Annotated in this window: 39 protein-coding genes and 1 pseudogene; 16 read left to right on the top strand and 24 right to left on the bottom strand. The window is 68.7% G+C overall.

Annotated features, from left to right (window positions below; genetic code table 11):
* Window positions 1-562: 562 nt before the first annotated feature.
* From B072_RS0129490 to B072_RS44315, 3 genes are all read left to right on the top strand, one after another.
* The gene (locus B072_RS0129490) at window positions 563-1,090 is read left to right on the top strand and encodes an RNA polymerase sigma factor (RefSeq protein WP_018533563.1); all 528 of its coding nucleotides are present in this window, start codon (window positions 563-565) and stop codon (window positions 1,088-1,090) included.
* Window positions 1,087-2,139 (top strand): hypothetical protein, encoded by a 1,053-nt coding sequence (locus B072_RS0129485; protein ID WP_018533562.1) that lies wholly within the window; start codon window positions 1,087-1,089, stop codon window positions 2,137-2,139. Before B072_RS0129490 ends, B072_RS0129485 begins: the two co-directional genes overlap by 4 nt.
* Before the next feature lie 241 nt (window positions 2,140-2,380).
* A complete protein-coding gene (locus tag B072_RS44315; RefSeq protein WP_018533561.1) occupies window positions 2,381-3,370 on the top strand; it encodes a hypothetical protein in 990 nt (329 codons plus the stop codon).
* A 1,567-nt stretch (window positions 3,371-4,937) separates the two neighbouring features.
* Here the strand turns inward: B072_RS44315 and B072_RS0129470 are convergent.
* Together B072_RS0129470 and B072_RS44310 are read right to left on the bottom strand one after the other, a co-directional pair.
* Complete coding sequence (locus tag B072_RS0129470) at window positions 4,938-6,833, bottom strand: UvrD-helicase domain-containing protein (RefSeq protein WP_018533559.1); 1,896 nt, start codon at window positions 6,831-6,833, stop codon at window positions 4,938-4,940.
* Between the two features lie 3 nt (window positions 6,834-6,836).
* Complete coding sequence (locus tag B072_RS44310) at window positions 6,837-8,723, bottom strand: ATP-dependent nuclease (protein ID WP_078506626.1); 1,887 nt, start codon at window positions 8,721-8,723, stop codon at window positions 6,837-6,839.
* A 379-nt stretch (window positions 8,724-9,102) separates the two neighbouring features.
* Here B072_RS44310 and B072_RS0129460 point away from each other — a divergent pair, with 379 nt between their 5' ends.
* Window positions 9,103-9,294: a hypothetical protein gene (locus B072_RS0129460; protein ID WP_018533557.1), complete on the top strand. Its 192-nt coding sequence runs from the start codon at window positions 9,103-9,105 to the stop codon at window positions 9,292-9,294.
* Here the strand turns inward: B072_RS0129460 and B072_RS46915 are convergent.
* Both B072_RS46915 and B072_RS44305 read right to left on the bottom strand, forming a co-directional pair.
* Complete coding sequence (locus B072_RS46915; RefSeq protein WP_078506625.1) at window positions 9,284-10,201, bottom strand: restriction endonuclease; 918 nt, start codon at window positions 10,199-10,201, stop codon at window positions 9,284-9,286. The two genes, B072_RS0129460 and B072_RS46915, sit on opposite strands and share 11 nt — an antisense overlap.
* A 230-nt stretch (window positions 10,202-10,431) precedes the next feature.
* A complete protein-coding gene (locus B072_RS44305; RefSeq protein WP_018533556.1) occupies window positions 10,432-10,614 on the bottom strand; it encodes a DUF6417 family protein in 183 nt (60 codons plus the stop codon).
* Between the two features lie 702 nt (window positions 10,615-11,316).
* Between B072_RS44305 and B072_RS0129450 the strand changes: the two genes are divergently transcribed.
* Window positions 11,317-14,031 (top strand): hypothetical protein, encoded by a 2,715-nt coding sequence (locus tag B072_RS0129450; RefSeq protein WP_018533555.1) that lies wholly within the window; start codon window positions 11,317-11,319, stop codon window positions 14,029-14,031.
* A gap of 151 nt (window positions 14,032-14,182) precedes the next feature.
* Here the strand turns inward: B072_RS0129450 and B072_RS0129445 are convergent, their stop codons facing one another.
* From B072_RS0129445 to B072_RS0129430, 4 genes are all read right to left on the bottom strand, one after another.
* The gene (locus tag B072_RS0129445; protein ID WP_018533554.1) at window positions 14,183-15,646 is read right to left on the bottom strand and encodes a UvrD-helicase domain-containing protein; all 1,464 of its coding nucleotides are present in this window, start codon (window positions 15,644-15,646) and stop codon (window positions 14,183-14,185) included.
* Window positions 15,643-16,110, bottom strand: coding sequence for a hypothetical protein (locus B072_RS0129440; RefSeq protein ID WP_018533553.1), 468 nt, complete (start codon window positions 16,108-16,110; stop codon window positions 15,643-15,645). The genes B072_RS0129445 and B072_RS0129440 overlap by 4 nt, the downstream gene beginning before the upstream one ends.
* Complete coding sequence (locus B072_RS0129435) at window positions 16,107-16,925, bottom strand: DUF6083 domain-containing protein (RefSeq protein ID WP_026246430.1); 819 nt, start codon at window positions 16,923-16,925, stop codon at window positions 16,107-16,109. Before B072_RS0129435 ends, B072_RS0129440 begins: the two co-directional genes overlap by 4 nt.
* Before the next feature lie 169 nt (window positions 16,926-17,094).
* Window positions 17,095-17,358 carry a helix-turn-helix transcriptional regulator gene (locus B072_RS0129430; protein ID WP_018533552.1) on the bottom strand — a complete coding sequence of 88 codons (264 nt, stop codon included), beginning with the start codon at window positions 17,356-17,358 and terminating at the stop codon, window positions 17,095-17,097.
* 132 nt (window positions 17,359-17,490) lie between these two features.
* Between B072_RS0129430 and B072_RS44300 the strand changes: the two genes are divergently transcribed.
* Window positions 17,491-18,579 (top strand): hypothetical protein, encoded by a 1,089-nt coding sequence (locus B072_RS44300; RefSeq protein WP_018533551.1) that lies wholly within the window; start codon window positions 17,491-17,493, stop codon window positions 18,577-18,579.
* Window positions 18,580-19,012: 433 nt separating this feature from the next.
* On the opposite strand, the gene B072_RS0129420 is transcribed toward B072_RS44300, so the two are convergent.
* The 3 genes from B072_RS0129420 to B072_RS0129410 are packed head-to-tail and all read right to left on the bottom strand — an operon-like array spanning window position 19,013 to window position 22,578.
* Window positions 19,013-19,777 carry a hypothetical protein gene (locus B072_RS0129420; RefSeq protein ID WP_018533550.1) on the bottom strand — a complete coding sequence of 255 codons (765 nt, stop codon included), beginning with the start codon at window positions 19,775-19,777 and terminating at the stop codon, window positions 19,013-19,015.
* Window positions 19,761-21,995, bottom strand: a complete 2,235-nt coding sequence (locus tag B072_RS0129415; RefSeq protein WP_018533549.1) for a hypothetical protein — start codon at window positions 21,993-21,995, stop codon at window positions 19,761-19,763. Before B072_RS0129415 ends, B072_RS0129420 begins: the two co-directional genes overlap by 17 nt.
* A gap of 43 nt (window positions 21,996-22,038) precedes the next feature.
* Window positions 22,039-22,578, bottom strand: a complete 540-nt coding sequence (locus B072_RS0129410) for a hypothetical protein (protein WP_026246429.1) — start codon at window positions 22,576-22,578, stop codon at window positions 22,039-22,041.
* 975 nt (window positions 22,579-23,553) lie between these two features.
* Here B072_RS0129410 and B072_RS0129405 point away from each other — a divergent pair.
* Complete coding sequence (locus B072_RS0129405) at window positions 23,554-23,811, top strand: hypothetical protein (RefSeq protein ID WP_018533547.1); 258 nt, start codon at window positions 23,554-23,556, stop codon at window positions 23,809-23,811.
* A gap of 123 nt (window positions 23,812-23,934) precedes the next feature.
* Here the strand turns inward: B072_RS0129405 and B072_RS44295 are convergent, their stop codons facing one another.
* The 3 genes from B072_RS44295 to B072_RS44290 all read right to left on the bottom strand — a co-directional run bounded on the left by B072_RS44295 (window position 23,935) and on the right by B072_RS44290 (window position 25,104).
* Window positions 23,935-24,297 (bottom strand): hypothetical protein, encoded by a 363-nt coding sequence (locus tag B072_RS44295; RefSeq protein WP_018533546.1) that lies wholly within the window; start codon window positions 24,295-24,297, stop codon window positions 23,935-23,937.
* Between the two features lie 115 nt (window positions 24,298-24,412).
* On the bottom strand, window positions 24,413-24,715 hold the full coding sequence (locus B072_RS0129395) for a hypothetical protein (RefSeq protein WP_043244952.1): 303 nt from the start codon (window positions 24,713-24,715) through the stop codon (window positions 24,413-24,415).
* A gap of 8 nt (window positions 24,716-24,723) precedes the next feature.
* Window positions 24,724-25,104 carry a hypothetical protein gene (locus B072_RS44290; RefSeq protein WP_234018945.1) on the bottom strand — a complete coding sequence of 127 codons (381 nt, stop codon included), beginning with the start codon at window positions 25,102-25,104 and terminating at the stop codon, window positions 24,724-24,726.
* Between the two features lie 200 nt (window positions 25,105-25,304).
* On the opposite strand from B072_RS44290, the gene B072_RS0129385 reads away from it, so the two are divergent.
* Window positions 25,305-26,555 carry a hypothetical protein gene (locus B072_RS0129385; protein WP_234018944.1) on the top strand — a complete coding sequence of 417 codons (1,251 nt, stop codon included), beginning with the start codon at window positions 25,305-25,307 and terminating at the stop codon, window positions 26,553-26,555.
* Between the two features lie 150 nt (window positions 26,556-26,705).
* On the opposite strand, the gene B072_RS0129380 is transcribed toward B072_RS0129385, so the two are convergent.
* Genes B072_RS0129380 through B072_RS0129370 form a run of 3 tightly spaced genes read right to left on the bottom strand, consistent with a single transcriptional unit; the run spans window position 26,706 to window position 29,068 of the window.
* The gene (locus B072_RS0129380; RefSeq protein ID WP_018533543.1) at window positions 26,706-27,281 is read right to left on the bottom strand and encodes a hypothetical protein; all 576 of its coding nucleotides are present in this window, start codon (window positions 27,279-27,281) and stop codon (window positions 26,706-26,708) included.
* Complete coding sequence (locus tag B072_RS0129375) at window positions 27,282-28,835, bottom strand: helix-turn-helix domain-containing protein (RefSeq protein ID WP_018533542.1); 1,554 nt, start codon at window positions 28,833-28,835, stop codon at window positions 27,282-27,284.
* Window positions 28,832-29,068, bottom strand: coding sequence for a hypothetical protein (locus tag B072_RS0129370; protein WP_234018943.1), 237 nt, complete (start codon window positions 29,066-29,068; stop codon window positions 28,832-28,834). The genes B072_RS0129375 and B072_RS0129370 overlap by 4 nt, the downstream gene beginning before the upstream one ends.
* 425 nt (window positions 29,069-29,493) lie before the next feature.
* On the opposite strand from B072_RS0129370, the gene B072_RS0129365 reads away from it, so the two are divergent.
* Window positions 29,494-30,039, top strand: a complete 546-nt coding sequence (locus B072_RS0129365) for a hypothetical protein (protein WP_018533540.1) — start codon at window positions 29,494-29,496, stop codon at window positions 30,037-30,039.
* 31 nt (window positions 30,040-30,070) lie between these two features.
* Here the strand turns inward: B072_RS0129365 and B072_RS0129360 are convergent, their stop codons facing one another.
* Window positions 30,071-32,419, bottom strand: coding sequence for a DEAD/DEAH box helicase (locus tag B072_RS0129360; RefSeq protein ID WP_018533539.1), 2,349 nt, complete (start codon window positions 32,417-32,419; stop codon window positions 30,071-30,073).
* A gap of 263 nt (window positions 32,420-32,682) precedes the next feature.
* Here B072_RS0129360 and B072_RS0129355 point away from each other — a divergent pair, with 263 nt between their 5' ends.
* The 4 genes from B072_RS0129355 to B072_RS0129340 all read left to right on the top strand — a co-directional run bounded on the left by B072_RS0129355 (window position 32,683) and on the right by B072_RS0129340 (window position 38,024).
* Window positions 32,683-33,702, top strand: coding sequence for a TniQ family protein (locus B072_RS0129355; protein WP_234018942.1), 1,020 nt, complete (start codon window positions 32,683-32,685; stop codon window positions 33,700-33,702).
* 166 nt (window positions 33,703-33,868) lie between these two features.
* On the top strand, window positions 33,869-34,564 hold the full coding sequence (locus B072_RS0129350; protein WP_018533537.1) for a hypothetical protein: 696 nt from the start codon (window positions 33,869-33,871) through the stop codon (window positions 34,562-34,564).
* A complete protein-coding gene (locus tag B072_RS0129345) occupies window positions 34,561-36,954 on the top strand; it encodes a Mu transposase C-terminal domain-containing protein (protein WP_018533536.1) in 2,394 nt (797 codons plus the stop codon). Before B072_RS0129350 ends, B072_RS0129345 begins: the two co-directional genes overlap by 4 nt.
* The gene (locus B072_RS0129340; protein ID WP_199791109.1) at window positions 36,951-38,024 is read left to right on the top strand and encodes an ATP/GTP-binding protein; all 1,074 of its coding nucleotides are present in this window, start codon (window positions 36,951-36,953) and stop codon (window positions 38,022-38,024) included. The genes B072_RS0129345 and B072_RS0129340 overlap by 4 nt, the downstream gene beginning before the upstream one ends.
* A gap of 103 nt (window positions 38,025-38,127) precedes the next feature.
* Here the strand turns inward: B072_RS0129340 and B072_RS0129335 are convergent, their stop codons facing one another.
* The 4 genes from B072_RS0129335 to B072_RS0129320 are packed head-to-tail and all read right to left on the bottom strand — an operon-like array spanning window position 38,128 to window position 41,454.
* Window positions 38,128-38,631: a Mov34/MPN/PAD-1 family protein gene (locus B072_RS0129335; protein WP_018533534.1), complete on the bottom strand. Its 504-nt coding sequence runs from the start codon at window positions 38,629-38,631 to the stop codon at window positions 38,128-38,130.
* Window positions 38,628-39,905 carry a HesA/MoeB/ThiF family protein gene (locus B072_RS0129330; protein ID WP_026246428.1) on the bottom strand — a complete coding sequence of 426 codons (1,278 nt, stop codon included), beginning with the start codon at window positions 39,903-39,905 and terminating at the stop codon, window positions 38,628-38,630. Before B072_RS0129330 ends, B072_RS0129335 begins: the two co-directional genes overlap by 4 nt.
* Window positions 39,902-40,483, bottom strand: coding sequence for a hypothetical protein (locus B072_RS0129325; protein WP_018533532.1), 582 nt, complete (start codon window positions 40,481-40,483; stop codon window positions 39,902-39,904). The genes B072_RS0129330 and B072_RS0129325 overlap by 4 nt, the downstream gene beginning before the upstream one ends.
* The gene (locus tag B072_RS0129320) at window positions 40,480-41,454 is read right to left on the bottom strand and encodes a hypothetical protein (RefSeq protein ID WP_018533531.1); all 975 of its coding nucleotides are present in this window, start codon (window positions 41,452-41,454) and stop codon (window positions 40,480-40,482) included. The genes B072_RS0129325 and B072_RS0129320 overlap by 4 nt, the downstream gene beginning before the upstream one ends.
* A 337-nt stretch (window positions 41,455-41,791) precedes the next feature.
* Here B072_RS0129320 and B072_RS0129315 point away from each other — a divergent pair, with 337 nt between their 5' ends.
* Together B072_RS0129315 and B072_RS0129310 are read left to right on the top strand one after the other, a co-directional pair.
* Entirely contained in the window at window positions 41,792-42,931 is a 1,140-nt protein-coding gene (locus B072_RS0129315; RefSeq protein ID WP_158689258.1) for a hypothetical protein, read from the top strand.
* A 10-nt stretch (window positions 42,932-42,941) separates the two neighbouring features.
* Window positions 42,942-43,340, top strand: a complete 399-nt coding sequence (locus tag B072_RS0129310) for a hypothetical protein (RefSeq protein WP_018533529.1) — start codon at window positions 42,942-42,944, stop codon at window positions 43,338-43,340.
* Window positions 43,341-43,363: 23 nt separating this feature from the next.
* On the opposite strand, the gene B072_RS0129305 is transcribed toward B072_RS0129310, so the two are convergent.
* Window positions 43,364-44,833 (bottom strand): SAVED domain-containing protein, encoded by a 1,470-nt coding sequence (locus B072_RS0129305; protein ID WP_026246427.1) that lies wholly within the window; start codon window positions 44,831-44,833, stop codon window positions 43,364-43,366.
* 179 nt (window positions 44,834-45,012) lie between these two features.
* Entirely contained in the window at window positions 45,013-45,942 is a 930-nt protein-coding gene (locus tag B072_RS0129300; protein WP_018533527.1) for a 5'-nucleotidase, read from the bottom strand.
* A 385-nt stretch (window positions 45,943-46,327) separates the two neighbouring features.
* On the opposite strand from B072_RS0129300, the pseudogene B072_RS49395 reads away from it, so the two are divergent.
* Window positions 46,328-46,585: pseudogene (locus tag B072_RS49395) on the top strand (hypothetical protein); the annotation flags it as partial.

Genomic DNA, 46,585 nt, shown 5'->3' with positions numbered 1-46,585 from the left:
ACTCCGTTGGCTCCAGGTCGATTTGCTCCGCAAATACGACCAAGAGAAATCCGCTCCGCGGATTTCTCTTGGTGGCTAGGGGTGAGCCTAGCCCGCCATTCCCTGACGTTTAGTCAGGGAATCCCTCAACTGCCTTACTGGTGAATGGAATTCGCTATCTCTTTATTGTATCTCGTTGAGGCTAAGGCCTAAGCGTATGCACCACAAGCTTTAGCCACATTATGACTTTGCGTGACGCCTGCCGTCCGGTGCCACCCTCGACCATCTTCATGATCCGACACCATCGTCAAGATCTGCTAGAACAGCTGCTCCAGACCACCACGGCCCAGAGTATGGCCGAGAAGTCCCCCTCGGCCCGGGCTTGTTCGGCGCACTCGCGCGGAACGCGGCGAGGAAGTGCCCAGAAGATCACTCCGCAGAGGCTCCATGGGATGACGTAACAACTCCCCCGCTTCGCTCGTCCTACCTGACGAGCGGGCCGCACCACTGCGGCTTCTCCTGCGCTCCAGGTCTCGGCCGACGCGCAGCCGGCCCATGTGACAGATGACGGAGCCAGGGAGCTGTGACCAGTGAAGCGCCACGTACGCCCGATGAGTTCAACGCCTTCTTCCGAGCGAAGTACGCGCTGCTCGTGGCCCGGCTCCAGCGCTTCGCGCGGGCGCGGGGCATCGAGCTGAACCAGTATGACGCCGAGGCCGTCGTGTCCGTCGCTTTCAAAGAGATGGCGGACGACTGGCCTCAGGTCCGTGACCCGATGGGCTATGTGTGGCACAGGACGGGGCTCAGACTCATGGATCATCTGCGCAGCTGTAAACGGGAAGTCGAGCTGTGTGATCCTGGCCAGCGGTTGGCTCATATGGCGGGTGCAAAGGATTTCGAGCCCGAGGCCCATGTGGATGCCTGGGATATGGAGAACCACATTGGTCAGCTTTCGGGCCGTGAGCAGCGGATTCTTCAGCTTTATGCGCAGGGGTATTCGAAGGCGGAACAGGCCGAGGCGTTGAATGTGACCCCTGGTAATGCGGGGGTCATCCTCTTTAGGGCAAAGCAGAAGTTGATGATGCAGCAGGGAAGGCAGGGGCAGCGATGAGCGACTTTGAGCGGGCCGACACGAGGCAGGCGATCGTGCATCTGGCCGCCGGCGCGGGAAAGACCCGTGCCCTGCTGGCCTTTTGGGAAGAGTGGCGGGACTTCGGCGCGGAGGAGCCTGAGGGCGCCATTGCTTCTTCAGAGCTGATGGAGATGCGGCGGGTGGAGGAGAAGCTGCGTCAGCTTCACACACACGCAGTTGAACCGCTGCCGGACGATTTGGAGCGGCTCTCCGAGAAACACCTGTTCATGGCTTGCGAGTCTCATGGCCCTACGCTTCGGGATGTCCTCGAGGCCATGTCGACTCCGTTGCGCGTCGATGCCCTCTCCTGCAACGTCAAGGAGTTCAGGAAACGGTGGCAGCGTGATTTCGGCCTCTACATGGATCGGGCGCTCAAGCAGAGCCGGACGAAGAACGACCTGTTCGTGCTTCTGATCAAGGAGGGCGAGTTCGGTGTCGAGGGGGCCTGCGGTAAGGCCGAATCGTCGGGCGGCAACATCTACGAGGTGCGTTTCCGGGAGCGTCTGCGCTGTCTGGAAAGCCTGCCGTTCGTTGAGGAGCCCTCTGAAGTAGCGGACCCGTATCGGGCATTGCGCGCTGAGGTGAAGCGGTATCTGCACAGACATCCGCTCTTCGTTCTGGATGATGCCCTGGGGACAGAGGGGTCGCTGGCCGAGCTGGAAGCACTCGTGCACTGTGCGGACAGCTTCACGACGGCCGTGGACACGACGGGCCGCTTGTCTCTCGTGTTCGGCGCGTTCAATGAGCGCTACAGGCCGGAGGCGGTGGATGCGCAGTGCCCGCGCTGTGCTAAGCCTCTTCATACCTATGGTGCTGTGCTGGTACTGCCCGGCACCCCAGCCGCGACGGAACGTCGACCGGCGGCAGGCGTGGCGTCAGCGCACAGAGACGCTCGTCGCGGCAAGCGTAGCGGCCGACGTGCGTCACAGTGTCCTTTGGACGAAGAGGTGGTCTGGAGGTTTCCTCAGAGTCACGATGAATTTGAGGCCGGGTTGGAAAGAGCGATGGAGGTTCTGGCGGGCCAATAAATTCACCGTTCTCAATGTGCAGATTGTTTCACCGCGTCAGGCAGGCGCGGTCTTTCGGCATGTCGGCATGCGCTTATGTGGGGCTGCTGCCGTGCCGGGGCTGTTCCTGATCGCCTCTAAGTTCCTCTGGCCGCGCCTTGAGGGACGCGCCTTCGGCTGCCCTTCCTGTACTGCTGCCCGGTGGGTGCCTGGGGCGGCCGTTGCGTTCTAGGATCGGCCGCCACGGTATCGGGAGGGGCCGATGGCTAGGAAGAGGAAGCAGCCTGAGCCTGCACTGGAGGACAAAGACGAGCGGAAGATCCACTACCCGCCCCTCGCCAATGGCATCGACTACCTCAGCGACGTCGTCGAGCGCCTGGGCCGGAAGGAAGGCCAGCCGCCCAGCGACCGTGACCTGAAGTACGCCGTCCTGCACCTTCAGGCCGCCGTTGAGGTGCTCCTCAAGGCCCGCCTGTACGAGGAGCATTGGACGCTCGTCGTCTCCATGGTCAGCAAGGTCAATCGGGTGGACTTCGAGGGTGGCGACTTCGACAGCGCCAGCCATCACGAGGTCATCCGCCGCCTGGTGGAGGTCGTCGGCATCGACATCAGCGCCGCGGACAAGGCCGCCGTGCTGGGCCTCGCGAAGATGCGGAACAGACTCCAGCACTGGGGGCTGACCGACAGCGCCAACTCCGTCCTGACCAGTGCCGCCACTGTGCTCGACTTCCTGGTGCGGTTCATCGACCAGCATCTCGATGTCGACGAAGACGCCGAGGCGGAAATCGCCGACATTCGGGAAGGTCTGTTGCGGGCCCAGAGCTACATCGACAGCCGCATGACGCGACTGCGCGAGAGCGTTCTCAAGGGGCATGCCCAACTGACCGTCCAGTGCCCCGACTGCCGTCAGTACGCTTTGGTCGTCGACGGCGTCGAGAACATGTGCCACTTCTGCCCTCGTTCCTGGAGTGACCCGTCGGAACTTGCGTCCCTCTACGACAGCCACTTCGTGGTCAGCTCCGATCCTGGGGAGTCGTACGAGGACACGCTCGTGGTCTGCCCGGCTTGCGAAGACTGGCCTGCGACGCTGTGCCTGGAAGCCGAGACTGTCGCGAGCGACGGCCCTGTCCCCCTGTGCTTCATCTGCGCGACCATCCTGACTGACCTGGACACGTGTATGCGCTGCTGTCGTCTGTTCATCCCCGTCGTCGAAGAGGCCCTCTGCAGCGACTGTTTCGCCGACCTGGGCTGACCAATCGATTCAGGTGCCGTCGTTGGCGGGTCACGAGCGTGTGGAGTTCGTCGTCGGGTGCGCACCCGACGGGTGTAACAAGTCGGTCTTCCGGTTCGTCCAGTAGGGCAGTCAGGTGTTGGGTTCGGGCCCGCAGCCTGCATCACCTCGAGGAGGAACCAGACTGTGCCACCACCCGATCCACGAATTCGGTGAGCAGCTCGAACTCGGCTTTCGCGTGGCCTGTTCGGCGATTCCGAATCGTCCCCGACGGGTGCGCGGGACATGAGCGTGCCCCGTGTGCTGATGCCGGCGATGCGACCGAGGCCGAGCAGCGGGTCGGAGCGCTTCGAGTTCCGCGGCCGTTTCCTGTTGGGTTCGCCATAACATCCGTGCCGGATTACGACACAACAAGGGTGTAACTCCGCAAGTCCTGGCAGGGAGTCGTGCCGGGCGGCTGTGTGCACCGCAGGTGGTCCTTGCGCTCCAGAGCAATCAGCTGGTGCTTGAGCAGACAGAGGTGGCGTGCAGTTCAGCTCTGGGCCGTGTCGGAGGGTTCGGGTGCCGTCGGTGTCCGTGCTTCTTCCGTCGTTTCTGGACGGTGGCGACGTGGTCCGTGGCGGCAGTCAGCGGGAGTCGGGGCGAGCTGTTGCAGGGCGGTGGGCCGGTTCGGCCCGTTGGCACGCAGGGCTCGTCGCTCGCTGCGGTTTGCGTCCGTGTACCGGGCGTTCGACTCGCTGGAGGACTTCGGTCCTGTTGAGGCGCTGGTGGCTGTCGGTGAAGGGGTATCGGCCCTGCGCCGCCGTTTGGCGGGGCGCGACACAAGCAGCGCGTGCCGTTCACGGTGCCGTCTGTACAACTACCGACAACGGAGGACGCGGTGTTGATCGATACAAGCCCAGCGGGGAACGGCTGTGCAGAGTACGGCTACGGTGAATGCAGCTCCGGGTACCGCAGGCGCGGTTCCGAGAGGACGCCGACCGCGAGGCGTGTCACCTCACGCGGACGCCACCAGGCAGGTGGCCGCGCCCGTCATCTCATCTCCCATCCGGAGCTTCAGCGTGAGACCTGAGCATCAGTCATCTGCTTCACAGTCCCCCGATTTTGTGCCTGCGTCGCTGGAGCCGCTCCCCGTGCCTCCGCTCGGTGCCGTGGCGGCGCAGCCGAATCCGGCCAGCCCGGCCTTGTGTCTCACCGGTATCGGCGGAGGCGCGATAGTGAGCGGGCTGGTGTTGGTGGGCGCCCCGTGGTGGGTGATCGCCGGCGTGGGGCTCGTGTCGATCTTGCTGGCGGGCGTGGTCCTGTTGGCGCAGGTGCTTGTCCCGGCGGATTCTGAGCACAAGCGAGATCTGTGGCTGGCGGTTCTCCGGGACCGGCGTTTGCGGCACAGAGAGGGGACTCACCGTTCCGGTCCCCGCAGGCGCCGGCGGGGCAGGCGCTCCAGGCGCGCCCAGGGGTGATTTGCGTGTGGGTCCGCAGTCGGCCCGAATCCGACGTTGGCCGGGGCGGGTTCGGGCCGGGTCCTCGGTGTTTCCCACGGATCCGGTGGCTCACCGTGTGGGCAGGGCGTTGCTGTGGTCTGTGGGGCTCAGATGCCGGTATCCACGGTGTGGATCTCCCATCCTCGTGCCTGGAATGCGCGCAGGTACGGCTGTGCGCGTGTGCGGTGCAGAGCCATGGCGAGGAGGTGCGTGGGCCGGGTGATGCCGACGAAGAGCAGCTGTGCTGCTTTCAGGACGGGTTTCGAGGCGTGCTCGGGGTCCTTGTCCTGCATGAGCAGAGCGAGTGTTTGGTGGACGTCGTACTGGAGGCCCTTGCTGTTCAGGCACTCGAGGATCAAGGTGGCGGCGTGTGTTTCCCCCTTGGCCCGCTGGATGGACGAGGCCACGATGCCGTCGCCTGTCCCGGTGTGGGGCTGGACGGGCACGGGAGGTGCGTGTGCGTGGCTGAGGTGTTCGTGGAGGCTGCTTGTGACCCGCAAGGGGGTGTTGGTGAGCTGTGGCAGCACGCTCTTGAGCCGGTCCATCAGCTGCTTCCACTGCTCTGCGCTGTCGATGTCGGCGGTGAGCAGGTCGTGCAGGAGGCGGCGGGCCTGTCCTCCGGGCGTTGCGGGGCTGCGTTCCAGGCGTGACAGGGCCGGGAGCGGCTGGCCCACGCTGTGGTTGCAGGCCCGTCGTACGGCGTCCCAGGCGTGCCCGGTTGCGGTGGTGCGATCGTCCTGAAGCCCGGCCCGCGCCAGGCGGAGTGCGTTGATCAGCCCGCGGGCGTTCTTGTCTCTGGTGGGCATGGGGTGGTGGGGCAGATAGCAGGTGATGGCCCGGGGAAACTGCTTGGCTTTCCCGGGGACGATCCGTGAGGCGAGCACGCGGGGCGGCTGGGCGGCGAGGATGTGGTCGTGGACCTTCTGGCGGGCCAGGCGCTCGAAGGCGGGGACGACGCGGGTGACGGAGTGGTCGTCGTAGAGGAGCACGGCGATGGTTCCTTCGGGGCCGGCTCCCTGGATGGTCTGACGGCGCCGGAGCGTGAGCTCGCTGGCGAGCTCGGCGATCTGGGTGCCGAAGCGCCGGCTGAGCGGCAGTTGCAGGGCGGTGGGCAGGGGGAAAGCCGAAGGCCTTGGCGGGGTGGGGGTCCCGTCGGTGAAGATGCCCTGGTTGAGGTCGCCGACGCGTTGCACCACGGACTCGCCGTGGCCGAAGACCAGGTCCAGCAGATGCTGCTGGAGATCGCTGGTGTCCTGCATCTCGTCGAGCAGGACGAAGGGGAACCGGTGGGCCGTGGCGCGGGCGATCTCGGGGTGGCGGACGAGGTGTTGCTCCGCGATGGCGAACATGTCGCTGTAGCGGAAGCGGCCCCGGTTCTCGAGCTCTTGCTTGAGCTGTGTCAGCTGCTGGGCGCTGCGGGCGGTGCTCTGGAAGACCGGGGAGCCGTCGGGGCCGGTGACGGTGAGCTCGCCGGCGTCACAGACGTAGGTGGCACCGGCGACGAGGTCGCGTCTGCCGTATCCCCTCTCGGTCCAGCTCTTCAGGGCCCGGCACCGGGGGTGGTTGTCCAGGAGCCACAGGGCTTCCTCGGCGTGGGCGTCGTCGTCGATGGCCTGGATCTCGACGCCGCGGGAGCGGAGTGCCGGGAGGGCGAAGAAGGTGTTGGTGAAGGTCTGGATGGTTCCGATGAAGTGAGGGAACGTCAGCAGGCGGCGTCCGGCCGGGGTGTCGCCGAGGCGGCGGGTGATCTCGTCCTTGGCCGTGTTGGTGTGGGACAGGACGCAGATTCCGCGGGTCGCCGAGGTCCAGCCCTGGGCCAGGAGGGTGAGTTTGAGGCCGACGAGGCTGGTCTTGCCCGATCCGGGGGCCGCCTGGAGGTCGAGGGTCTCGATGCTCTGCAGGAAGTCCCACTGCTCGGAGTGGGACAGCTCGAGGCCGCGCTGGGCCGCCAGGACTTCGGCCTTGTCCTTGGCGAAGGTGTCCGGGGCGAACGGAGGGATCATCGGTCAGGCTCCCGGGGTGCACAGGTGGTCGAACGCGGCGACGAGGTAGGGCGGGAGATCCTTGTCGTCGACGGGGGTGTTGTGCAGGACGCGGGCGGCATGCTGGGCCGTGATCGTCTTGCTGGTCCGGTCCATGCGCAGCGGCTCGTAGATGTCGAGGGCAACGTCGGACAGGGACCGTCCCGCGTCCTTCCAGTCCTGGACTTCCTGCGCGGCCTGCTTGTCGCTCGTCTTGAGCTGCTCGGCGGTGGGCCAGGTGGACTTTCCGGCGGCGCGCACGGCTTGGTGCATGAGGCCGGCCAGGGTCCAGGAGGCTGCGGCGAGGTCGTACTCGAGGGTCCAGTGGTCGGAGACGAAGGTGCGCACGTTGCCGTCGTCTTCCTTGGACAGGTTCGCGACGTGTTCGTCGATCTCCTCCTGGTTCATCTCGGCGGAGCACTTCAGCTTCTTGCGCATGTCGTCGGAGGTGTTGGCCGGGACCAGGTCGCGGTCGCGGATGCAGGCCACCTGGACGGGGATCTGCCGGCCCTCGCGCTGGAAGATGCGGCTGTAGCGGAACAGGCCGACGCTGCCGACGTTGACGATGCTCACGCCGTTCTCGTTGAACGAGCGGCCGACGGCGCGGGCCAGTGCGGGCAGCAGGATGGCTTCGGCGTCGCCCTCGACGATGGCCACGCCCCGGGCGAAGAAGAGGTTGGCCTTGGTGACGTCCAGGAAGCGGGTCAGGAAGGCGTAGTCGTCGCGGTCCAGGCGGGTGTGCTCGGGGGCCAGGTTGAAGGTCGTGCCCCGGGACACCAGCGTGAGGTCCTTGACGGGCGTGGCGGAGGCGAGGTTGGGGCTGTGTGTCGTGCAGATGACCTGGACCGGAGCGTTCGGCTGGACGCCGCTGCTGTCGCCGGCGCGTTCGCGCAGGAGGTCCATGATGCGGGTCTGCAGCTGCGGGTGCAGGTGCGCTTCGGGCTCCTCGATCAGCAGCAGCGGGGCGAGTTCGCTGTTGTTGAGCAGGAGGAGTTCGGCGGCCATGAACAGGGCGTTGCTGTAGCCGAGTCCGTGTTTGGTCCAGGCTTTGTCGCCGGCGAACAGGCGCAGTTCCAGGCGTTCGAGGGCGCGGGCCAGGGTGGCGTCGCCGGCGACGCTGATCTTGCCGTGGAGTTTGTCCGCGCCGATGGAGAATTTCTGCAGGTAGTTGGTGTTGATGTCGTTGCGGGCCGTGCGGATGCCGTCGTTGTTTTGGATGTGGTGTTCGGTGCGCTTCAGGATGCCGACCAGGGTGGTGGCCTGGTCCCCGGTCCGGTCGGGGTTGAAGTCGCTCTCTTTCTGGGGCTGCATGGCGGGGTAGTCGGCGAGGATCTGCGACAGGCGTGATCCGCGCCCGGCGCGCAGTTCGGCCTCGGCGTCGCGCAGGGGGCGCAGGTAGGTCGCCTTGAGTAGTTCGCGGGCGGTGCCGTCCAGGGCGGGTCCCCGGCCGTCGCGGCCGGTGCGGGTGGTCAGTGACGTGCGGTGGGAGCGTCCGGGGTCGATCATCTGGGCTCGTACGGTGATGTACAGGGCGCAGGTGCCGTCCTCTTCGGTGGTCAAGTGCTCGAGGAAGACGCCGTGTTCGCGTGGGGTGAGGTCCTTGAAGGCGCAGGTGAGGGTGAAGGCGTCGGCCTGGACGTCCCCATGGACGTGGAAGTCGTCGGTCGTGATGCGGTAGTAGTCGCCGGCCGTGGTCTGCAAGCACAGCCGGATGGCATCGATGATGGCGGTCTTGCCGCTGCCGTTCTCCCCCACCAGCACGTTGGCGGCCGGCCCGAACTCGGCCCGCGGGAGCGGGTCTGCTCCGTCTTGTGGTCGGGGCGCGGCCCCGAAGATGCGGAAGTTTTCGGCATACAGGCATGCCAGGTACATGAAGCGCCCCCGTGTGTCTGTGCCCGCGCCCCGGTGGCCGCAGGCGATGCGGACTGCCTCCGGCTCCCCTGCCGCAGGCACCCCCGGCGCATCATAAGCACATCTACTTCACACTTTGAGCACATCTCCGGTTTCCCGGAGCACCGGCCCACTGCGGCCCGTCGCGTGCGTGGCGGCCGTCGCCGCTTCGGCCGTGAGATCCGCCGGGCCACCGGACTGGGAGCCGTCGGGTCGATCCACCGTGGGCGGATCCGGCCCGCGGCGATCTCTTGCTGGCATACTCCGGGCAGTCGTGGGGCGCGGGGGCGCGATCCGAAAGGCGGGAACCGGGTTGGCCAGTACAGGGAGCGACATCTCGTCAACCGGACCCGACCCCGAAATGAGAGCTCTTCAGCGCAGCGTCTGGGAGGACCAGCGCGACCCCGCCTGGAAGACCAAGCGCATCTTCCTGGTACGCACCGCGCTCGTCGTGGCACTCGTGTGCATCCCCGCACTGGTGGTGTGGCCGACGACCTTCCCCGACCGGCACACATGGCTGACCATCGGCCAGACCAGTGCATTTACGCTGTGAGCACCCTAATCAAACGCTCGAATCTCCCGTCCTTTGCCCTTAGTTCATCGATATTTACATTGCTTGCGCGCGATAAGAGTTCATGCGGATCAAGTCGTTTTGCGTCGATCTCCGAGGGCAGTTTCAGCCAGCCGGTACTCCATGGCCCGACAATTACCGCTTCCATTCTTCCCTCAATAAGCATAAGCCCCTCAGGGAGGTTCGCCGGATCGCCGACATAGTCAGCGAAGATGGCTACATGACGCGAATGCCCTTCTATCGCAGCCATCGCCACGTTGGCGAGCCCGTTAAGCCCCAGCGAAGGAATGAACTCTAGACTTCGCACCGGAAAGCCCTCTCGGGAAAGGCGTTCCGCGATGCCGCGAACTATCATCTCGTCACGGCGACTTTTGAATACGACAGTGAGCGACTTGATGGTGGCGGGAAGCGTCTTAGCGGAATACGGGACGAACACCTCACCCTTCTCCGCAGCCATCCTCAGCTTGTATCGAAGGACACTAGAGAACCCGGATGTCGTTGCTGCAGAGACATCCTCACGGTCGAACAAAATCAGATTCAATTCCTTGCCGACGCGAAGGGCATCAACTGCATCAGCGGCATACCCGGACATCGATATGAAAACGCCAATGGTTCCAACGAGTTTCCCATCCACCTTCCCCTTGAACTGGTAGATGACGGAAGCTGGAACCTTGTCTTTCCACCATTTTGCCTCAAGCAGGTAGAATCGCCCTTCGTAGAAGAAGGATCCATCAATCTCCTCGCCTGCGGGGCGAAAAGAGGTCCGAGGCTGCATGTCCTCTCGACTTAAAAGCCTGTTCAGCCACCCCTCAAACTCGCGGCCACGAGCCTGCGGCGTAATCCCCTGTTGCAGGTTGGCAAGGCCATCCGGTGCCTGACGTGATGTCACAAGACCAGATGCTACGAGTCTTCCGGCCGGGCCCGCAGCGGTAGTTCGGAGGAGCCACCGTCAACGGCACGCCACCGTCCGGTCGGGTAAGCGAAACGGCGAGCGGAAGACGCAGGAACGCGGTGGCCCGGTACGGCAGTGGCGTGCCGGACGCCGTTGAGAGCCCGTCCCGAGGACGCCTCTTCCGCCGCTCTTGCACGGCCGACGGCAGAAGAGGCGTCCTGCGCCGGTCAGTTCTCCGACGGAACGCGGGCGGCAATCTCCCGGGCGAACCACTCCGCTTCCTCGGACAGCTCGTCCGGCCCCTCTGCGGCGATCAGTTGCAGTAGCCGGAGCAAGTCGTGGGCCTCGTCGAGGGTCAGCATCTCCAGGCGGCTCGCGGACGCGTCCTGGACCGGGATGAGATTGCTCATGTCTGCACTCATGCCCGCTTCAACGACGGCGCGCGCCGCGGCATCCCGGACTCGGGCAGGAGTACCCGAGTGGGTGCAGCCCCGGCCAGGACCAGGTCATGGCCCGCAGGCCGGGAACGAACACGGCAGGATGCTGAGGGACTGTGTCGGAGGTGGCCGCGACCGGCTTCCTCCGGCGCCCCGTCAGAAGGCGGGGCACGTCACCGGCGGACGCCCACAGCACTCCCCCGCGTGTGCAGGTGCCGGCGGCGATCGTTCAGTCCTCGACATCGCCGCCGGGCGGAGACACGCAGCGCCTCAGGCCGGGTGACGCGTCAGGATCAATCAGACCGAGGTGCGCTGCGCAGGCAATTCCCCCGTCCTCCCGGTCGACTCCAGTCTGTTCAGCCGCGCCCATTGCCGGACGCGGCGTTCGCCGAGCGGAGCCCGCCTGCCACCAGGGATCCGGCCGCCCCTCCCTGTCCGTGGGACCGTTCAGCCCGGCGCGCAGGAAGGTCGGCCGGACGTGTCCTTCGATGTTGGTGAGGAAACGGAGTCTTCTCGCTGCCCCTGTGAAGACCAACGCAGCGGGGGGGCGCAGCACTAATATCCACAGGTCAGGGCTCGGGGGAGGCAAGAATGGCACGCGCATTACGGAACTGGGCATGGCTCGCTTCCCGGAGGCAGGGGGCGGAGCATTTCCTCAGGCCGCGCAGAGACGACGTGTACCACTACTGCGTTGTGGCGGCCGTGGACGCCCCCGAGACCGCGCAGAAGCTCGGGATACGGCTGGGGGCCACACGGCGCGATGTGATCGAGCAGATGCTCACGCCCCGATGCCAAAGAGCGGTCTACAACAGGGCGCGGGGCGTCGCGTGGATGGCGTACGACCGGGCCACCGCTTCTCTGCAGTCTTCACGTGCGAGGCAGCAGGCTGCTGCCGGGCGGACCTCGTGGAACTGGCGGCTCGTCTGCGGCATCTTCCTGGCCGCGGCCTGCGTGGTGTTCTTCACCGGGGGCCTTGGGGCCCTGGCCGTCGCGGTGGGGGGCTTCGCCATCACCGTCTTCGCCCTCTCCGGCACGGGCACGCTGGTGGGGTGGAATTTGGGACACTGCCTGCTCGCCGGGATACGTCAACTGGTGTGCCTGACGGACCGGTGCGAGCTGGGCATCCGCGCGGCCGGCTGGGGCGAGACGCTCTCCAGGGAAGGGGTCGGGCCTGTTCTGGAGGAGATGATCCGGCATCTCCTCGGAGACGACCCGGACTCCCTGTTCATCCCGCACGGCACCTCGTACGGCCTGCGCGCGCCCAGGAATCCCGACTACTTCGTCTCCACCGAAACGGTGGAGCAGCTGCAGCGCAAGCTCAACCAGATCGACGAGGGCACCATCGCCCTGTGCGGTCCCCGCGGCGTCGGCAAGACAACCCTGCTGGAACGCTGCACGGCCGCGGCGAACTTCGGCGTACTCGTCCAGGCTCCCGCAGCCTATGCACCGGCCGATTTCCTCCTCTCGCTGTCCGTGCGGCTGTGCGAGAGCTACATCAGGCACGAGGGTTGCACGGCACCGGAGTTCACTCGGATCTCGCCGTTTCACCGCATGCTGCGCCGTGCCCGTACCCGCATGCGCCTGCTGGGCCGATGGAGCGTGTTCGCCCTCCCGGCGGCCGCCTTGTTCGTGCTGGGGCTGTCCGCCTCCGCACGCTCCCTGTACGGCACGTACATCGACTCGCTCGGTGAGCACGCCCGCAGCGCCGTCGGCGATCTGGAGCGCTGGGGACAGTCGGTGTGGGACGGACACCAGGTGGTCGCCAGCCTCACGCTCTGCATCGTGGCGGTCTTCTGGTGGAGGTCACGCCACGACCCGTGGATCCTGAAGCTGCTGCGTCGGCTCTGGTCCGTCGGCAGCGGCCCCCTGGGGTTCCTCATCAGCCTCGCCAGTGTGGCCACGGTGCTCGGTGATCCCGAGATGATGGCCGGCCTCACCCGCCTGCCGCCAGGCGTATATCTCCCCGCGATCGCCCTGCTCTCGTGCTGGATGTACACCCTGAGCAAGACCCACTCCGAATGGACCACCGAGATCGGCGGATGGACCATCCGCGCAGAGCGGCTGGCACAGGTCGCGTCCCTCGCAGTCGGCACCTACCTGCTGTACTTCCTGATCAGCACACCCCCGACTTACGCGCTACTCGCCGATCCCGACAATCCGCTCAGACTCGCCGGAGTGATCGCGGGCGAGCTGCTGACACTCGCCAGCCTGTGGCGGCCACGCCCTTCGGAACCCGCCCTCGTGACCCGGTGCCGCAACCACCTCTACCGGCTGCAGACCACCCAGACCAGCACGAACACCCTGTCCCCCAGCGCCGCACAGATCCTGACCCTGGGCGGATCGCACGCCACATCGATCTCCACGACCCCACCCAACTACCCCGAGCTGGTGGACGAGTTCCGTGATCTCCTCGCGCACATCGCCCACGAACTGGTGGGGCGGGGACAGAACGTCCTCATCGCCATCGACGAGGTCGACCGCCTGGGCACCGACACCGAGGCTCTCGCCTTCCTCCGGGAGATCAAGGGCATCCTGGGCGTACGCCATGTCCACTACCTCATCTCCGTCGCCGAAGATGTCGGCGCCTCCTTCGTGCGCCGCGGCCTGCCCCACCGCGATGTCACCGACAGCTCTCTCGACGACATCGTTCACGTCACCCCGTGCACACTCGCCGAGGCCGGCGCCATCCTCACCGAGCGCTCGGAGCATCACACTGCGCACTTCGCGTTCCTGGCCCACGCCGTATCCGGCGGACTCCTGCGGGACCTGTTGCGCTACAGCCTCCGGATCGAGGAAATACAGGATAAAACCGGCTCCCACGAACTGATGGACATCTCAACCCGGCTAATCCTCGAGGAACTTGGCGAAACGCTCGCCGGGTTCCGCACCCTGCTGAGCAAGCACCAGTGGTCCGAGAACTCCAGCGGCATCCTCAGCTCCTTCCGCACCCTGTGCGGGCACCTGCGCACTCCTTGCGCCTGTACCCGCGTCCAGGTGCTCCAGTCCCTGCAGCAGTTCGCCTTCTACGCCGGCGCTCCCCACGCAGAGGCGGTCCGCGACATCACCGACGAGGCCCGCCAACTCATTGAAGAGGCCGCCGCATACAGCTACTTCTCCCTCACGTTGATCGACATCTTCGGCATGCCCAGCTTCGACCAGCGCAGCACCCGCGCCCTCGACCACGGTCCCGACGGGGCCCCCGAACGCCTCGCCGAAGCACGCCTGGAACTCGGCGTCTCCCCCTACAGCGCCCGCTCTCTCATCGACGACATCCGCAAGGCCTGGTCACTGGCCACCGGGCCGAGCCTCAACACGCCCTTCGCCCACCGCACCGTGAACTGCCCCGTCCACGGCAACCGATACATCCCCGTCTCCCGCACCAGCGACTGACGCAGCACCGGGCCGAAGCACGACGGCTGCACCCGGGCGATCCCGCCTCCGGCCTGTAACTCGTCGACCGATGCTGCGCGGACTGCTCCCACTGGTGATCTGCGTGCGGGCTCTGTCCGAACGCAGACTGCCGGCCCCCGGCAGCAGCCGCTCAGCCGCTGCGCGCCACGAGCTCGTCCTCGCCGTCGATCCAGGACAGGCCGCCTCGGTCCAGGCGGGCCCGCGTGCGCGTGACCGCGACGTAGGCGAGACGGGCTTCGGCGTCGTCGATCGCCGGTGGGGCCGACGTCCGCGGGCTGTCGGCCGGAGGCGGCGGGGGTGCAAAGTCGTCGGCGATGCGGACGGTGGACCATTCTCGGCCTTTGGCCTTGTGGGCGGTGGAGACGGTGATGTCGGCGGTGCTCTCGGGGGCGAGGCGGGTGACGGCGGTGAGGATGGCGTCGGGGCCGTGGGTGTCGACGAGGCCGACGAGCGGTTGCAGGTCACGGCCCGAGGGGTCGTGGGTCGCGTAGTCCTGCAGGTCGCCCCAGGTGGTGAACAGGACGAGTTCGGGGTGGTGGGTGCGGCGGCCTTCCTTGAGGTCCTTGGCGGCCTGGGCCAGGCTTTTCAGGCTCTGGCCGCCGCCCACCAGGGCGACGCGGAACCCGGCCGTCATGAGTTGCATGACTTGGGCCATGGCGCCGACGTTGGTGCGGCACAGCACCGCGTCCGGCCGCTGCACGGGGCCGAGTTCGGTGGGGACGGTGTCGGTGCCCCTCAGTCGTAGCGGGGCGTCGGCGAGGGCGAGCCAGCGGTTGGCCTCGGCGGCGAGGTGGGGGCCGAAGCGGAAGGAGCGGGTGAGGGTGAAGTGGGTGCCCTCGAAGCCGCTCATGACGTCCTTGGCGCCGCGCCACTGGTAGATGGCCTGGGCGGAGTCGCCGACCATGACGAGCTGGGCGTGCTCGCGCTGGGCGAGGAAGACCTGCTCGACGGCGGGGTTGGTGTCCTGGGCCTCGTCGAGGAGGAGGAACTCGGCGTCGATGCGCGGCCGGGTCAGGGCCCAGATCTTGAGGTAGTGGTCGTGGTCGAAGCGGACCGCGCTGTCGTCGAAGTGCTGCAGGTCGATCCAGGCGCGCAGGGCGAACGGGAGGAGGTGGTCGGCGAGTTCGGCGTGCTGGCCGGGGTCCTCGAGGCCACGCAGCCGCGGGACGTGGCTCGTGCTGATGGCGGCATCCGCGGTGTGGCAGTAGCGGGCCACCGTGCGCAGGGCGGCGTTGGACAGGGCGCGCTGGGAGACCTCCCGGGTGCCGATGCGCAGCGGCTTGGTCAGGCCCAGGGCCTGGCCGGTCAGCCAGGCCGGGCGGCGCGGGGCGTTCAGACGGCGAGTGTAGCGGTGGCCGACCGCGGCGAAGGCGAGGGCGTGGGCGGTCTTGCAGGCGACCGTGGCGGGGAAGCGGGTGCGTGCGTCGGCGGCGATAGCGCGGTTGTAGGCGAGGTAGCGGCCGCGGCGCGGGCTGGTGTGGGCGAGCAGGGCCAGGGTGCTGGTCTTGCCGGTGCCGGCACCGGCCTGCAGGGACAGGTGCTCGCCGCTGCTGAACGCGTCGGCGGCGGCCGTCTGTTCGTCGGTGGGGTTCACTCGGTGGGTCCTTGGGGCGGGGTGAGGGCGTGGGCGACGGCGGCCAGGAGCCGGGCGGGCGTGGTGCCGTCCAGGAGGTGGCGCACGGCCGCCTCGACGCGGTGGTCTTCCCTGCGGGCGTGGGCGGCCAGGGCCCGGTGCAGGGCGAGTTCGAGGTGGTGGCCGGGCGGGTGCCCGGCACGGCGGGCGGCCGCGCCGAGTGTGGCGTGCGCGGCCGGCGGGAGGCGGACGTCGAGCAGGAGTCGGCCGTGGGTGTCCGGGTAGTGCGTGGTGATCACGTCGATCGGCAGATGGGCGTCGAGCCGCCGGGCGGCCCGTCCGGGGTCGTGGGCACGGCAGACGGCCATGAGGCGGCGGCGCTGGTGGTCGGCGGCCAGCGGCCAGGCACGGGCGGCCTGTTGGAGTCCGCCGGGGGGCAGCGGCCGGATGAGGGTGATCTCCAGGGCGTGGTGGTGGGAGGTCATGCCGGGCGGCCGTGGGGGTGCGGGAGGCGGGTGCGGATGTGGGCGGCGTGCCGACCTGGGTCGAAGACCTGCCAGCCGGTCGCCGTCAGGTCGGGACGGGCGGTGGCGTGGTGGGGGCAGAGCTGGGCACGCCAGCGCCGTTGTTCGCCGGCCGGGGCACGGGTGAGGTCGTAGACGGCGACGAGTCGGGGCGCCGGGCCGGTGGTGCCGCGCTGCTGGTGCAAGGGCAGCAGATCCCAGGTTCCGGCCGGGGCCCGGTCGTCCAGGACCGGGTGCGGGCAGCGCCGGGATCCCGGTTCGGTGCGGGCGGTACAGCGGATGCGTTCGAGGGCGTCGTCGGCGAGGTAGCGGCCCAGGAAGAGTTGGACCACTGGGCACATCTCGGCAGGGGCGGGGGAACAGGTGGGCGCGGCCCTGGGGATGAAGGTTGCGGTGTCGATGAGACGGCGGCTGCGCAGGGCGAGTTGGCGGCGCAGCTCTCCGAGTCGGCGGCCCGCTTCGAGGGGTGTGGTGCGGGCCGGGCAGAGGGCGGTGTGCGGGATGCGGCACCATGCCTGGCCGCCGGCGTGGGGGTGGGCGACGCCGCTGCTGAGGTGCCAGCGCCAGGACGCGGGCACGTGGGCGGTGGGCAGTTCGGCCGGATGCAGGTCAATGTGGTGCTGGTTGCGGCGCGGATGCCAGGCGACAGGGTTGCCGCAGCGGCGGCAGCGGCCGATGCGCGGCAGGCCGCCGGTGCTGTGGAGGGTGGTGCAGGTCAGGTGGCGCGGCCGGCAGGGATCGGCCTGCGGGGTCCGGGCGGCGAGGTGAGGGCGCATGGCCGCGACGGTGCCAGGCAGCGGCAGGCCACGGCCATGCACGGGCGGCGGGGTACCGCGTTCGGCCCAACGCGGGGAGACACCTGCGCGATTGGCGAACTGGCGTGCGCCCGCTACCCACTCGTTCGGGTAGCACTGTCCGACCGTCCGGAGGGGATGGCGGGGCGGTTCACGACTGGGGCGTGCCGGGCGGGGTGTGGCCGGAGCACAGGGCGCCCAGCAGCTGGTCGAGCGGGACGTCGAAGACGTGGGCGAGGGTGTGCCAGGTGGTGATGGAGCCGGTGGTGCGGCCGTGTTCCAGGTCGATGACGGTGCGGCGGGACAGGCCCGTGCGGCCGGCGAGTTCGTCGTAGGTCCACCCGCGGTCGGCCCGCAGGCGCGCGAGCTTCAGGCGCAGCGCGTCGGGGTCGGGGTCGGGCGGGAAGATCGTCACCCCACCATCCGATGGTGCAGACCTCTGCCCCGTCAGTGCAGAGATCTGCACTTTTTGCTAGTGAAGGGGTGACATTCACCGACGCCGGGCCCGGGCCCGCGCCGCAGGACAGGAACGGAGACTGCGGGCCCGATGAGGCTCTTGACCCATGACACGGTGCAGCGGGTGTGGACGGTAGAGGTGCGCTCGCACCGGCACGGCCCGGTGCTGAGCTGCTCCCACTGCCCCTCGCCCGGCGAGGCGGTGGCCGCCGGTGGCGCGCGCAGGTCCGCACTGGCCCATCTGGCGCGGCATGCACGCAACGGGGCGCTGCCGGCACATCTGCGGACTTGCCAGTGCCGGGAGCGGGGCTGCAACTGGCACCGGCGCCTCCGTGGCTGTCATGGCCCGGTCCGGCTCGCTCTCACCGGAGAGGGCGGCGGCATCCGCTGGCGTCTGGCCGACGTCTGCACCGCCTGCGCCGCCATCACCGCCCATACCGCCCTTGTCCCCGAGGACACCCAGGGCCCCCGCGACAGCCGCCTGCCCCTCCGTACGGCCAGGCCGCCCCAGGATCGCGAATCCGCCCGCACCGATGCCCAGGCACGGGTGCGGGAGATGCTCGCCTATCTGGCCACCGCACTCCCCCGGTACTGCTCCCCCACGGCCCGGCTGCTGGCCCTGCAGTGCGCCCTGCGCGCAAACGGTCACGGAGAAGCGAGCCTGCCCCACGGGCTGCTGCGCGGCATGCGGCTGCACCGGCACACGGAGCCGTGGGAGGAACTGGAGTACACCGGCTGGCTGCAGCGCACTGTGGGCCGCGGTCCAGTGCAGGTCCGCCTCCTCGATCCGGCGGTGCAGACCCAGTCGCACCGCCCGCAGCGCGCCCGCGCAGCACACTGGGCCCTGCACCCCCTCTGCCGGCCCGCCGTCCCGCGCGCACTGCCCGGCGCCGTCCAGCTCGCTGCGCTCACCGTAGCCGCGCACACCCGCCCCGACGGAACCGGCACAGCCGAGATGGACCTTCTCATGCATCTGTGCGCACAGACGTCCCATCAGCTCAGCGATCTGCTCGACCAGTTGACCGCCTCGCGTCTGATCTCCTCCTGGCGCCGTACCCCGCCGGAGGCCGAGGTCACATGGCAACTGCCGCACTCCGGCCGGGCCACCGAGCGCACACCCCCACCCACGGAGCCCGGCGGAGTGAAGGGGAGGCCGAGGGATCACTCAAGCTGCGCATGAGGGTTGACTCGATGGGCGGCACCTCTGGCACTCGAGCAGATCACACGAGTTGCGCCCGCTCTTCCCGCCGGGGCCCGTCTCAGCGATCCGGGGCGGTGACGCAGCCGCGGCACCCTGCACGTCCCGTGGGTGTCCCTGGCATCCGTCCCCGCAGCACGCCGCACCTGGCCGGCCTTCGCCGCCGTGGGGTGGATGCACGAGAAGGTCACCCGGCGGATGCCGAGCGCCCCTCGAAGTCCGAACCCGGGGTATGGCCTGCCTCTTCCGGGCCGCCACGGACGGATCCGGGGCCTTCACCAACCGGCGTACCCGCCCCGCCCTGATGGGCTCCGCCGGGATGGCTGCGCCGGTCCGTCGGCCCGGTGCCGAGTCGAGCCGCTGCCACGAGGTCGGCACATGCCTCCGCACGCCCTCCCCCCGCGGAGCCCTGAGCTCACGGCGCACGGGGAGCCGGCCTCTGGCCGTTCGTGGTCGCGAGGCCGGCTGCGGTGTGCTGCAACTGCTGGGCCAGATCAGGCTGGTCGTAGCGCAGGACGATCTGGGCGAGGCTTCGCACGAGGTTCTCGCGCTGGTCGGCGGCAAGATCGTGCACGAAGCTCTGCAGGACGTGTGCGACCTGGACCCAGGCGTTGTCCGGGGCGTAGGCCGTGATCTGGCGGGTGAGCTCCTCGAGGGTGTGGATGCTGTCCTTGGCGGAGTCGGGGTGTTGGGTGAGCCAGTAGGCCAAGGCCAGCGTCGGTGTGGTGACGAGCTGTTCGTGGAGTTCTCGTGCCGCCTGCAGACGTTGGCGCTGGGCCTGTGCGTGCAGGGCCTCGTCGTATTGGCGTCGTTGCAGTGCGGTGGCTGCGGCACGGTCCGGCTCGCTCACGGTGAGCCGGACGTCGGCCCACAGGAGGCGAACGGGAGTGTCCGCGAGGTCGTGGGCGGTTCCCAGCACGGTGTTGAGGTGGGCCTGTGCGGCGAGGACGTCGGTGAGCGGATAGGCGCCGGTGACGGGGCGGGCGAGGGCCAGGACGTGGTGCAGGGCCGCCTGGCCGGGGTTGTGGTGGGGGCGGGCGCTGGGTGTTTCCTCCCAGCGCCCCTCGAGGTGGGCGTCGAAGCGGTAGCCGGGCGTGCTGCTCGGCAGCGGGTGGCCGGTGGGGGTGAGAGGGCCGGTGCGCGGTGTTGGCCAACCGGCAGGGTTAGCTCTGCGGCGCATGGGGCTCCGGCGGCGCGGCGGGATCCTGCTTCTGCAGGGCTGCGAGGTAGCGGTCGCGCAGGTGCAGTGCTTCTCCGACCTGGTGTGTGGGCGCCGGTGTGGGGGCCCAGCTGAAGAGAAGCTTTTGCATGGCGACGAGGCGGCTGCCGCTGTAGTAGGGGTCGTGGTCCGCGTGCACGGCCTGGCGGAAGATCTGCTCGATGGTGTCGGTCAGGGAAGGGTGTTCCAGGGCGGCCTGCATCCAGTGGCCGAAGGCCTCGATCACGCTGTGTGGCGGTTCGCCGTGCGTGGGCAGGGTGTTGCGCCACATGCCGGCGAGCCAGGTGAGGTCGCGGTCCGTGTCGGTCAGGAGGGAGGGGCCGGCGGGGCCGCGGCGTTGAGCGAGGTGGGCGAAGGTGTCGCGCGCGGCTTGCTGCTGAGACCGGTTCGTGGCGTCTGCCCACTGGCTGAGCTGCCTGCGGATGGCACGGCGTTGGCCGTCCTGGTCCCACAGGGTGTTCAGTGTCTGGCTGATGGTTTCGGTGACTTCGTCGCTGCGGGCACCGTCGGCGGTGATGGTGGAGGAGGCCAGTTCGGTGAGGCGGCTGAGCATGCTGGTGGGGTGGACGTCGATCAGGCGGCGGCAGGCTCGTATGAGCACGATGGTGAAGGGGTCGCTGAGCGTTCCGGCTTCGCCTCGGGCCCATCTGCGCAGGGCGTTGCGCACGAGGGTTCCGGCGTGGTCGTCGAGGGAGGCCAGCACGAGCATGTCGCAGGCTGCCTGCTGTTGCGTAGTGGACCACTGCTCGCTGAGCTCTTTCAACAGACGCACGGTGCGGTGCCGGGCGGTGTAGCGCACGGTCCAGTGGCTGACCCGCTGTGCGAGGAGGCGGGAGGCCTGGGCGTCCTCGAGGCTGCCGACTTGGGCGGCGGTCCAGGTGGTGAATTGCTTGAGCAGGTGGGGACGGTCGTCGAGGAAGTAATCGACGACCGCTTCGGCTTTGTTGTGGTGCCGAAAGCGGATCGTGCCGTTGGGCAGCAGATCGGCGTCGGCGGCGTCGGCCAGCGCGATGACACCCAGGCCTTTTTGGCCGGGGCGTGGGTCGGGGTTCTCATCGAAGTCGGCGGCCAGGCTGGCGGAGGCCTCGTAGACGCTCTGCGAGGCCGCTCCCTCCAGGACCGCGGCCGTCAGCAGGAAGTTGCGGTAGTCGCTGTCCTGATACTCGTTGTGCCAGGCCAGGAGTGTGCTGCGCCAGTTCTCTGCCGCTTTGACGACGCTGCCTACGAGTCGGTCAATGTACTCCCGGTCATGGGCAGTTGCTGTGGTGAGCCGGCCCGCGTCGCGTTCGACCTCCTCGGTGGTGACGATGGCGCCGGCCCAGGCGGCGACCTGTCCCGGCAGCAGGTTCTTGATCCCTCCGGTGATGGCCGAGTGGTCGGTCCATGTGTCGTGGTCGATGAGGAGCGGAGCGGGTTCGAGGAGCTTGGCCAGGACCTCTACGGGCGGCGGTCCGGCGATCTCGTGCACCAGGCCCTCCGCGCTCTGGCCGCACCTGGTCCAGGCGGTCGCGCTCATCAGCACGACGAGGAACGCCCCCTCGGGCAACTCGTTGCTGTCGTGATCGAGTTCACGGCCGAAGCCCGCGGGCGGCGTCTCGGCCCGCAGGTCCAGGATCCAGCCTGTGTGTTTCTCGGTCAGTCCGGCGACATCGAAAGGGGCACCGGGTTCTCGGCTGACCTGGCGGATGGTGTCACCCACCCGGTGCCGCAGCATCTGCAGTGCGGTGGTGAAGCGGCCGCTGCCGTCCGCGCCGGTCAGGACGACGATCCGCCGATCATCGAGGATCTTCGTGATCGCGGTCTCGTCGTCGGGGCTGGGGACATAGGTGCGCAGACAGTCGTCGATCTCTTTCCTGGTGAGCGGGATGCCGCGCAGCCTGTTGATGCTTCGCTGGATGAGCGTGCCGATCGCGAGCCCGTTGTTGGTGCCGATGCGCAGGAGCGAACGCCACGCGGCGTAGGACTCGGCACGTTCGGGCCGCAGGGCTGCATCGTCCGGGAAGCTCGCCAGTCCGGTGGGGGCGGGCGGGGCTGTGCCCGACGGCGGACCGTCGGGGACGGGGGCCGGCGGCGGACCGTCAGGAGCGGGCGGATGTGCGGGGTCGACACCATGTTGGCCTGCAAGGTGTCCGTCAGCGGAGGGCGGCTGGTGCTGGTTCGATGAGGGTTCAGACGTCACGAAGGGCTCTCCTCGGGGCCGGCCGGGAACGGGGCGTGGCGGGTCAGCGAAAGGAGCCGGGGGTGTTCCTCCCGTCCCGGATCCGGATCCCGACGACGTCGCCGGTCTCCTCGACCGTGGTGACGTCCTGGATGGATGTCAGGTGGCCGTTCGGGGTGTCGGCGTCGATCCCGGTCATCTTGCCGCGCACGGTCTCGCTCTTCTGACGTGCGTAGCTCCCTGAGGGCTCCCGGTCCTCTTCGCCCACGAACGTCAGGCGCTGTCCGTAGATTTCTTCGAGGACGCCGCGCAGCTCGCCCAGCAGGCGCAGCAACCCGGCGTCCGCGACGTCCACCGTCTGCGGGTGCTGCCGGTAAACGTGCAACAGGTCGCGCAGCCGGTCCAGATCACTGCGCCGGTGAGTGAGCTCGGTCTCGTCAGCGGCGAGCGGCAGGCTCAGTTCGCCGCGCAGGATGTGGCCGTCCAGCTCCGTCTCGGGTGCTGCGCGCCGGTTGAGCAGGTTGTCCAGGCGCTGGTAGAGGAACGTGAAGGTGGCCGGTAGTCCTGCGCCGAGCATGGTGGATAAGGCGCCGAGGTCTGTCATGAACTCCCCCTGGTATAGGACCGGTTTCGGCAATGCTTGAAATTCTCACCTGCCCGACGCGACCGAGATCAGCTGTCGGCAAAGATGACTGAAAGGTGGTCCACCCCGCCAGTCACACACGTTTCATCCGCCTCTTCCATCTCACCCGCGGGGCATTCCTTCGGGGGTCAGCCGACGTGGGGCGGCCGCGGTTCACCCCCTTTCCCCTCCTCTTTTTCCGCTCCCGTGCGCTGGGCGGGTAAGTCCGGTGCCGTGTGCCCCCACTGCCGGTAGACCAGCTCGTCCGGGTGCCTGGCCAGGCGCACCTGACGCCAGGCGGAGTCGAAGGAAATGCCGCGCCTGCTGCGGTAGACGGCCCATGCCGCCCTCCAGCTGGTAATCGGGGACAGCAGCACACGCCATGAATTGGAACTCATAGAGATCAGCGTCATAGCCGACTGACGGGCTGGGCGGCTGTTTTGAAGTAAACGGCCGCACTGGCCAGGATCACGATCAGAACAAGACGTTCACGCTCTGGCTCACAAGGTTCTTTACCGCCATGCGCATCCCGTGGAAAAGGATCCCTGGATTCGGGCCAGGAGCGATAAATCGCGTGCTCGAAGGGCCGGTCTCTCGGCGCGGGTTGCCCGTCGCAAGAGCGCAATTCAGTCCGTCTGTCGACGCTGTCCCACTGATTCCTCCGAAGCTTCGGGCTCCCGAACGTCACGCCCGGGGCTGCCGGCCCGTCACCGCACTTGCGGGTCGCGGGCGCCCGCTCGGCTCCCGGCTGCGTGAGGGTGCCCGGCGGGTCCGCCGTGTTCTCTTGTATCCGCGTGAACGTCGTGCATCGCCAGCCGCTCTCCGTAGGCTGCCACCGGCACCGCGGCCACGTCGGCACCGAACGGCACAGCGATGGGATGCGATGCCGCACGATCCTCTTCGGGGGGCACCTTGGTCTCGGGACGAGCTGTCGACCCGGAGGACGCCCGGCAGCTGATGGTGCGCAACGGATACCTGCCGACGACCGTGTTCCAGAAGGCAACGGCGCCTTGGCCCTGCATCTGTGACCGCTGTAAGGGGCTCCGCGGCGAGCAGTGGAGCGACAGCTACACGGAAACCGTGCTGCTTGAGGATCCGGCCCGCGGTCGGCCCTGGTCTCTTCTGACGCCCGTGGCGCTGTGGACGGACGTGGCGATGCTGACCGAACGGCTCGGGTTCGACCTCGACGAGCAGCGAGCGACGGACAGGACGTGATCACTGCTCCGTGACGGTCATGTCCAGGGCTGTAGGTTCTCACTTTCGATGTCAGGCGCCGGCGCTATGGCCTGGACGTTCCCCTCCAGTCTCACGACGTGTCGGCAGGCGGCTGTCTCAGATCTATGTCATTTCCTCAGACTGCCCAGCCGGCTGCGCCGGACCTAATGAGCCTGCATCGGCGGCCGTCCGTTCCATCCACTTCCGCACCTTCACTGCTTGCTCGATGCGGTTGACGATGTCCTTCTTGGACGCCGTGTCCAAGGTCTCCGGGATCTTGTCGAAGGTGTCGGGAAGGACGTCGAGGAGACCCCAAATCTCCTCGCCAATGCTGACGGTCAGCAGTTGCTGGCACCTCCATTGCAGCGGCACCTCGGGACGATGCGTGAGCCGCTGCACGAGTGTCGGGAACAGGTAGTGCGTCGCTTCTGTGGCGAGGTGCTCTCGTAGCCAGTCGACCGGGAGCCGCTGGCTGAAGCCATGCATGGCGGCCTCCTGGGCCAGGTCCAGGAGCTGAGCGGTGTCGACGGCTCGGACGGTGCGGGGAAGGGCCGGGGGGCATGTCGCGATGATGCCAAGAAGCCAGTGCGGCGCCGAGAGGTCAGCTGGGCCGGGATGCGATCTGCTGACGGGCAGGGCCCCAGACGTCCTCGAACTCCTCGAAGGTGAGTTGTTCGGGGTCGTGGCCTTCCCATTCCGAGACGGGCAGCTCGGCGGTGATCCCGAATCTGCTGTCGTAGTCACCGAGGCGGCCTGCGTCGCGGGCCCGCTGCCACTCGGCGAGGGAAGCGGCTGCGATCGGGATCAGCTCTGGCCCTTCGAGTTCGACCTGCCGGATCACCCAGCCTTCGGCGTCGACCTCGAAGTAGAACCAGATGTCTTCCTCGTCCCAGTAGCAGCGCATCCATGTGGTCACCAGGCCATGATGCCGGGCCAGAGGCGCCGCCCTACTCCGCTCTGTCTCATGACTGGGCGATGAATCCTGCGGATCGGTCGAGCTGGAAAGGGAACCGACCCAGGTTGGATCCCAGCCTTGATCCCGTCTCGAATGCTGGCAACAACGTGAGCCGGACGAATGGGCTCCGCCTCGACGCCCGCCCAGTTGCTGGGATGGGCCTGACCGCTGGTGACGATCAAGGTCATGCCCGGCTGGCTGCTGCTGGCCGCTTCAACTGCGTAGGTCAGCGGTGTCCAGCAGAGGCCCTGCATGTAGGAGAGCTTCCCGCGGATCCGCCAGCGGTACTCGATCCCGTCAACGGTTATGCGCCGGGAACCCTTCTTGTTCAGCGCCATCTTCGCCTCCTCCGCTGCGGAACTCTGCTGTGTCGCCGCGGTCGCGAAAAGCAGGTTGCACGCGAACGTACCGAACGTTGTCGCCAACAAGCGCCTTTCGGGACTACGGATGGGCTGATCAGCCCATAATCGGAGTCAGTGCCGAGCGACCCGGCACATCGCACCCGCCCCGGGTGCACTCACCGCGATCGGAGAGCCTCGTGAAGAACAGCCCGTTGTGGCGAGTGGTTGACAACGAGAGTGGTAGCCAGTCCGTAGTCAGCACGCCCTCCGAGGCGGTCGCGTTCGTCAACAGCCGGTTCGACACCGATGACGACGAAGAGTCGTTCAGCATCACCGAGGTCGGTCCTCTCCTTCCGAAGCCGCTCGGGGTCATCACCGCATGGGCCGCCGAGAAGGACGGCGAGCGAACCGACGGGCGTACTGCCCCGATCACCATCAGGCCGGTTGTGACGGACAACGCCGGCGAGTGCGATGACGTGGTGCTCTGGCGCGATGTGTACGTCTCCTGGGACCACGACATGTACACCGTCGAGGGGCCGGACGGCTCCGAGTACAGCGAGGCTTACAGCGCTGCCGAGTTGAGCGCGATCCTCGACGAGTACGCCGACGACTACGAGTACGCGCCTGAAGGGCCTGAAGGGCCGGACAGCCACAGGTGGCCGAAACCGGAGGAGTTGATCCCCTACGGCGCCCAGGAGTGCGCCAAGCGGTTCGGGCACCTCGACGACGACGCCCTGCTGTGGCTCGCTGCCACCCGCATCACGCTCGCGGTGTGGCGCAACACACCCGTCGAGAACTGGCATGCCGGGAAGAGCCCGCTCCACGACGGCACAATGATGCGGATCAACACGGCAACCACCCGACTCGTGCGCTCGATGCTGTCGTTCGAACATGTCGACTGGATCAGTCTCGGTCTCGCGATCGTCGACCCGTCCCGGGTTCTACCGACCGGACAGTCTGTTCTCGAGCTCGGGCTGGCCTGCCATAACCCTGACGACCCGGCGCACAAGGCTGATCCGCGCGAAGAACTCGCGGAGATGGCACAGGACGCGATCGCTTGGGGGCGGGCGTACTGCCTTCGCGAGAAGACGTTCGGCCTGCGAACCCTGATCGAATTCTTCTGCGCGTCCGACAACGGCTGGTTCGGAACTCCGAGTTGGGGGCGCATCGTCGATCGGTTCCTTACGGCTGTCGACGACCGGGAGAATGCGCGCTGGAACGTGCACCGAGACAAGCCTTGGTTCGACGAATGGTTCACGAACCGCCCGGCCGACATCGCGGACACCACGGAACTCCGTCGGCTGCTCCATGCCGGGCCCGACCTGCTGTCCGAGGAGGCCGCCGAATGGTGCGTGGATGGTGGCATCGGTTTCGTCTGCGGGGACGACCACGCGAACGGCTGCTGGCGGTGCGGCATCCCGCTGGCAACGGAGTCCCCCAATGAGTGAACGTGGGCACCAGCGTAGAGAAGCAGCAACCCACTGACCGCGCTCTCTCTTGTCTACTGCGACCTGCGAGTCTCAGCATGGTGTCGGATCCGACTTCCATCCGACATCGACCGTGAGATTCCGACACGGAATTTGAGATCCCACAAGGGCTCAGGCGGCGAAGCCGATGTTCATGACGTACTCGTAGGCGCCGTAGTCGGAGCCGAGGTCGGCGGTGATGTCGTCGAACCAGGCCCTGTCCATGGCCCGGCCGTCGCCGGCCGCCCAGGCTTCGACCATCCGGTCCCAGTGGCGGACGTTGAGGGTGCGGAAGGAGACGTCACGCTGGAGGGGGCGGGCGACCTGGGACTGGTTGAGGGGGTGGAACTCGACGCGGGTGCCGCGGCCCTGGCGGTTGAGGCGCTGCACGAGGTAGCGGGCCACGTTGTGGCGGCGCACCCGTACGTACACGGTCTCCAGCTGCGCCAGGCTCTTCTTGGACGGGGTGGCTTTGCCGTCGGCCCAGCGTTTGAGGGTGCGGTCGGAGATGGTGAGGCCGGCCGCGCGGGCGGCGGCCTTCGCGTGCGGGGTGCGGGTGAGGTAGTGCAGGCGAGCCAGCATGCCGCGGCGCTGGGTGACGGGGGTGGCGATGAAGCCGGCGAGCGCGTCGAGCTGGCGGGCCGCCGCCTCGTGGCCCTTCATCCCCTGGGCGCCGAACTTGCCGAACTCCAGATTCCGCTCGGGCACTTACGCCCCCTCCCCCGCCTCGGGGGAGGCGTCCGCCGCGCCCGCCGTGTAGATGTCCTTGATTTTGACCTCGGTGACGCCGCGGCCCTCGTCAAAGACACGCCGCCAGTCGCCGATGACGTGGAGTTCGTCGGTGCCCATCGCGCGGACCACGGTGAGGCCTTCCTCGTGGGCCTTGAGGGTTTTCATCCAGAGGTTGGCGAAGGCCTGGCTGCGGATGAGGTGCATCCAGTCGGGACGGTTCAGTTCCCGGTTGTAGGTCGAGGTTCCCATGGTGGAGACGAACTTGGAGTACATGGCCTTCACGTACTCGAGGGTGACCTCGTCCTGCTGGGCGATGGCGGTGTCGCGGGCGTCCTTGAGGGCGATGCGGAACTTCTCCAGCAGTCCCTCAGTGGCGCCGGAGGTGTAGGACTCGTGGATCACTGGAGGGTCGCATAGGCCGTACTTGGGGCCGGACAGGCGCAGCAGGAGGCGCAGGGTGGGTTCGGTGACCCACAGGGGTCCGGGTTCGTCGCGCTGGCCGAGCGGGTTGGGCAGCACATCGCCGTGGGCCCATTCGGGTGGGGTGATGAGGTGGACGCCGGCCCTGCGGCGGTCGTGGCGGCCGTCGGCCGAATGTTCCAACTGCCCGATCGGTAGATGTGTCTTCAGGGCGGACAGGTAGGCGCCGTTGATGTCGAGGGCGGTGATCTCGTGGGTGCCGGGCGGCAGTTCGGCCCGGGTCCATCTGGGGCGGGCCTCCCAGATCTGGTCGGCGTCGTGCTTGGACTTCTTCTTGAGGATGTCCGGGAGCCAGGGGTGGGCGATGACGTCGTAGCGGCCGCCCTTGCGGGTTTCGTCCAGCAGGGCCATGGCGTCCGGGATCGCCGTCTTCACCAGTGCCGCGGTGGCCGTCTCGACGTCGCCGGCGTGGGTGGCCAGTGCCGCCTGGACGGAGGAGGCGATGAGGCCGGCCGGCTCGTCGGCGGACTGGAAAGCGCGCCGGGACGGCGCCGTGGGCCGCCCAAGAGGTGTGGGGCGGGACGTCGCCCGCGACGGCTGTGGCGTTTCCTCACGCGGCCGGGGCGTGGCAGGAATGGGCGCGGACGTCTTCTGGCAGTCGGCCGAGTCCAGGTGCTGCGGAAAGCCGGCCACTCTCTGGGCGGCCGGGTTCCCGCACAGCACACACGGCTCGGGCACAGCTAGGGTTTCGACATCGTCGGGGTCGGCGGCCTCGCCGGCTGCCGGGCCGGGCGAAGGGGCCAGACCGTCGGCGTCCGACTCCGGTAGCGACTGCGCCGGGGCCGCGGCCTGCGCTGCTTCTTCGAGTTTTCCGTGCAGCCCGTCCAGCAGGTAGGCGTAGCGTTGGCGCGACTCCCCTGCCGGGTCCCGGCCCGCCTCCCAGGCGGCCACCGTCGACGGGTTCACTCCCAGCGCCCGGGCGACCTGCGCCTTCGACAGTCGGGCCTGCTCGCGCAGTTCACGCCGGACCACAGGGGTGGGCAGCTCGGCCTCCGGGGTGACGGAGGCGAGCAGTGAGTCGATCTCGCCGAAGTTGTCGGAGCCGTTCACGACTCGCCCGTCTTCCGCTTGGCACGGCGCCGCTCCGCCAGCGCGGGGGTCACCGTCTCCTTGACCCGCTGCTCCCCCCAGCCCGTCAGCTGCGCGGCCCGTCCGATCCGTCCGTGCACCGGACGCCCTGTCACCGGGTCCCGCGCCAGGAACACGCGCAACGCCTCGGCAACCCGCTCTTCGGCAGCCCGCAACTCGGTCATCGCCGCGATCAGTTCACCCTCATCAGACACATTCCGAGTATGCACGATTTCAAGACCAACTACAAATCATTGACCATGTTCAATATCTAGATCCTCCCGCATTGACGCAGCATCCCTCATGTCTCTTCTTCTGTGTGCCGGGCCCCCTGAGGAGTCGAACCGGTCACCTCTCTGCGGGGCGCCGCCACTCCCCTCCGGCACCCGGCGCTGCCCGCTCCCACCGCAGGTACAGGGGTTCACGCGCTGATGCCCCAGGGCAGCCGCCGGTCATGGTGATGCCAGGCTGAACGGGCGGACGCCACTGGGCCCTTCAGCCGGCGACGGACCGCGAAGCGTTGCGTTCACAGCTGGCACGAAGCCGGTCGCAATCGTTCTTGTATGCGCGTTTGGGCAGGTCGACATCGCCAACATGCCTAGCGTGGCTACGGCCGAGCCGTGTCGTGGAAGGCGGTCCCATGAACGAATCTGTCGCTGACCTGCTGTCCATTCGCGCCAGATATGCGGCCGTGGTGAAGGGCGACTTGGAGCTCATCGCGAAAGAGCGTGAGCGGATCCGCACCGATATCGCCGCCTTGCAGGACCAGTTGCACCTCCTCGACGCCAGCCAGGCCTGGCTGGAGGGCCTGGAGAACAACATGCCGCCCACGCCGGGAGCGGGTACGGACCGTGTCCGGGAAGAGGATGCCGCCGAGGCGGTCTCCGGGGGTGGGGAAGCCGGGAAGGATCCGGCACCCTCGACGTCGGTATCCCCCATGAAGGCGTCCGGGGCGCCGACGTTGCGGGATCTGATCGTTGAGGAGTTGCGTGACCGAGGCCGGCCCTGTTCTGCGCAGGACGTGGCGACGGCGTTGGGCCGGGCGCATCCGGGCCGGCGGATCAAGGAGCCGGCGATGCGCAACGCTCTGGAGGCCATGGTGGGCCAGGGGCGGGTGCGGCGCATCAGGCGCGGGAGCCGGGTGTTTTATCAGGCGGACGGCGTCAACGCCGCCGCGAAGGCGTGATCCGTCCTGCGTGAGTTCGCACGGTGCCGGATCATGCTGCGGCTGCGGGCGCCGCGGGCGGAAGGAACACGGGTGGGAGCCTGGCGTCGAGGACTTCGAGGGCGGTGCGCTGGGGTGGTGTCATCTGCGCGATACCCCGCTGACGGCGAACCAGCCAGGCACCGAGGGCGACCTGGTCTCCGTCCAAGTCCTCGCGGTGGTCTGCGGGTACGTCGAGGTGTCCGTGGCGTAGGCGGTAGTGGCGGGCTGCGCGCAGACCGCGGTTGAAGGCCCGTGCGCGCAGGGTCGTGGGCCGGGTCAGCAGCATGCTGTGCGGGTGGGCGTCGGGGCAGGCGCGTACCAGAGTGTCCAGCAGGTGCCTTTGCTGCGGGTCGAGGAGGTCGTGCTGGGTGATCTGGCGGTCCAGCCAGGTGTCCCAGGCCGAGTCGTGGGTGTGGTCCGGGTGGTAGGTGCACCGCCAGGCGGTGGTCGTCAGGCGCCGCCGGATGTGGACATAGGTGTACTGCCAGCGCAGGCTCCAGGGCGGGTTCCAGAAGGGGTCCACGGCGTCGAGCGCGGCGATGCGGGCGGGGGCGAGTTCTCCGATGTCCGCGCGGCGGCGCATGGTCTCGAGCCAGGCGGCCGTGGCACGGTCGCCCGCGTGGGCGTGCTTGCCGAGGGCGAGGGTGCCGTGGCGGGCGGCGCTGGCGGTGGCGTGCTCCAGGTGGTGTTCGAAGCTTTCCGGGGGGTGGGGCCAGGAAATGCCCAGGAGGGTGAGGGCCGTGGTGCGGTCGGCAGACAGGGCGTCGGCGGCGTGGAGGGAACGCTGTTGGCCGATCCACTGCCCCAGGGCCAGTCCGTCGGGGGCGACGTATTCGCTGGGCACGTTCAGGTGGCCGTGCTGTTCGCGGAAGGCCTGGGCTGCCTGCCAGCCCAGGTCCCAGTAGGCGTTGTTGTGTGGGCGGTGGGTGCGCAGCCCCAGAGCGCGGTTGACGTCGGCGACACGGATGGGGCGGGCGGCGATGGGCTGTGGCCGGGCGCGCTGGCGCTTGCCGAACCGTTGGAAGATCTTGGAGTCGTAGACGGCCAGGCCGTTGAAGAATTTCCAGATCTCGGAGAACTGGGAGGACTTCATTGCATCCTTCGTGGTCTGTCCCGGGTGGGTGTAGACCGGCAGGAAAATCGAGGCGCATTTGTCCTGCCCTGCCGGCTTGCGCAGGCCGCGGCCGATGGTCTGGGCGATGCTGCTGGGGGTTCGGCGCGGGTCGGCGATGAAGATGCCGTCGGTGTTGGGGGCGTCGACCCCCTCACTCAGCACCCGGACGCTGGCCAGCACCGCGGCGTCGTGGGCGTCGGCGGCGCTGCCGGGGGCCAGCGCGGAGAAGTGCGCGAACTCACGGAAGTACAGCTGGCGTTCCCAGGCCGACTGGCGATGGTGCAAGGCACGTGACCAAGGATTACGGATGCCGGTGTGGTCGGCGAGGATCTCGGCCGTCTGCGGCAGCGTGTCGGCGAAGCCACGGGCTGCGGCAACACGCCCGTGGAACGTCAGCACCTGGAGCGCATCGTGCTCGGCCATGGCGGTCAGCAGGCCCGCCTGCATCACCGCAAGGCGCAGCCCGTCCAGATGCGGTGTGGGCAGTTCGTCCTGAAGGACCTCCAGCAGCTTCATGTCACGGATCTCGGGGACGATGAGCTGGTAGTCGGCGAGGATGCCGCGCTCGATAGCTTCGGCCAGGTCCAGCTTGTAGACCGTGGGCCCGTACACGGTGGGGTCGTCCATCGAGGCGAGGCGTTCGAGGCGCGATCGGGCCTTCGTGCGCTTGCTGTCCGTGGAGCGCCAGTTGCGCGGGGTCGCGGTCATGTAGAGGCGGTGGGCGACCGGGATGGCGCGGTCGTCGTGGATGAGGCCCCATTGCTTGTCCCAGTCCCCGCTGGTGCGGTGGGCCTCGTCCGCGAGCGCGAAGTCCCACCGTGGCAGTCCGTGGGCGCGGTGGGCCTCGGCCAGGGTGGGCAGCGACGCGTAGGTGGCAAAGACGGCGGTGCGCCCTCCCTGGCCCACGCGCCGGACGAGCGCGCGCGGGTCACCGGTGATGCACAGGTAGCCGCGCAGGTGGCGGTCGTGGACACCCTGCAGCGAGCACACGCCGATGAGTTGGTCGAATCCGCCGTCGGTGAGCCAGCGGGCCGCGGTCTGGAGCAGCAGTTCCAGGGTGGGCACCAGGACGAGGACCGGTCGGTCGGCGGGGAAGTGCTCTGCGATGCGCTTGCCGATCAGGGTCTTTCCGGTGCCGCAGGCGGCGACGATGGTCGCGGCCGCCAGCCGTCGGGACAGCAGGGCGTGCACGCCGGCCGCGACGGCTTCCTCCTGGTGCGGGCGCAGTTGAGCACGGCCGGTCATGAGATGCGGTGGCCCCCTCTCGGCCGGGCCACTGCCGACAGGCCGGGCTGTCAGGTCTGCTATCGGGAGCGTGCCAGGCGGCGGTGCCGTGTGAGGGGCATCGACCGGCAACGTTCCTCTTTTGGCCTGCTCCCCGGCACGGCCGACACGCTTTTGTGCCGGTCGGCTTCCGGTTGGGATCACTTTCCCGGTGCGCGGTGCCGGCCGGAGGCGGGCGGAGTTGGATGGCAACGGTAGGTGAGGTGCTCCGTGGGGAGGACGTCGTGGCGGAACGGGATCCGTGGCTGGGCCGGCGCCCGCTGCATCTGCGGCTGCGGTTCTTGCAGGGTGAGTCGACGGGGTCGTACGTGACCCGGCTGGCCGCCCGCAACCTGTGGCCGGTGGAAGAGTTGCTGGTGCGCGTGGGCGTCGGTCCGATGCCGGTGGAGCCGCAGTACACCGAGATGTACGTGAGCCGGTATGCGCGCGAGCGGCTGGCCAACCTCTCCGGCTGCAGCGTGGCCGAGCTGTCCCTGCGACTGGTCAGTGTCCGCGACGAGTTCCTCATGCCCGACGGCTCGTCGGAGGACTGGGAGTGGCCGTGGGACGCGCGCGCCGGCTACATAGTGCAGGCCTGTTCGCTGTGTGCGGCGAGCCGTGGCACCCGTTCCCCTGCCTGGCTGATCCTGCCGGATCCGTGGCATGTGTGTCTGCGCCATGGGCGCTGGACGGACAACTCCCGCAGTGATCAGCGCCCTTACATCGATCTGCGCGACCACCCGGGCGTGGTCCGCGCCCAGCAGCGCCTAAACCGTGTCCGCAAGCGTCTGGGGCAGTCCGCTGCCCGGTGGATCGAGGCGGACGCCCTGTCGGTGCTGACGTACGTCGAATATCTGGAGGACCCCTCATGCGCAAGGGATCCGGAATGGGCCCTGCTCGCGGCGCGGGTGGGCGAGCAGCGTGCACGCCCGGTGGCGCAGTTCGGCATGCTGTCCCGGCTAGCGCGGGACATGGCGTGGATGGAGGAGCGCCGCCGCGCCGGCAGGCTCAGCGCGGCGGACAGCCGGGACTGGCTACTCCGGGTCGCGCGCCAGCGCGGCTCGGCGTTCCGACGGCCGCTGGAGCACTGGATCAGCGGCCATCGTCCGCTGCGGCACGCCCGGCAAGCCTCGGGCTCCGGCGCAGGGAGCCCGGGCGAGATGGAGGTCGCCGGGCAGGAGGCTGCACCTCTGGCCTCGCTGCAGGACCTCACGTGTCTGCCGTGGGTGCGGATGCCGAACGAAATGGACCGGCTGTTTCTGTGACGGCCGTGCGACGTGCCGTCCGGGGCGGCGAGGGGGTTGCCGTGGCCAGCGCAAGTCCGGCTGCCCACTTTCGGGTGAACAGCGGTGGTGGGGCTCAGCGGCGGCAGCGCTGCCGTGACGCTGAAAGGGCCTCGGGTCCGCCGCCTCGGGCACCGGGAGGCATGTGATGGAGGTTCATGTCCGTCACCGCGACGAACTGGGGCGGGAGCGCCTCGTGTCGCCGCGTGCCCTGTACGGGGCGCCGGTCGAGGTGTGGCCGGTGCTGCACGAGCAGCGCCCCTACAAGGGGCGCAGATCGAAGGTGCGGCAGTACTGGTCGTCGACCACGAAGAGGAGTTTCGTGTGCCGGTCGCTGGAGCACCGGGACGCGGCCATGGTTCTCGACCGGGATCCCGGTATCGCCTATCTGTCGGCGTCGTCGCTGCAGTTGGAGTGGAGCGACGGGGAGCGCACCGGGGTGGTGGATCCGGCCTTCTTGGCCCGCACCGTGGGCGGGCAACGGCGCCTGTACCTGTACGCCTGGGGCGGGCGGGAGCCCGATGAGCAGGGGACGGCCGTGGCAAGGACGGCTGGGCAGGAGGCCGGCTGGCAGGTCCGAAGGGCCCGGGTTCCGGGAGGCCTGCTGCGCCGCAACCTGTCCCTGGTCTCGCACTTCCGCCACGACGAGAACGCGGACGAGGAGGCCAAGCCGGTACTGCTGCAGGCCTTCGCCCGGCCGCGCCCCCTGTGCGAGGGTGCCGACTGTCTCGCACTCCCCCGGTCTTTGTGCTGGTATCTGCTGTGGACGGGCGAGTTGGCCACCAACTGGGACCTTCCTTTGATCCCCACCAGCCTTGTGTGGGCGGCCTGGGAGAGCACATGAGTGCCCCGTCGGCGTCGGAGGCGGAGGAACCGGACGGGTCGGCAGACGTACTGCTGCCGGGGATGGCGGTGCGGTGGGAGGCCGGGCGCTATCTGATCGGTGCCGTGCAGGGCTCCACGGTGCACCTGGTGGCCCTGGACGAGCACGGCCTGGACGCGCAGGTGCTGGTCTCCGTGCTGGTCGCCGCCAGCGACTTCGCCGTACTGGATGCGGACGGGACGCCGTGGGAGCCGGAAGTGCTGCCGGACCTGTCGGTGCTGGACCGTCTGGACGAGCACCAGCGGGAGACGGTGCAGAGCTGGAAGGAGCACGTTCAGGAGGTGCTGACCGGACGCCCCGTGCGCGTACGGGACGGCCGGGTCACCCCGCGGCCCGGCTACGACCCGGCGACGACCACCCGCAGCGCCCGCTATGCGCTCAAGGCCAGCGAGCTGGCGGCGGCCGGGTTGACGGGCTCGGTCGCCACCGTGCAGCGCAAGTGCCTGGCCTACGAGAAGGAGGGCCTCCTCGGACTGATCGACCAGCGCTGGCTGCGCACCAGCTCGCCCCACGGCCGCTGCGACAAGCGGCTCGTGGACCTCGTCTTGCAGGAGCGGACACCGGGCGGCGAGTCGGCGGGAACGCTCTCCCGGCTGCGCAGGCGGGTGCGGATCGCCCTGCGCCGCGCCCACCCGGACGAGTTCGACGAGCTGTGGCCCGCCCGGTCGACCTTCTACGACCTGCTGCAGCGGCTGGGGATCTCCGTGGCGTCGGAAGAGAGGGCCGTCCGGCGGGACGGGCCGGACGAGGAGCCCGCCGACGGCCCCTTCCACCCGCCCGTGGTGTCGCTGCTGGGCGAGCGCGTGCAGATCGACTCCACCGGACTGGACGTGATCGCCCGCGGCGACGACGGACGGCCAGTGCAGGTGGAGTTGACCTACGGAGTCGACAATCTCAGCCGCTGCCTGCCCGCCGGGATGATCGTGCCGAAACAGTCGGGGCGCAAAAAGGGGAAGGGCAGCAAGCGTCGGGGCGGGCGCGGGACCAAGGCGCTGGACGCCTCCTTGCTGCTGGCCCAGATGATGGCGCCGTTGCCGGCGCGTCCCGGTTGGGCCCCGCTGGCGCTGGCGGAGAACTCCGACCTGCCCTTCACCGAGATGCTCGCGCAGGACCCGCGGATGACGGGTGCTGCGGCCCGGCCGGTGATCCGCCCGAAGACCGTGGTCGTCGACAACGCCAAGATCTTCAAGGCCGGGCACTTCAAGGATGCCTGCGAGACGCTGGGTATCGAGGTGGAGCCGGCCCGGGAACGTACCGCCGTCGACAAGCAGATCATCGAGCGGACCAACGCCTCGATCAAGAGCGGCTTCTCCCAGTTCGTCGCCGGTTACACCGGCAACAGTCTGGGCCGGCGCGGCAAGAACGTCGAGCACGAACCCCTGCTGTCCTTGAACAGGTTGCAGGATCTGTGGCACGAGTGGGTCGTCACCGAATGGCAGAACACGGAGCACGAGGGGCTGCGGTCCCCCATCTACCCAGCCATGGTGCTGACACCGAATCAGATGTACGCGGCGGCCGTGGCGACCGAGGGAGTGCCCCGGCCGGCCTCCCCCAAGGAGAACCGCAAACTGCTGCTGCGCACGCAGCGGATCGTCACCCGCGACGGCATCAAGATCGACAACCGGACCTATGTCAGCTCCCGGATCAGGGACTTCAGGCACCGCCACACCGGCATCAAGGGACAGGGCCAGCGCTGGCGGATCTACTACAACCCCTATGTCCCGCAACGGGTGTGGCTCTACGACCACACCGTCGAAGGGGACCCGGCACGTGATCCCTGGGTGCCGTTCGACTTCAAGTACCAGCACCTGATCCACGACGACTGGACCCAGTACCTGTGGGAGCAGGCCGCACTCCTCGTCAGCGAGGAGGAAGACCGGGAGGGCACCGAGGAGGCCATCGCCCGCGCGGTGGACAAAATGCTGGACCGCGCGCGCCGCGGCTCCGGATCCGGCTCCTCCCCCTCCCCCGCCCCGGCGGCCGCCTTCGTCCCGCAGACGCTGGAGATCACCGAGGCGGCCGTCAACCCGTACGCCGGGATCACGCCGGCCGCCCCGGGCAGCGTGCGGCCCGCGCCGCTGCTCAACGTCGCGGCCAAGGACCTCTTCCCCGGCCAGCGTGCGCCCGGGCCGACAGAGGACTGCGCGGACGCGGACGGCGAGTCGGCGCCGCAGCAGGAGCCCACCGCTTCCCCGGGCCGCAGGCGGCGTTCCCCCGCCGCACGGCCCCACGGTCTGGACGGCGCGCCCGGCGACATCTTCCGCGGCATGCGGGCCGAGCGGGCCCGGCCGCCATCCGAGTCCCGTGACAGCGGCGATGCACCGCCGGTACCCAACCAGCAGGAGACATGATGGACAAGCTGGAGATCGCGCAGCGTGCGGGCGCAACGGACTCGACACACCAGTTTCTGCACTACGAGCCCGAACTCCTCACGGAGCGCGACGGGTTCAACGCCTTCGTGCGCCGCGAGCGCAAGAAGCCGGCGCTGGCGGACTGCGCTCCCTTGGGCACGGAAGTCACCGACACCGATCCGCGCATGATCTACCACGGGGAGATGATTCCCGTCATGACCCCCGACGTGGCGCAGGGGATCAAGGACGCGCGGCGCACGTTGCGCACCAACCGGTTCCGGCCCCTCGGCAAGCGCATGAGCATGATCATCGACGGGTGCGCCGGAAAGAGCGTCCTGCTTCTCCAGATCGGCCGCGCCTACCAGGGGCTCCTCGAGACCGAGCGGAGGCCGGACAGCGTCTGGACGCCGGTCGTCCACATCAACGTCCCGCCCCGCTGCGAGAGCAACCTGGACTGGTCCCTGCCGTTCGCGGACTTCTTCGGCATGGACCACACCCTCAACATCGAGAAGCGGAACTACCGCAGCACCGACATGACCGAACCCGTCGTGCACCACATGCAAGAGAGCAGAACCTCACTCATCCTGATCGACGGCGTCGACCGCATCCACGACAGCGAACTGAGCACCGCATTCGACTACTTCGACTCCCTCCAGGCCCGGCTCCGCGTGTCGATCATCTACTGCGGGCGCGATGCCACCGACATCGTCAACGAGGGCCTGCGCCGACACGGCCGCAGCGGACGCCCCCACACCTCCGAGCAGTTCCGCAGCAACCTGCCCGTCATGACGATCAAACCGATCCCCTTCCGGAAAGGGCTGGAGGAGGGCTGGCGCAGCGTACTCAAGGCCTACGACAAGAACTTCGCGCTGTACAACCACGTACCCGAATCCCTGCTGGACTTCGAACAGTTGCTCCACGAGCGCACCGGCGGCTACATGGACACCCTCGACCAGCTGCTCTGCCAGACGGCCCAGCAGGCCATCGAGGACGGCACCGAGGCCATCACCGAGGAAGGCCTCAACGACATGATCGTGGGCCGCCAGGACTCCGAGGACGACTGGACGTAGTGCCCCCGATCTGTCCGGCGCCGCGGCGACAGCACGACTGCCGTCGGGGGCTTGCCTTGCGGCACGCGGGAAGTTCATGGCGGCCCGCGAGCTGGTGTGGCGCTCAGCGGGGGCGGCCGGTTGCCTCATTCTCCGGATGGGGTTTGAGGAGCTCCAGTGCTGCGGGAGCGATGCCGCCGTCGTGTGCTGCCCAGGCGGCGCCGGTCCACTGCCCGTCGCGCTTGGCGAGGATCAATGCGACGACGCTGGTGAAGCCCAGCTCGGGGTCGCTGAGGAGCTGTTGGTAGGTGGTGGCGTCCCTGGCGCTCGGGGCCACACGACCGGTGGGATGTGTGTGCCATTCGCCGATCCAGACGCTGCTGTCGGCGGCGAAGGCCTGGTCGGCGAGCATCTGTGCGTGCGCCCGGTCGCGCAGGAAGTAGGTCGGGGTGCGCACCGCTGCGGGGCCGGGGGTGCCGGCGTGGTGGATGGTGGCGACGTCCGCGCTGTGGTGCCCGAGCAGGATGCCTCCGGTTTCGGTGGTGTGGTCGGCCGTGCGTAGTTCGGTGGTGATGGTGTGGGCGGCCGCTGGGGTGAGGCGGACGGTGGTGACGGCTTGTGGGTTCATGGTGTCTCGCAGGTGGGGCAGCCGTTTCGGGGCGGGCTGGCGGGGAGCCAGCGCAGTTCGGTGGTGCGGGCGAGGTCGAAGGGCGGGGCCCAGTCGGGTTGGCGGCGCAGGGCTATGAGGGCGTGCTCGCCTGGCAGGCGCTGGTCGGGGTGTCCGGCGCGTTCGAGGATGCTCGCCACGGCGGTCTTGGCCGCGAGGTGGGCGACGAGGTGGAGGTCGGGGCCGACGGCGGTCATGGGGCGGTGTGGGGTTCCGGTGCCGTAGCCGGCGTCCAGGGCGGGTTCGGGGTCGATGCCGCCGGATTCGATGAGGTGCTGGCGGCGGCAGGTGAGGCAGCCGTGGCCGGGGCGTGGGCGCAGCCGCATGATTTCACCGAGCGCTCCGTCGTTGAGGACGCAGGCGAGTACGGCGGTCAGGCCCGCGCGGCGGGCCAGGTGGCCGGTGACGCGGCGGGCGGCGACGCCGTCGGCCGTGCACACGGCGAGGTCGGTGTCGGTCAGGTGTGCCCGGATGCGGTCGGCGTCGGTGATGACGTCCAGCGCCAGCGGTGTGGTGGCGGTGTCGGGGCGCAGCGCGGCGAGTTCCTCGGCCAGGGCGTCGACCTTGAGGCGACCGATGTGCTGGCGGGCGCTGGTGTGGCGGACGAGGTTGTGCCAGTCGAGGCGGTCGGGGTCGACGAGGGTGAGGTGCCCTATGCCGTAGCCGGCGAGTGCGTGCGCGGTGGCGGAGCCGATGCTGCCAGTACCGATCAGCATGACCCGTGTCTGCTGCAGGTGTTGGGTGGGCCAGTGGTTGTCGAGCTGGTGGATGCCGGTGGTGGCGGGTTCGACGGACACCGGGACGGGGACGGCTTGCGTTGGTGTGAGGTACCAGGCCAGGAGGTCGGGCAGGTTGTGCTCGGGAAAGGCGTCCTTCATTCCGGGCGCGTGTGTCAGGGCCAGGTAGCCGTCCGCCCCGGGCGTCCTGAGTCCGTCGTCCGCCAGGTCCTTGAAGGTGTCGAGTGTGGTGGCGGCGTTGTTCCGTCTACTCAGTTCGATTCCTACCGCGTGCAGTTCGGTGGAGGCCCGGTACCAGTAGCCGGTGGAGGTGGAGTCGCAGCCGCCCAGCAGTCGGGAGCGAACGTCCGGGTCCACGGTGATGATGCTGTCCATGCGCTGCGAGATGCCGCTGACGACGGCTCGGCCTCCGGGACGGTCGATGCGCAGGGCCAGCCGGCCCCAGGGGCCTGCGCCGCGGAGGGCCTGCGCGGCGCCGCGCGGGACGAGGATCATCATGGGCGCTCCTCTGAGCCGGTCGGCGGCGCGGGGTGGCGGCGGCTGCCATCGGGCGCCGGGGGCCCGGCCAGGAGATGGTCGAGGCGGTCGTCGCTGACGATGCCATTGGCGGTCATCTCATCGATCATGTTGTGCTTCATCAGCGCGTACTCGATACGCCAGCCGGCCGCTTTGAGGAGGAGGTCGACGGCGGACTCCCGTCCTGTCCAGGCCGCGGCCTCGCGCAGCAAGCACAGGCTGGCGTCGCCGTTGACGTGCCAGCGGTGCTGAGTCCACTCAAACGGTTGGGGCCTGGGGTCCAGCGGGATGATCCGGGGCGCCACCATGGGGTATGCCTGGTGGCACTCCATGCGCAGCAGGAGCCCTTCGCCGCTGGTCCAGTCCGTCAGGTGTGCGGGCTCGGGCCGGTCGAAGGGCCAGCGGGGCAGGCGACCTTCCCAGGTGCCGGCCTCGTCCTGCTTCCAGGCCAGGTCCGGGAAGCGGGTGGTGATTTCCTCTTGGTCGCGGTGCAGTCGGCGTGGCTCGCACTCCCACCAGGCGATGGGAGTGCGGGCGTTGAGCTGGTGGTCGGTGGTCATCCCTGGGGGGCGTCCTTGATCGGGCGCGGGGTGAGGAGTGCCGGGGCGGTGATCGCCCCGGCGGCCTTGCCCGGTGTGGCGGGTGCGGGGAAGCCGTCGCCGAAGATCTTCTGCCACAGGCGCAGGGCACCGTCCGTGTCGCCTGCAGCGGCCGCGGCGCAGGCCTGGTCGGCGAGGTCGGCGGCCTCCGTGAACGCCGCGGCCAGTCCTTCACGGTCCAGGTCCGGCTGGATCTCGCCGCACAGGTCGGCCGGGTCCCACACGCCGTCGTGGACCCGGTCCGCGGCGGCGGTGAAGAACGTCTTCAGGGCCGTGGCGCGGTTGCCGGAGTCCGGCATGCAGTGCAGGGCGAGGACCTCCATGACGAGGGACTTGATGCGGCCCTCGACGCGCACTGTGTGCCGCCACTGCTTGAGGATCCTGACCAGCGGACGGAAGTGCGGCCAGGCGCGCTGGCGTTCGGCCACCTGATCGATGAGGTACTCGGGGTTGGCCGGCACCCAGCGGGTGCTGAGTTTCTCCGGGATGAGCAGCGTGCCGTCCGCCTGGCGCAGCGCGGCCATGACGTCGACGGTGAAGGCCTCCGGGTCGTCGGGGTCGTCGAGGAAGCACTTGACGGCGTGGTTGCGCAGCAGGGTGTGCCGCACCACGTTGTCGTGGGTGCCGCTGGACTGGCTCAGCAGCCGGTTGACCTGGGTACGGATGTGTTCGAGGGCGTCTTCGGCGCTCGGGCCGAACTGGCCCCACCCGGGGTGGGCGTCGCCGTCGTAGACGATCACGATGTCGACGTCGTGGATGGGCTTGAGCTGGGTGCTGCGGCTGAGGGATCCGGATCCGAAGGTCTCCAGCACGTCGGGTTCGCTCAGCAGCGCGGTCTTGAACAGGTCCCGACGCTCGCGGGCCAGCTTGGTTTTGTCGAGGTCCTCGTTGACGGTCTTCTGGAAGTCGTCGAATGCGTCGTCGATGCCCATGCGGTGTGCCTCCTGGGGCTCGTCGTTCAGCCCTGGGTGCACGCTGTGCCGCGGGCTCCCGGAGCGGGTGCGGCGGTTGGCGGCATCTCTGGCTGCTCGACGTCAACGGTAAAACCCGCCACTGACAATTCCCCTGCTCCGCCGGGGTAGTTGATCACCGCGGCGCGGTCCGCGAGCGGCAGGGCAGCGCATTCGCGCAGGTGACGCGCCGGTTCAGCGGGGCGTACGCGGGCCGGGGCGTCGGGCGCGCGGCCTGCCGCGGTGCCGGGGTGGCGTGGCCCCGGTTCCTGGCGCAGGATCGTCGCGATCGGAGTCCGGGGCCGAAGGGGTGGGGCGGATGCGGTGGCTGGGGCAGTTGAGACGGTTGGTGTTCTCGCGGGAGGGCGGCGGCACGCTGTTGATGGCGGCCTGCACGGCCGTCGCGCTCGGGGTCGTGCCGAACATCCTGGAGCAGTGGACGCGTCGGCCGTGGGTGTTCGCCGTGGTCTTCGCCGCGGCCCTGCTCCTGGTCCTGGTGGGGTGGGTGCTGCAGCGTCCGCGCGGGCTCGGCGTGGTGGTCAGCCTGTATCCGGCGGACCGGACGCAGGCGTCCCGCGTTCTGGCGCTGAAGAGCGCGTCGCGCCGGGCGCACGGCGCGACGCTGGTCGTCGACCGCGCGCTCCTGTGGCCCGGCGAGATCACGGTGCAGGGCCGTCCGGAGACCGTTGACTTCGTCGCCCGGCTCGTCGACGCGCAGATCGAGGAACTGCGGGCGGCCGGGACCGCGGAGCCGGAGGTCGCGCTCTATGTCCTCGCGCACCTGCAGGACGCCTTCCTTCTCGGCCGGCGCCTGGCCGACGACGTCCAGACGTCGCTGGTCGTGATGCATCTGTCCCAGGCGGCCGGGCGGTCGGTGGTCCCTGGGCTCGTGCTGGGCAGCGCGCTGCGCGAGCCGCTCGGCGCGCAGCAGTTCGCCCGGGTCCGCCGGCTGCTGCCGGCCGACCGCGCGGAGGGCCCCGCGCCCGTGGAGATTCCCGAGGCGCCCGGGCAGCAGCGTCACCGGATCGCGGTCATCGTGCGGCTGGCATCGGCCGCCTCCATGGTCGACGACGCCCGCCACGTGGCGGAGACCGGACAGGTCTCCTACGGTCCGGGGCACCACACCGGCTACCGTCTGCCCGATGCGGGCGCCGCCGGCGGGCCGGGCCCGTGCGGCGCCTACCTCATCGTCGACACCAGCGACGCCTACCTGCCCGACGAGCCGGGCCTCAACGCCGCGGTGACCACCTACATCTGGGAGCGGTGGCAGGCCGCACGGCGGCAGTGGGCGCAGCACCTGGGCGGCACGACCGCGGTGGAGGGGCTGCTGTTCTTCCACGGCCCGCTGCCGGTCGCCCTCGCGCTGGGCTGGCTGGCGGCCCGCGACCGCCTCACGCTGGTCCACCATGATCTGCGCCTGGCGCAGGGTGCGCCGCCCCCTGCCACGGCCGGGCCCTGACGGCGGCACAATGCGGGGCATGCCCCCTGACGACACGGCCGACCTCGCGCGCTACCGCGCCAAGTACGAGCAGCGCCTGCCCGCCCGGCTCGAGGAGCTGACCGGGCCGCGCGACGGGGCCGTCGAACTGCCCCTGCACGTCGCCTGGTCCGGGCTGCGGACATTCCGTCTCGACCAGCCCCGTCAGCGCATGGGCCTGTACCGCACGGTGCTCGCCGAGGGACTGCACGACGACCTGTGCGCCTATCTCGACCACGAACTGCTGCGCGCGCAGTGGCCCATCCTGCGCACCCTGGTCTCCCCCACCGTCCGCGAGGTGTGGGAGAGCCACTTCCCGCAACTGCACCCGACGGCCTCGGGAGCACCGCCCCACCGCGACAGCAAGCCGGGGGCGTGCGACGGACGCTGAGACCGGGCCCGCGCCGGCCCTGCTCACGCGTTGACGAAGAAGGCCTTCTCGTAGGCCTGCTCCGCGTTGACGTCCTCGTACACGATGGTGGGGCGCAACCGGTTCCAGCGGTGGCCCAGCAGCAGGGCCATCCCCTTGGGGCCGGCCTGGAACAGATGGATCTGAGGGTGCGGGCGGCAGGCGCGGCGGACGCAGTCCCTGATGCCGACGGCCAGGGCGTTGGCCGTGGCCGCGTCCGGGATGGCGTTGTCCTTCGGCCCGGCGGGCGGGCGCAGCACCAGCAGTCTGGAGACGGGCAGTTGCTGCTCGCGCAGGAATTGCAGCACGTCCCGTGTCGGGTCGGTGGCGATCGCGACGGCCACGGCGAGGTCGGGGCCGAGATCAAGGTGATGCTCGTCGACGGCCGGCTCCAGCGGGCTGTCGTACTCCTCACCGGACGACCACAGCTGTTCCCGTTGGGCCACGGCGATGTCTGTGCCGGTAACCATCCGGAAGGCGGCGCCGACCAGGAACGTGGGGGCCAGGCGGAGACTGCCGGTGAGGGCCACGGCGGCGAAGCCCGGCCCCATCCGGGACGGTGCAGCTTCCAGGTCCGCCTGCAGCTGCTCCCAGGTCGCCGGGGCGAGCGGGCGGCGCTTGGTGTACTGCGAGGCGGTCTCGAAGCGGTCCACCCAGTCCACCGCGTAGTCGGCGTCCTGCGCCATCGGGTCGGGCTTCAAGGTGGCCACGGACAGCACCGTCCGTGACGAGCCCGCGGCGAGCCGCATCACCCCGATCGCCTCGCGGATGTCCGCCAGAGACAACCGGCGTCGGCCGTCGGCGACCTGGCGGGCGACCCAGTCCGCTCCGGCGTGCATGGACTCCTCGTCGAACCGCAGCCCCGCGGCGAACATCATCATCTGTAGGTGCTCATGGAGATGCTGGACGTCCCGCGCTAGGTCGAAGCGCAGCACCTTCAGCAGCTCCAGCAGCCGCTCTTCGCTCAGGCCGGATCCTTCGGCCCAGCGCGTGCGCGCCTTCCCTGCGTTGGAGCGCGGGCCCTGCCGGGCCGCCTTCGGCAGGAGGAGCTGGGTGCGGGAATCGCGAAGGGAGATCAAGGGGTCGCCCGCGTCCGGAGACCGGTTGCTGAGCAGTACGAGTTCGACCGGGGTCCCGTCCTGGATCAGCTGCTCCCAAGACCGGGCCAGTTTCCGCAGGATCGACGGCCCGCCCTGGTCGCTGGACTTGAGCAGGTATTCCTCGTTGACGGGCGTGCTGCTGTCCGCCGCGTACTTGACCTGCGTGTAGGTGTGCGGAGGCTGTTTGCGGTACAGGACGACATCGTCGACGTTGCCCACGCCGTCGACCTCGACGCCGACCGCCACAACCGGATTGGCCACGTGGAGGGCCGCGTCCCGTACTGCTGCGGCGCACCCCTGCCAGGCGATCAACCACTGGTAACGGTCTCCCGCGATACGGACACCAGTCGAGCTCGGAGCAGGCAGGTCAGGCACCGGACTTGATCTCCTTCACGATCGGCCCGCCGCACAGCGGACCACTACTCCCCCAGTAGACCACCGCACACGTCCGCCGCTGTCCCTGGGCAATCAAGCGCCCCAGCGCCTCTACGGGCAGGCAACGTGGAGGAGCCTGGTGGCCGTCTGCGGCGCATCTGGACGGGGCTCCGGCTGGATCATTCGTTGATCTTGCCGAAGGGTACGTGCACGCTGGGCGTGCTGCCCGAAGTGCCGGCCAGGTGCCCAACCTGATCGTCGAAGAAGATGTGCGGCTTGAGAACGCTCACGATCGCGCCCTTCTCTATACCGCCGAGAAAGAAGGCGTCGTTGACCATCAGGCCCCACTTTTTGAGGCTAAGGACCGCGCGTTCATGCGCTGGCGCATTGCGGGCCGTCACGAGGGAGACGTGGACCCGGATCTTGTAGGTCTCGTCCCTGGCGAGTTGTTCCCGCTCGCGGTGCTGGATGCGATTGACGCTGGCGAGGAAGCCTCGGAGTGGTCCGGAGTCATGAGGAGTGGCGGCGTTCACCATCTCGTGCGAGCGGAACCCTTCAATGCCGTCCGACTGGTAGATCTGCTCGGAGGAATCGTCAGCCAGAACACCATCAAAGTCGAAGGCGATGCGCAGATCGCGGTCGTCGGTGTCATCGGCTACGGCGGGCCCCAGAACGCGGCCAGCGGGCAGCCCCTGAGCCACCGCTTCGCGGACGTCGTCCTCATTCGCCGAGAGGAACAGCGACATGTTCAAGGCCGGCATGAAGTGGTAGGGAGAGCGCCCCTGCATGAAGATCGCTCTGCTGATCTCCAACTTGTGCGCAGCGATCGACCTCATGACCCGCAGGCCGGTATCGGGGTCGTTACGGGACAGCACTATGACTTCCACCAGCGGATCGTTCGCCGGGTTCAGGTCGTTGAGGGAGAGCAGCCGCCGGATAAACGAGAAGGCCACACCCTTCTCAAGGGTGTTATCCAGGTTGGCTTCCTGGTAAGCGCGATAAGCATCTTCGCCCTCCCTGCGGAAGACATCGTCTGCCTCGGCGAGGTCGAACAGTGCGCTGGATGCGATCCCGATGACGAGTCGGTTCGCGAGTTCGTACGGCGGCATGGCCCTACTCCTCTCCCCCTCATTCAAACGTCTGTGCCAATTATCCCATGACCCGCTCGTGCCACTTCCGCACCTTGGCTCCCCCGCCGAACCACTGACAGGCAGGGTCGTCGGACCTTTCCTTGACGACCAGAGCCGGCCTCGCCGCGGGGTCTCTCCGGAAGCGGTAGAACTTCCGCCGAGCCTGCACGAGGGCTGCCGCGTACGTCGCCCTGCGGGCGCCGGCGCCAGCTCTGACCGGCGAATCCCCCTTCGCTTCCACACCGCAGGAACGGAGTCCTAGGCTCCGCCACTAACGGCGCCGTCATTGTCAGTGGGGCTCTCTACACTGCCCTCCAGCCCACCCGGTGTGGGTCGTAGTTTCGTTCGACTCAAGAGAGACAACGTGGCGAAGATCGATCCCATCGCACGGGCGGCGGCAATGTCTGCGCGTGGACTGATACTCCAGGCGCCCTACCCCGGCGCGGACAAACCCTGGCCGGCCATCTGCGAGACATGCATGCAGCCCACAAGATCCAGCTACACCAGCGTCATTACCAAAGGGCAAGGCCCCTGCTTCACCTGCGGGCAACGCAAGAGCTCCGCTGCGGCGGCCCGCAAGCGTTCCGTGCCGGCTGAGGTCGCGGAGGACAAGATCCGCGAG

This window comes from Streptomyces sp. HmicA12 (genome assembly GCF_000373565.1).
In the GTDB taxonomy this organism is placed as follows: Bacteria; Actinomycetota; Actinomycetes; order Streptomycetales; family Streptomycetaceae; genus Streptomyces.
The sequence above is the reverse complement of the archived record's forward strand: the minus strand, read 5'-3'. Positions and strand labels throughout refer to the sequence as shown.

Bases quoted from the DNA above. Each gene is read 5' to 3' on its own strand.
- B072_RS0129485 (WP_018533562.1), top strand. From the start codon at position 1,087: ATGAGCGACTTTGAGCGGGCCGACACGAGGCAGGCGATCGTGCATCTG.
- B072_RS44315 (WP_018533561.1), top strand. From the start codon at position 2,381: ATGGCTAGGAAGAGGAAGCAGCCTGAGCCTGCACTGGAGGACAAAGAC.
- B072_RS0129470 (WP_018533559.1), bottom strand. From the start codon at position 6,833: ATGATCCCTCCGTTCGCCCCGGACACCTTCGCCAAGGACAAGGCCGAA.
- B072_RS44310 (WP_078506626.1), bottom strand. From the start codon at position 8,723: ATGTACCTGGCATGCCTGTATGCCGAAAACTTCCGCATCTTCGGGGCC.
- B072_RS0129460 (WP_018533557.1), top strand. From the start codon at position 9,103: ATGAGAGCTCTTCAGCGCAGCGTCTGGGAGGACCAGCGCGACCCCGCC.
- B072_RS44305 (WP_018533556.1), bottom strand. From the start codon at position 10,614: ATGAGCAATCTCATCCCGGTCCAGGACGCGTCCGCGAGCCGCCTGGAG.
- B072_RS0129440 (WP_018533553.1), bottom strand. From the start codon at position 16,110: ATGACCTCCCACCACCACGCCCTGGAGATCACCCTCATCCGGCCGCTG.
- B072_RS0129435 (WP_026246430.1), bottom strand. From the start codon at position 16,925: ATGCGCCCTCACCTCGCCGCCCGGACCCCGCAGGCCGATCCCTGCCGG.
- B072_RS44300 (WP_018533551.1), top strand. From the start codon at position 17,491: ATGAGGCTCTTGACCCATGACACGGTGCAGCGGGTGTGGACGGTAGAG.
- B072_RS0129420 (WP_018533550.1), bottom strand. From the start codon at position 19,777: ATGCGCCGCAGAGCTAACCCTGCCGGTTGGCCAACACCGCGCACCGGC.
- B072_RS0129410 (WP_026246429.1), bottom strand. From the start codon at position 22,578: ATGACAGACCTCGGCGCCTTATCCACCATGCTCGGCGCAGGACTACCG.
- B072_RS0129405 (WP_018533547.1), top strand. From the start codon at position 23,554: ATGGTGCGCAACGGATACCTGCCGACGACCGTGTTCCAGAAGGCAACG.
- B072_RS44295 (WP_018533546.1), bottom strand. From the start codon at position 24,297: ATGCATGGCTTCAGCCAGCGGCTCCCGGTCGACTGGCTACGAGAGCAC.
- B072_RS0129395 (WP_043244952.1), bottom strand. From the start codon at position 24,715: ATGCGCTGCTACTGGGACGAGGAAGACATCTGGTTCTACTTCGAGGTC.
- B072_RS44290 (WP_234018945.1), bottom strand. From the start codon at position 25,104: ATGGCGCTGAACAAGAAGGGTTCCCGGCGCATAACCGTTGACGGGATC.
- B072_RS0129365 (WP_018533540.1), top strand. From the start codon at position 29,494: ATGAACGAATCTGTCGCTGACCTGCTGTCCATTCGCGCCAGATATGCG.
- B072_RS0129360 (WP_018533539.1), bottom strand. From the start codon at position 32,419: ATGACCGGCCGTGCTCAACTGCGCCCGCACCAGGAGGAAGCCGTCGCG.
- B072_RS0129350 (WP_018533537.1), top strand. From the start codon at position 33,869: ATGGAGGTTCATGTCCGTCACCGCGACGAACTGGGGCGGGAGCGCCTC.
- B072_RS0129345 (WP_018533536.1), top strand. From the start codon at position 34,561: ATGAGTGCCCCGTCGGCGTCGGAGGCGGAGGAACCGGACGGGTCGGCA.
- B072_RS0129340 (WP_199791109.1), top strand. From the start codon at position 36,951: ATGATGGACAAGCTGGAGATCGCGCAGCGTGCGGGCGCAACGGACTCG.
- B072_RS0129335 (WP_018533534.1), bottom strand. From the start codon at position 38,631: ATGAACCCACAAGCCGTCACCACCGTCCGCCTCACCCCAGCGGCCGCC.
- B072_RS0129330 (WP_026246428.1), bottom strand. From the start codon at position 39,905: ATGATGATCCTCGTCCCGCGCGGCGCCGCGCAGGCCCTCCGCGGCGCA.
- B072_RS0129325 (WP_018533532.1), bottom strand. From the start codon at position 40,483: ATGACCACCGACCACCAGCTCAACGCCCGCACTCCCATCGCCTGGTGG.
- B072_RS0129320 (WP_018533531.1), bottom strand. From the start codon at position 41,454: ATGGGCATCGACGACGCATTCGACGACTTCCAGAAGACCGTCAACGAG.
- B072_RS0129315 (WP_158689258.1), top strand. From the start codon at position 41,792: ATGCGGTGGCTGGGGCAGTTGAGACGGTTGGTGTTCTCGCGGGAGGGC.
- B072_RS0129310 (WP_018533529.1), top strand. From the start codon at position 42,942: ATGCGGGGCATGCCCCCTGACGACACGGCCGACCTCGCGCGCTACCGC.
- B072_RS0129300 (WP_018533527.1), bottom strand. From the start codon at position 45,942: ATGCCGCCGTACGAACTCGCGAACCGACTCGTCATCGGGATCGCATCC.